Raw genomic sequence first — 57,671 nt, forward strand, 5'->3', positions numbered from 1 at the left:
CAAGTACGGAGCGCAACCGCGTACCCAGACCCCCTGCAAGAACGAGGCACGGTGGCAGCGCGCTCATGCAAACATGCTCTGTTCGACGAGGCCGCACACGATATGGCCGCACACCAGATGCCCTTCCTGAATCTTCGGCGTATCCGGTGACGGAATCTGGATGCACAGGTCGGTGCGCGACAGCATTTCCGCCGCGCCCGGTCCCGTTCCGGTAAAGCCCACGGTAAACATGCCGATCGCGTGCGCGGCTTCCAGTCCGCGCAAGATATTCGGCGAGCGGCCAGACGTCGAATAGGTCCACAGGATGTCGCCCGGCTTGCCCGTCGCTTCGACCTGCCGCGCGAATAGCCGCTCATAACCGTAGTCGTTGCCGATTGCCGTCATCACCGACGAATCGACCGTCAATGCAAACGCCGGTAAGCCGGGCCGGTCGAAATTGAAGCGGCTGACGAACTCGCCTGCAATATGCTGCGCGTCGGCCGCACTGCCGCCATTACCGGCCAGCAAGACCTTGCTGCCGCTTTTGAATGCCCGCGTGATCTGCACCGCGAGCCGTTCGAGTTCGCCGGTCAGATGTGAGTCGGCGGCCAGTGCACTCAGTACCGATAGCGTGCGCGCCAGTTCGTTTTGCACCGTAATCGTCACATCACTCTCCAGGAATGCGCGCCCACATCGGTGAACGTGCATGAGTAAACCTCGCCGTTGCAGCCCTGAAGCGCCTGCATCACACGCGAGCGATGAATGGGATCGACGAAGAACATCATGAATCCGCCGCCTCCCGCACCCGAGACCTTGCCCGCCTTCGCGCCCGCAGCCAGCGCAATGCCGTAGACATGGTCGATCGACGAGTTCGAAATATTCTTGGCCATGCGCTTCTTCGCATCCCACGAGTCACGCATCGAATTGGCGAATCCGGTGAAATCGGCCTTTAAAACCGCCTCTTTCATGCGTGTCGCCTCTTCTTTCACTTCATGCAACGCGGCGACCGCGTCGGTCACATTGCTGACCACGTTGGCACTCTGTTCCTTGATGATGTTCGCGGACTCTCGCGACACGCCGGTGTAATACAGCACCAGCGACGCCTCCAGTTCCGCCTTCGTGTCCTGCTTGATGCGCAACGGATTGACGATCACGCGGTCGCCGTAGAACTCCATGAAGTTCAGGCCGCCAAAGGTCGCCGCGTACTGGTCCTGCTTGCCGCCGGCCAGCGCCAGATCGACACGTTCGATGTCGTGCGCGAGTTGCGCGACGTCGTATTCGCCGAGCGGCAACGACAGCAGTTCGCAAAATGCGCGCACGAGTGCAACTACGATCGTCGATGACGATCCGAGTCCCGAGCCGGGCGGCGTTTCAGAATGCGTCGTCACCGAAACCGCCAGCGGATGTCCGCCGTTGAACTGCCGGACGATCCGGTTATAGACGCCCGCATGCAGTGCGAGGCCATCCATCACCGGCAATTCGCTGCGCACTTCGCCGATCCAGCGTGCCTTGTTGTCGGATGCGACCAGTTCGATCTTCGCGTCATCGCGCGGCACGATCGACGCATACGCAAACTTGCCGATCGTCACATTGAGCGCCAGACCGCCATAACGGTCCGAATAAGGGGGTACGTCGGTGCCACCTCCGGCTAAACCCAAACGGAGAGGCGCGCGCGAGCGGGCGATGAAGCGGGACATTGACATCTCCTTGCTCAGCCGTTGCCGGTGATCGCAGGTTAGAAATTCGATGGATAGATCAATACGAAAGTACCTTTCGAAGCGCTTAAAATGTCTCGCCTCGTAATCCTAACTATTCCAAATCCACTACCATTTCACGCAAATGCATTCCACGCCACGATGTATTCGATGTCACGGGACTGACATCGTCGGCGAGCGGCTTCAAGGAAAACTCAAGACAACTGCGGGGAAAGCTCAAGACAACAGCACGGGAACAGCAGAAGCTTTCTGGAAGCGAACCGTTCGAGCCGGTCCGCTTCCAGCGCTACAGAGACACTCAGGCGCTCGCTTTCACCTCGAACGCGTCGCGCAGTGCGGAAACGGTTTCGCGCACATTGCCCATTCTTTCGAAGTACGCGCGGATCGGTGCACAGATCGTTGCCACATCGCCTCGCATCAGGGCCGGATAACTCGGCAGGTTCACACCGCGCGACGACAGATCTTCCGCAACCGGGAATCGCGCATGCGCCTCCTTGTACATGTCCAGATGATGAATCGGATGGAAAAGCGGCCGCGTTTCGACGCCGAATTCTTTCAGCATGTCGCGCAACGGATCTCTATCCTTCGCATCCTGGGTCAGGATCGACACCATCCAGAAACTATGGAAAGTGTCGGGCTGGGTTTCATGTACATGCACCGGCACGCCTTCGAGGAACTCCTTGTACCAGTCGGCGATACGCTGCTTCCGGGCAATCAGTTCGTCGACCATGTCCATCTGCGCGCAGCCAATCGCCGCACACATGTTGGTCATCCGGTAGTTGAAGCCGATCTCGTCGTGCCAGTACTCGCGGCTCGTCGACACAGCCTGCGACTTCAGCTGCGCCACGCGATCCGCCAACCGGTCGTCATTGCTGACGACCATCCCGCCCTCGCCCGTCGTAATCGTTTTGTTCGCGAAGAAGCTGAAGCACGCGAGATCGCCGAAAGTGCCCACATTGCGGCCCTCGATGCGCGTCCCGATCGCCTCGGCACAGTCTTCGATCACAAACAGCGACTTCCGTCTTGCGAGCGCCATCAGCGCCGTCATGTCCGTTGCGTGCCCGTACAGATGCACCGGAATGATGGCCTTGGTCCGAGCCGTGATTTTCGACTCCGCGTCGCGAATGTCCATTTGCCAGTAGTTAGGTTCACTATCGACAAGTACGACAGTCGCGCCGGTGTAGCGGACGGCATTCGCGGTAGCGACATAGGTCAAGGCCGGCACCAGCACTTCGTCGCCGGGTCCGATACCAAGGGCATGGAGCGCCACGTGCAGCGCCACCGTGCCATTGCTGACGGTTGTCGCCCGGCGTACGCCGAGCCAGTTGGCAAATCGCGTTTCAAACTCGGATATGTAACGGCCTCTCGATGAAATCCAGGTTGACTCGATGCAGTCCATCACCAGATCTTTCTCTCGTCCATTGAAATAGGGACGATAGACTGGGTATTTATAGGTCATTTCACTTCCATCCTTGGGACTGAAAGTTCGCCTTTTATAAATTACACGGCTTACGTAGTTGGGCCAGACAAAACAAACTAGCGAAAATCAGGTTTAATATGTGTGCTGGCGCACTCACGCGAGACGTTCTCTTTCACCACAACGCAAGGATCCTCCACGCCTCATAAAGGGGCTGTCTCGATGGGAATGAACGATTCCGGCAAAGCGCGCGCTATCGACGATACGGGGACAAGCTTCGCCCAGCCATGAACGACTTCGATGCGGTAAAAATGACTTCCCGCCTCAGGCCTTTGCCTCCGTCTCCTGACCACCAGGAGGCGCGAGCCTGGTTGAAGGCTACGGCATACTTTACCTGTCCTCCAGACAACAGCGAGTATTATTTCGACATTTATTCTTTTATTGCGAACTCGCTAATCCAGAAAATCACCGAGATAATCCACTTAAATTCGCGAAATACGAATATCACCAACCGCCTTTTGATGCTTTTTGATGTTCCGAGACACCGTTAAAATAATGTTGTCTGCCACACATTAAAACTCGCAAACCGCGAATATTCAAACGCAAAAATTAAGATAATACGAATCGCGAATTAAAATTCATACGATAAATATCGAAACACCCAAAAATAACAAAATGCGATCATTGCAAAATAAAATACGCGTTTTGCATATTTTTTATAATATCGGGGTGGCGAAAAATAATAATGCGCCAAAAATATCGTAAGGGAAGCGCGTTATTTGAGTGGCAAACGGGCCACGCCGTGCGTGCGCGAGTCGAGTTGCAGTTGACGGCAGATGATCGCGCTATTGGTTTCCATCACGCCGCACGCGCCGCGCAACTCTTCGATGATCCGGTTCAGATGCTCCGGGTCGATGCAGGCGATGCGCAAGCGCGCGTCGAACGTGCCTGTCAGCACGGTGGCTTCCATCACGGCCTCCATGCGTTGGAGGGCCTTTTCAAACGCAGCCATGGTCGTGCCGGGTTGCAGCCTGACATCGATAAACGCCTGCAACGGCCGTCCTAATAGTGCAGCCGGAATCTCGATCGAGAACTTCGAGATCACGCCGCTTTCGATCAGACGTTGCACCCGCTCCGCAGTGGCATTGGCGCTCAGACTTGCCGCTTCGCCGAGGTCGCGGAAACTGATCCGGCTGTTGGCGGCAAGCGCGGCGAGAATTCGTCGATCACGGTCGTCGATCACGGGCTTTTCCTTGCGATAAAGTCGGTTATTGCGCTATTTCACCGCGTTTTATCACAAACAATACTGAATAGCACCAGTTCCACATGTCATTCCATTACTTTACAGACTTATCGCACTGTGCCGACGGCAAAGTGCAGCCATTCACCCACCCGCCAACGTCCTCGTCATGTCAGAACATCCCATGCTGTCACGCGTCTCCGCGCGGTTATCGCCGTCCGGCATCCGCAAGCTCGAAGCGCTCGCGAGCGCCACACCCGGTCTGATTTCGCTCGGACCCGGCCAGCCCGATTCCAGTCTGTTTCCGGCAACGGAGATTGCAAGCATGATCGGCGCGACATTTGACGATTCGATGAAGGGTGCGCACGCGCTTCAATATGGAGCCTCGCAAGGCGATCCGGCGCTGATCGAATTACTCGTGTCGTATATGCGTGAGCGCGGCGTCGCGTGCGACGCGTCGAACATCCTGATTACCGCCGGCGCGCAACAGGCGCTCGATCTGATCTGTCAGTTGCTTGCCGATGATGGCGACACGGTGCTCGTGCAAACGCCGACCTATCCGGGCGCATTGCAGGCATTCCGTGCGCGCGGTGCGAACGTGATGGCGCTGGACGAAACAGTTGAAAACGCATCGAATGACGACGCGTCGCATCGCGCGAAGTTTATCTATGCAATGGCCGACTTCCAGAACCCGACCGGCGATGTCCTCGACATCGACGCGCGCAAAGCGCTGCTCGCGACTGCGCGTCGACGCGATCTATTCGTCGTCGAAGACAGCCCGTATCGCGAGATCGCGTTTTCCGAACGTGCGTTACCGCCCACACTGCTTCAACTCGACAGCGAGCACGCAGCAGACGACGCGCGCCGCGTGCTGTACACCGGATCGTTTTCGAAAGTAATTGCACCGGGTTTGCGGGTGGGTTGGGTCGTCGGTCCGGCGCATATCGTTTCTCTGCTGACCTTGCTGCGTCAGGGAAGCGATCTTCAACCGTCCACGCTGTCGCAAGCGATCGTCGCGGGATTGCTGGCGCGCGGAATCGATCCACATATTGGGCAAGTACGGCGGCGTTACGCCGCGCGTCGCGATGCGATGCTCGACGCGTTGCACGCGCATCTCGCGCCGTATGCGACGTGGAATGCACCCGAAGGCGGATTCTTCATCTGGGTGCGTCTGAACGCGGCGATCGATACAACGCGTCTGTTGCTCGACGCAATCGAAAACGGCGTCGCGTATGTGCCGGGTTCGGAATTCGACGTGGACGGGCGCGACACCGCGACCTTGCGACTGAGTTTTTCGAGCGTCGATCCGGCGCAGATCGACGCAGCGATCCGGCGGCTCGCGCGTACCGTCGCAAGCGCGCTCGCCCGCTGAAGCATGGCCGCTACGCGCCGCGTTTCGCGATCAGCAGATCGCTATGACCGTCCTGAACGATCTCGTCGCGCTGGTTCAACATCACGAAGCGGCGACCGAGTTTGCCGACGCGCAGACTCCTGCCGCCGTCGAGCGCGGTGATCTCGAGTCTCAACCGCAGCGTATCGCCGACGAAGATCGGCGCGACGAACTTCCAGTCGTTCAACGACATCATCGCGACCGCGCTGTCGTGAAAAATGCCGAGTTGATGCAGCATGCCGGTCGCAATCGCAATACCGAGCGTGCCGTGTACAACGCGTTGCGCGTAGCGCGTCGTGCGCGCGAATTCGGCGTCGGCGTGAATCGGATTCCAGTCGCCGGACAGCATCGAGAACATGGTCAGATCGGCTTCGGTGATGGTTCGTCCGCCGCTTTCAAAATGTTGTCCCACTTCGAAATCTTCGAAGAAAAGCGAATGCGTCATCGGTCAGTCTCCTTCACAGGTTGAGCGGATCATCAATGGCCGGCCGCGCATTCGGCCTGGACACGCTCCACCGCCATTTCACGCAACCGCGCGCGCTGGATCTTCACGCCATTCGAACTTTGCGTGACCGGAAACGCATCGATGCTCCAGACCCGAACCGGCACCTTGAATAGCGCCATGCGCGGCTTCAGCGCATCGGCGACTTCCGTCGCGTGCACGGTTTGGCCCGCGTGCGCGATCACGAATGCAACCGGTCGCGGTTGCCCGTCCAGTTCGATACTGACAACCTGCGCGTCGTCCACGCCGTCGAGCGACTTGAGTTCGTCTTCGATCTCCACGGGGTTCACGAGAAAACCGGCGAGCCGGATCGCGTCGCCCTTGCGGGTTTCGTAGACGAAGCTGCCGTCCTCGCGCAAGCGGCCGATATCCCCGGTGCGAAAGAAACCATCGTCGGTCAACGCGTCGGCAGTCGCGTCGGGGTTGTCCAGATAACCAGTGAAATTCCCCGGCGACGCGATCTCGATCTCGCCGCTTTTGCCGACCGGCAGCAACTCGCCCGTTTCGATATCGCGAATGCGCACGCGAGCGGCGCTCGCCGCTGGCACGCCGCCACCTTCGATCCGGTGTTCGAACGGCGATTCCGGCTTCTGCAATGCGAACAACGCCTGCACTTCGCTCGATCCATACAGCCCGATCAGCGGAATGCCGCGTGCGGCGAGTTGCAACGCAAGGTGCGAAACGCCCGGCTGAAAAGCGGCAAAGCCGAACACGCGCGCCGACGGAAACGGCCGATCGCCATGCGCCGCGTCGGACAGACGGCGATACATTTCGTCGCTGCCGAACGTATGCGTGACCCGATGGGTTTGAATCAGCCGCGCGGCCTCGGGACCGTCGAACGTATCGATCAGCACGACCGGCGCCGCGCCCGCGAACGCAGCCAGCGCGCCGTTCAGACCGAACACGCCGCAGAACGGCAACGCCGCCAGCATCGCCGCGCCCGGCGCGTCGAAACCGTATGCTTGCGCCGCGCGCCGGCTGTGCCCCGCCACCGTGTGCTGCGGATGAATCACCAGCTTCGGCGCCTTCGTCGTGCCGGACGTGGTGAACAGAATCAGCGGCGCGTCCGCGCGCTCGGCATCGCGGCGAATTCGCGTCGCGGGAAAACGCCGCGAGTCGCACGCGACGACCGGCTTGCCGAGCAGCGAGCGAGGCGTCGCGTGATCGCTGTCGATCACCGCGATCGTCTCCAGTGCCGCCAGCGCGTCGGGCGACACGCCCTGCAACTCCGCCGGAAAATCGATCTTGCGAAAATTGAGCTGCAAAACCAGCAGCTTTGCACGCGACTTCGCCAGAATATGCTGCACTTCAAGCCGGCGATAACGCGTGTTCACCGCAACGACCGTCGCGCCGATCCGCGCCGCGCCGAACAGCAGCGTGAGCCATTCGATCCGGTTGACCAGCCACACCGCGACGCGATCGCCCGCGCCGATACCTTGCGCTTCGAGCCAGCGTGCGCCCTGTTCGGCGAGCGCGTCGAATTGCGCGTAGCTGAGCGTCGCGTCGCCGTCGATGAAAGCGGTGCGCGCCGGATGCGCGGCCAGATTCGCATCGAGCAACGCATTGAGCGTCGGAAGCGCGGTCATCAGTAAAGCTCCATCAGTTTGGCGTTGGTATCGAGATCGGACGGCAACGCTTCGCGAATCAGCGCGCCGGACTTCATCACCGCGACGCGGTCGCTGACTTTCAGCGCTTCCCGCACGTTCTGTTCGACCAGCAGGATCGACATGCGCGTGTCCTGCTGCAATTGACGGATCGGGCCGAGCAGATCCTGAAACAGTTTCGGCGCAAGACCGATCGACGGTTCGTCCATTAGCAGGCAACGGGGTCGCGACAGCAACGCGCGTCCGATCGACACCATCTGCTGCTGACCGCCTGACAGCGAGCCGGCACGCTGCCTGTAGAACGTCCCGATGGCAGGCAACACCGAGATGACCCAGTCGATCCGCGCGGACTGTTCGGCCTGCGGCACGTTCGCCGCCCACAAGCCCAGCCGCAGTACCTCCGCGACACTCAGGCTCGGGAACACGCCGCGTCCTTCGGGGACGAGTGCGATACCCGCCGCCGTCGATGCGCGCACACCCTGTTGCGCACGCTTTGCGCCGTCCACCAGCACATCGCCGGCACTCGGCGCCATCAGCCCGAATAGCGCCTTCACCAGCGTCGATTTGCCTGCACCGTTGTGACCGAGCAGACACAGCACTTCGTTGTCGCGCAGTTCGAGATCGATGCCGTTGAGCACCGCGCGTCCGCCGTAACCCGCTTTCAGGCCGCGCGTCTGAAGAATCGGCGTGCTCATGCGGTCTCCCCAAAATAGATCGATGCGAGGCGCGGATCGTCGAGCACGTCGCGCGGCGTGCCTTCGGCGAGCAATCGGCCCTGATCGAGAAACGCGACGCGGTCGGATACGTTCGACACCACATCGAGGTTGTGTTCGATGATGCAGACCGTTACGCCGCCCGCGACTTGCGCGCGCAACAACGCGACGAAGCGGTCGTACGAACGCGGATCGAGGCCCGATGCCGGTTCGTCGAGCAGCCAGATTTTTGCGTGGCTGGCGATTAGCCGTGCAACGCTCAGAAACTTGCGCTCCGCATACGCGAGGTCGATCGCACGCGACTGCGCGAGCGGCGCGAGATGGGTCGCGTCGAGAATCCGCGCGACCTTGTCGGCACGCTCACGCGCCGCCGCGCGGCCACCCGGTTGCCACAGCCACGCGCTGTGCTCCATCGCGGTCAGGATGTTCTCTTCGACCGTCATTCGCGAAAACAGCCGCAGATCCTGAAACGTGCGGCCCACGCCTTCCCGTGCGATCTGCCACGGCTGCCGGCCGAGTATCGAGCGCCCCTGATACAGCACGTCGCCGGAAGTGGGTGTCAGGTGGCCGGTGATCAGGTTGAACAGCGTGGTTTTGCCCGCGCCGTTCGGGCCGATCAGCGTCGTGACGATACCCGCGCGCAATTCGAGCGACACATCCGACACCGCCTGCAAGCCGCCGAAGCGCTTGCCGAGATTGCGCACCGCGAGCAGCACCGGACGCGCATCGGGCGTGGCGGCCGGGTCGAGCGTTGCCGGATTCGAAAGCGTGCTCATTGCGCAGCCTCCCGCGACGTCAGACGCCGTTTCCCTTTACCGACGATGCCACCGGGCCGGTAGATCATCAGCAACACCATCACGAGCCCGTACACCGCTTGCTGGACCAGTCCGACCTCCGCCTGCGGCAGCCCCGGCACGAAACTCAGCGCGGCGGGCAGCAACATCAGCAGGGCCGCGCCGACCACCGGCCCGAACAGCGAGCCGGTACCGCCGATAATCACCATCGCCATCAGCAACACCGACAGATCGAGCGTGAAGCCTTCGACATTGATAAAGCTCAGATAGAACGTGTAGACGACACCGGCCGTCGCTGCGAGCGCCGCGGCCACCACCACCGACAGCGTCTTGATCGCCGACACGTTCTTGCCGAGCGCGAGCGCCGCCGATTCGCTATCGCGGATCGCCTGAAGGTTGCGGCCGAAACTGGAGCGCACGAGCACGGCGATCGCCAGCCCGACCGCGATCAGAAAGCCCACGGCCAGCGCGAAAAAACCGTTCGCCGTTTCGACCGGCACGCCGAACACTTCGACGGCCGGAATATTTGTGATGCCGCCGAGCCCGCCCGTCACCGAGCGCCATTCGGAAAACACCGTCACGGCAAGCATCTGCAAGCCGAGAGAAGCCGCGACGAAATACTCGCCGCGCACCCGCAGCGCTGGCAACGCAAGCGCGAGCGATAGCGCACCCGCGAGCGCCATCGCCGCGAACGTGCAGACGAACAGCGACGGACTGACGTGCATCGCGACAAACGCAGCCGTGTACGCCCCGACGCCGAAGAACACGGCATGCGCGAGCGAGAAAATGCCCGCGTAGCCCATCAGGAAGTTCAGCGTCATCGCGAGGATCGCGTTCACGCAGATCAGCACCGCGAGATTCTGCAAATAAGCCAGCATGGAACGCCCTCGCCTAGTGAACCATCGCACGTCCGAAGAAGCCGAACGGACGGAACAGGATGAACAGGAACAACACGACGAACACCACCGCTTCGCTCCACTGTGAGCTGAACCACGCGAGCGCGAGACTTTCCGCGAGTCCAAGCAGAAAGCCCGCGCACGCGGCACCGCGCAGGCTGCCGACACCGCCGACGATGGTGGCCGCCAGACTGATCAGCATCACGTGACTGCCGACCGACGGATTGAGGCCCGCACTCGATCCGCTCAGGATCGCGGCCGGCACGACCAGCAGCGAGCCGAGCGCGAACGCGACCTGCGACAACCGTTGCGGCGACATGCCGTACGCGCGCACGAGATCGGGACTGTCGGCAAGCGCGCGCAATGCGATGCCGGTGTGGCTACGCGACAGGAACGCATGCAGCGCGCCGAACGCGACCAGCGCGACGATCACGGCAATCCCTGCAAGCGGCGCGACATACAGACCGTCGAGCAGTTCGACGCCTTTCGACAGCGGCGTCGGAATCGCGACGAAGCCGCGTCCGAAGAAGAACGCGATCAGGTTCTGCACGATGATGCCGACGCCGAACGCGCCCGCAAATAGCGTGAAAAACGAGTTGTCGTGGCGTTTGATCGGCGTGTAGACGAGCCGGTCGAGCAGCACGCCGAAGGCGACGGTCGCCACCGCCGCGATCAGTAGCGCGACGTACCACGGCCAGTGCAGCTTCGCGTAGATTTCGTAGAACCCGTAACCGGCCACCATGAACGCCGCGCCATGCGCAAAGTGGAAAATCCGCGTCGCGCCGAAGATCAGCGAGAAGCCGCCCGCCGTCAGCGCATACAGCGCGCCGAGTGCGATTCCGTTGACAAACAGTTGTAGCAGCAACATATCGCCTCCGTCAGCGCGTAGTGGAAACGACCGTGCCACCGGCGCCGTCGATTTCATTGACCTGGATCGGTGCGCGCACCGTGCCGTTCGCATCGAACGACACGCTTCCGCCGACCAGATCGAAATGCTGCAAACGCTGCCGCTCGTCGAGCAGGTTGCGTCCCGTGACGGGTTTGTTGTCGTGCTCCAGTTGCGCGGCGAGAATCGCAAACAGACGCACCGCGTTGTAGTAGTTCGCTGCGTACGCAGTCGGTTTGCGACCGTATTTCTGCCGGTAATCGGACACGAAACGCTGCGTCAGACGGTCCGGCGCGTTCCAGTCGAAACGCTGCGTCGTATACAACGCGCCCTTCGCTTCGGGCAGTGCGTTGATCGCGGGAATGCTGAATGCCGAGTAGCTGGCAATCTGTTGCGGCACGCCGTTATCGCGCAACTGCTTGACGATCTGCGATTGCTGCGCGCCGTAAGAGGCGATAAAGATCAAATCAGGTTTGGCGTCGCGCACGCGCGCCACCACGCCGCCGAATTGTTGCGCGCCCGCCGGCACCGCGAACGATGCGGCCAGTTCTCCGCCCGCGGGCGGCAAATCCTGCGTGAGTTCCTGACTGATCGATTGTCCGAGCGGGTCGTCCACGTAGATCAGCACGAAGCGCTTGAGCTTTCGCTCGTTGACGAGATACGGAACGATCGCGCGCACTTCCGAGTTCGCAAGCGGGATCACGTTCCAGAAATATGGACCGAGTTGCGCGAGATCGGGACCGACGCCGCCGCCGTTGACCGCGACGGTCTGATTGCGGCGCGCCAGTGGCGCGATCGCTTTCGATATGCCGGTGAAGCCGGTCAGCACGAATGGCGTCTCGTACACGTTGACCAGTTTGTTCATGCCGAGCACGCCTTGCATCGGCAGCGCCTGACTGTCTTCGTAGGTCAACACGAGCTTTTGCGCGAGCAGATGGTCGGCGTTCACATGCGCGACCGACAGATCCGCGCCGGACCCGAACGTCTGGCCGTATTCGGCATTGGGACCGCTCATCGGCAACAACGCGCCGATCTTCAACTCGCCGTCGTCTGCGTGCGCACGCACGTTGAGAACCGTACCGGCGAACAGCAACCACGCGGCGAGAAGCCGGCGTCTGTTCGATGACATATGTCGTGTCTCCTGCACCGAGGTGTCGATCGACCGTCGTGGCGGCCGATTCATCGATGTATGTCCGGCACGATGCGTGTGCCGAAGCTCGACGCCAGTGTCGGTCAGCGTCGCGCAGGTAACAATTTGTTTTCGCTGAAGTGGGGATTCCGCAGCGATGAAGTTCGGGTTTCCACCGACACGGGCCGCTCACGCACAGCAGCGCGTCGCATCGTGCAAAACGTCGTGTGCATTGGAAAGAAACGGTAATCCGCGCTGCGAAGGAATTTGGCCTAATTGCCGGTCGCCGGCCGATTTCTGACGGCCGGGTCCCTCAAGGAGTTTGCATGAAGTCACTGGTTATCGGTACGCTGCTGGCTGTTTCGGCAGGACTGTTCGCGACTGCATCGTTTGGTCAGGACGCGCCGCCCCCGCATCACGTGACGCACAAGCGTCGTCCGCCGCCGCCTCCGGTGCACAAGAAGCACGCGCCCGCACCGCATCAGGACCACCACGACGACGGCCCGAAGTAAGCGGATTTCGTCCGTAGTCTCATCCGCGGTCGCGCCTGTGTTTAACCCGCAGCGTCACCGCAGGATCCACGTGCGAACCGTCGCGTTCGCACGTGCATAGCGCCCCGCCGCGCGCACGCTCCGCGATACCCTACAATTGCGCCTCGAGACATTCACATCGACACGCAACGGTATCGGGAATGAAAGAAAGCCGCGAGCCACGCCTCACCGACGACACACACGCGGACACAGCGCTTTCGCCGCCACTCACCTCATTCAAGCTGTTTCTGATTTGCGCGCGAATCGGGCTGACGAGTTTCGGCGGCGGTTTGAGCGGCTGGTTCCTGCGCGAATTCGTCCAGCAACGACGCTGGCTGACGGAAGAAGAGTTTCTCGACGGACTCGCGCTATCGCAGGCGCTGCCCGGCGTCAACGTCAAGAACCTCGCGATCTGGATCGGCTACAAACTGCTTGGCTGGCGCGGCGCGCTCGCCGGTTTTTGCGGAATCATCTTTCCGCCCGCCGTGGTGATCGTGATGCTCGGCGTGTTCTTTACATCGATTGCCGGATATCCGCTCACGCATGTCGCGCTTGCGGGCGCCGCCGCGGCCGCAATCGGCCTGTCCGGATTCATGGCGATTACGGCGGTGCGCAGATTGCCGCGTCGCATCGTAACGTTCGCGGTGTTTGCCGTGACTTTCGGCGCAGTCGCGATCTTGCGCTGGCCGCTGGTCTGGACCGTGCTGATTGCCGGCGGCGCGAACATCGCATACGAATACGTACGACTCGGCCGTCTGCCGAAAACCACCGCCGCGCAATCAGCGGAAGAGTGACGGTCATGTCGAAAACACTCGCCGCGCTGTTCTCCGTATTTGCACCGCTGTCGATCGTGACGATTGGCGGCGGACAGGCGATCGTTGCCGAGATTCAACGGCAGGTCGTGGATGTGCACCACTGGATGACGCATGCGCAATTCGTCAGCGACTTCGCGATTGCACGCGTCGCGCCGGGTCCGGGATCGCTGCTCGCGACGTTGATCGGCTGGCAGGTCGGCGGCGCCACCGGTGCGATCGTCGCGACACTCGCCCTGTTCGGACCGACCGCCTTCCTGATGGTCGGCATTGCGCATCTCTGGAAGACGCATCAGGATGCGCGCTGGACCCAGGCATTGCAGGCGGGTTTGCGCCCGGTCGCCGCAGGTCTGATTCTGGCCGCCGTCTATGTGCTGCTCAAAGGCCTGGACGGCGGCTGGATTGCGCGACTGACCGCGCTCGTCGCAACCGTCGTCGTGATGACGACGCGCATCAATGCATTGATCCTGATCGCCGCGGGCGCGTCGCTGTTTATCGCGCTGCATCTCTTCGGGCTGGTTTAAGCGCGAGAGTCTGTGCGGGAACATAAACTGGCGAACCAGCGGGACCGTCCGTTAAACAACCGGTCCCGCGCTACCGTTCGACGTTCGACGTTCGACCTCCGTCGTCAGTGCTGCGCGGCCGCTTCCGTCACGGCCTCACTCAATGCGGCAGGAAGATACGACACGTGATTCGCGCCGCTGAACACATCGAGCGATACATCGACGTCGTTGCCGTGCGTCTGCTTGAGCCGTGCATACATCGCTTGCACGTTGTCGTTCATTGCCGCGTGCGTGACGCGTTCCACCCGCGCTGCCGTAGCAGTGTCCGCAAGCGTCTGCTCGCTGCCGCCCACCATCAGATGAAGCGATTTTTTCGTGTCGCTTCCGAACGACAACAGGTCCTTGAGTACGGCTCGATCGTTCCACCAGATCGAAGGGCTCGCGGCGATATAGCGTCCGAAGCTGTCCGGATGCGTGAACATCGTATGCAACACGAAGTACCCCGCCAGCGAGTGTCCGAACAACGTGGTTCGCTGTCTGTCCGCATGCGCGCACGCATCGACCACGGCAGGCACTTCATCGACGAGGACTTCGCGAAACGCATCGGCGCCACCGGTCTTGAGCGGCGCGCCGTCCTTGCCGCGCGGAACGCCCCATGCATCGGGCGGGGCCAGGCTTGTCAGATCGCGATACCGCGACGGTAGATCGAACAGCGCATTGCCCGGCGCATCGACGCCGACCACGATCAGGCCGCCCGTCACGCGTTCCTGCAAGCGCGCCGCCTGCGCGGCCAGCACGAAGGTCGCGTTGCCATCCAGCACGTAGAGCACAGGAAAACCGCCCGGCGGCGCCTGAACCGTCGCGGACGGCCGATGAATCCAGATCCGGTAACGCTGTCCGTTCACCGCCGATTGCATCGTGTAGCCGAGCACGCCCGGCATCACCGCGAGACCGGAATCCGGCGCGGGCGATTCCGCGGCCGGACACTGCAAAGGCGCGGCATGCGCGGTCGACGGCGCGGACATCGCGCCGAGCGCGACGCCCACACCAACGCCCATACCCATACCCATACCCACGCCCACGCCGCGCAACCAGCCCGCGACGCGTCGCGATTTCACGCGCGTACCGTTACGATTAATCCGCATGAGCGCGCTTACCATTGATAACGCGCATGGCCGATCACCGTGCGTCGCAGCCCGTAGAAGCACTGCGTCGCGCTTGCGCAGGCAGCGACGTATTCGCGGTCGAACAGATTGGATGCGCTGACCGAGAAGCGCCAGTTGCGCCAGTCGTAATGCGCGCCGAGGTCGAATAGCGTGTACGAACTGACCTTGAACGAATTGTCCGCGGCGCCATACGTATTGCCGATAAAGCGAACTCCGCCGCCGAAACCGAGACCGCGCAACGGACCGCCTTGCAGCGTGTAATCGAGCCAAGCCGACGCCATCTGACGCGGCACGGCCGCAGGCGTATGACCGAGCGACGTGTCGTTAGCCGACGCGACATACGCGCTCGTGTACGTGTACGCGAGAATCGCATTCAGCGAGTCGGTCAACGCAAGATGCGTTTCGACTTCCACGCCGCGACTGTTCACCTGCCCGGTTTGCACGCGGTAACTGCTGTTGTCCGGATCGACGGTGGAGACATTGCGTTGACGCAGATCGAACAGCGACACGGTCGTGAAACTCGCGCTGCCCGGCCGTTGATACTTGACGCCGACTTCGTATTGCGCGCCCGTCGACGGTTTGAGTGCCGCACCGTCCGAGGTCGTGCCGGAGGTCGTCGGCTGGAACGAACGCGAATAGCTGAAGTACGGCGTGATCCCGCTGTCGAACGAATAGAGCACGCCGCCACGCCACGTGAACGCGCGATCGTATTGATGCGTGCTGGTGGATTTGATCAGCTCGTTCGCATCGGTGGACGCCCAGTCTTCACGACCGCCAATCACGAACGACCACTTTCCCAGACGCACCTGATCCTGCGCATACAGACCGAGCTGGTCGGTGCGCTGGCGCGTATAGCTGGCTGTCTTCGGATCGGCGATCGCGACGCTGTAGTCCGGATTCAGGATGTCGAGCGACGCGGCTTTACCCGATGCGAGCGTGCGATCGGCCATCGTCAACTGATAATCGACGCCGAACAGCACGGTGTGTTCCAGCGCGCCGGTATGAAAATGCGCTTCGGCCTGATTGTCGACCGACAGGCTATCGACGTGCTCGTAAGACGCACTCGTCAGCCGATTCAGATAACGCTGCGTGGAGTCGGTATAGCCGCTCGAATACACGGTCTTATAGTTCGACCACATGTGCATGTAACGCACGTTCTGACGCACGGTCCACACGTCGTCGAAGCGGTGTTCGAACTGGTAACCGACCGACGCCTGCATCCGCTTGTACGTATCGAAGTTCGGATCGCCGTCGTTGAAGCTGCTGCCGAGCATCCGGTTCGCATTGGCCGATACCGTGCCGTAGCGCGGCAGAAAGCCGTAGTAGCCGTTTTCCGGATCGTACTGATAGCTGGCCAGAATCGTCAGCGACGTGTTCGCGTCGGGCTTGATCGTCACCGAAGGCGCGAAGTAGATCCGGCGCTCTTTCGTGCCGGACACTTGCGTATCGGCGTCGCGCGCAAGACCGACGAAGCGGTACATGACCTTGCCGTCGTCGAGCTTGCCGCCCAGGTCGAACGAGCCTTGCCACAGATTGCGGGTTCCCGCCGCCACGTCCACTTCGTTGACGTGATTGGCTTCCGGCACTTTGCTTTCCATCACGATCACGCCACCTGGACTCGCCTGACCGTAAAGAATCGAACTCGGTCCGCGCAACACTTCGAGCCGTTGCAAGCCGTATTGCTCGATTTGCGGCACGGCGTACGACAGACCGCGTCCGAGCTTCAGTCCATCGAGAAAATTCACATAGCTCGCGCTGCCGCCGAAGCCGCCGAAACCGCGCAACATCACGCTGTCGTAGCGCTCGCCCACACCGCGCGCTTCCGCGACCACGCCCGCCGAATAGCGCAGCGCCTGCGCGACGCTTTGCACGCCTTGCGCATCCATCTGCGCGCGCTCGATCACCGACACCGCTTGCGGCGTGTCCTTGAGCGCGGTCGTCGTCTTGGTTCCGGCGCGGCTCACGGTCGCATCAGCAGCGGCCAGCGCTGTCGATTTGACCACGACCGGCCGCAAGGTCTTTCCCTCGGGCAACACCTCGTCGGAAGCTGCGGCATCAGCCGTTTTCGCGGTCAGCACGATGCTGCCGTGCGCGCCTTGACGCGCCGTCAAACCCGTTCCGGCGAGCAGCGAATCGAGTGCGTTCGCGCTCGTCATCCGTCCTTTGACGCCCGGCGACTGACGACCGACCGTCAACTCCGCGGCGTAGGCGATCTGCACGCCGCTCACATCCGCGAACGCGTTCAACACGCTATTGAGCGAGCCCGGCGCGATCTGGAAGTCGTGCACGCCGGCGGCCAGCACCGACGAACCGGCACCCTCCGCCGCGCTCGTTTGCGCGTGCGCCACCGGCGCGAGCATCAGCGTCGCGAGTACGGCGCGATAGATCAGGCGATGACGCAAACGGCGTGTGGCGTGAGCGCCGGTATGCGATTGCAGCGCGTGGCGCGACGGTTCTGACGGTTGTAAATGCAACTTCGACAAGATGGTTTCCCCGTGTAATTGAAGGCCTTATGTCTGCTAGACGAAGCAGCCTTCAAAAACAGGAGGTCGTTTTAGAAATTATTTTCTGGTCAGGACGATCAGGCGATCGACGACCGTCAGACGGTCGAGTCCGAACGCGTCGCACAGCGTGTTGAGCGCGGCGGCCGGATCGGCGAGATTGAAGTTGCCCGACACCCGCAACGCGGCCGCCGGTCCGCGCGCGACCAGATAGTGCTGCGGATAGTAGCGATTCAGCGATTGCAGTACGTCGCGCAACGGCACGTCGTCGAAACGCAGTCGCCCTTTCTGCCAGGCGGTCAATGCGGCGAGGTCGGTCTGTTGCAGCGGCGCGGGCGCGGCACTGCCGCGATACTGCGCGGCCTCGCCGATACCCAGCGTTTCGCTGCCGCCGGCTGTCGCGACCTGCACCCGGCCGCCCGTCACGACGACGCTGACGACCGGCGCGAGCGTGTCGCTGCCCGGGTCCAGACGATCGATCTGGAACGCAGTGCCGATGTCGCGGGTCGTGCCGTCGCGCGCGGCGACCACGAACGGCCGCGAGTCGCCGTGCGCGACGACGAACGCGGCGCGGCCCTGGCGCAACACGATGCGTCGTTCGCCGTCGGTGTATCTGACGTCGATCGCGCTTTGCGCGTCGAGCTTGACCGTGCTGCCGTCGTCGAGCGCGACGAGACGCTGCTCGCCGGTGGACGTCGCCCAATCCGGTTGACGCACGACCGTCACGACCGTGACGGCCAGCGCCGCGACCCCGACCGACGCCATGACCGGAATGCGAAATCCCGACACGAACGCGCGAGGCCGCCACCACGCGCGCGCGTGACTGCGGGCGGGCGTCGGCTTGCGCGACGCGTCGGGCGCGAGCGCGGTTACGTCGGCCTGTTGTTCGACGGCCGCGCGCCATGTCGTCAACGCGGCATCGAACGCAAGCCGGTGTGAATCCGAGCGCGCGAGCCAGCGCACCAGCCGGCTATCGTCGCGAGTCACGCGGCCGGAGTCGAGCCTGACGATCCACACAGCGGCTTCCGCCTTGAGCCGCGCCGGGCTCTTTGCGTCCGGATTCACCGGCGATGTCGCGTCGCGTCGTTCAGGCGTCATGGTGCGAAGCGTCATCGTGGCGGGGTCGTGAAGCCGAGGGCTGGGGGTCCGCTATTCTAGCCGTGCCCGACGAAGCGTCGTCGTTTGGCTGAGCGTCGCCGGTCTCGTTTTGAAACGCGAGCAGCGCGCGGCGCAAATGTTTTTCGACCATATTGCGACTGATATTCAGACGCGCGGCGATATCGTCGTGCGACAGGCCGTCGATCTTGCGCAACAGGAAAACTTCGCGGCAACGCGGTGGCAACGCAGCGACGATCATGTCGATCCGATGTGCAGTCTGGGAAGCTTGAGCGAGCAGATCGGGACGCGCGGCGTCGCTCGGATAATCGGGCGGCTCGTCGGTGCTCGCGAAGCCGGCGACGATCACCGTGTCCGCGGCACGCTGCTCGCGAAACCGGTCGATCACCAGGTTCTCGACCATCCTGACAAAGAACGCCTGCGGTTGCAGTACGCGTTCCGGCGCATCCAGTGTCGCGATCCGCACGAACGCGTCGTGCACGATATCCGCCGCAGCCTCGGCCGACGCTGCGCGACGCCGCGCGAACGCGATCAGCGACTGGTAGTGCATCACGAATGCACTGGCGAGACTGTTTTGAATAGGCACGGTTTTGCGCTCAGCCGCAGAGAATTGTCGGCCCGACGCACGACACGATGCAAATGCGAATTATTCTCGTTTGAAAGCAAAATTGCAAGCTTTCTGCAAAGACACGATCACAAAACGCATCCGGCACTACGCGACTTGTTAGCGGCAGCGGTCCATCCCGCGCCCAAACAAAAAGCCGCGAACGTCGGGTATCGACGTTCGCGGCTTTTCTTTCCGTGACTTACGCGGGTGAATCCCGCTTCGATCAGACTTCGAAGCGCGCCACCGCCTTTTGCAGCACGCGCGCCTGCTCGTCGAGCGATAGCGCGGCGGCTGTCGTCTGCTCGACCAGCGCGGCGTTCTGTTGGGTGACTTCATCCATCTGCGCGACCGCGCGATTCACCTGCTCGATGCCGTCGCTCTGCTCGCCGGAGGCCGCTGCGACTTCGCTCATGATGTCGCTGACACGCTGGATCGAACGGACGATTTCGAGCATCGTCGAGCCCGCGCTTTCGACCAGTCCCGTGCCGTCGTTGACGCGCGTGGCGGCCGCCTGAATCAGCTCCTTGATCTCGCGCGCGGCGCTGGCCGAACGTTGCGCCAGCATCCGGACTTCGCTTGCGACGACCGCGAATCCGCGTCCCTGTTCGCCTGCGCGTGCCGCTTCGACAGCCGCGTTCAGCGCGAGAATATTGGTCTGAAAAGCAATGGCTTCGATCGCGCCGATGATCGTCGACATCTGTACCGACTCCCGGTTGATGTCGGCCATCGTCTGCACGACGCGATCCATCACGCCGCCGCCAGTCGCCGCAATACCCGACGCCGCTTTTGCAAGCTCGCTTGCATGGCTCGCGTTCGCGTTGTTCTGTTTGACGGTCGCGGTCAGTTCTTCCATGCTCGCCGCAGTCTGTTCGAGCGCGGCGGCTTGCGATTCGGTGCGACGCGAGAGATCCGCGTTGCCGGTCGCGATTTCCTGCGTGGCAATGACCATCGTCTGGCTGCTGTCCCGCACCGACGACACCGTAAGCGCCAGACCATCTTTCATCGATGCGAGACCGCGCATCAGTTCGCCCATTTCATCGTGACCGCCGACTTCGACGCGATGCGCGAGATCGCCGCGCGCAATCGCCGAACACGCACGCAACGCATGCCCGAGCGGCACCGAAATCGCGCGTTTCAAGCCGATCGCGCATGCAATCGCGAGTGCCACGCCAAGCAAGGCCAGCGCGCCCGACAGCACGCTCAAGGTTTTCAGCGTCGCGTCGAAACCTTCGTAGTTCGCCGCGCCCCGGCTCAGCAGATAACTGTTCAGCTGCTCGGTGCTTTTGGTCAACGCAAGCGACAACACCGGCGTCACGGTCATCGTCAGCGTGTCGGCGGTTTTCGGGTCGCCATGCTCCAGCGCCTGCATCGTCGGCTCGATTGCGTCGTTCAGCAGCTTGTCGAAATTGGCCGATACGGTATCGGCGAGGCGCTGTTCGTCGGCGTCGTGCGGTTGTGCGAGATAGCGCGCCAACGCGTCTTTCGACGTCTTCAGATAGCCGCGCGTCTTGGTGATCAGCGCATTCACATCCGGCGACTCCGGATGCAGCAGTGCGCGATCCAGCGACACGCGCGCAATCGCGAGGTTGTACTTGCTGTCGCCCATCGCGACGGCCGACGCGAGTTGCACCGAATACGTCGCATGCAGCGCGGTCTTGCCGGCACTGGTGCCGAACTGGCCGAGCGCGCCGACACCGAGCAACAGGACGACGAGCAAGCCGACCGTCATCGAGATGCGGGTCTTGATCGAGAGACGGGAAAACATGATTTAGCAGGCACTCCAAAGGTAGAGGCCATCCGGTTGATGGCAGCGTACGTCTGGATATCGGCCGCGCGGCGGGAAAGTTTATTGTGCCGGTTCAGATGGCCGTCAATGTGTCACGCATCCGTGCGAACCGGGTAGTTAGGCATCCGCCTCGACACGGCTTGCTTCGAAATTTGATTGTTCGTATGATCAATCCGCGTCGCGCAGCAAAGCTGGATGAGAGACCAGAAAATGGCGTCGCGCCATTCGCTAAAACTAAAAAGACTGAACGCGTACACGGGGCCGTGATGAAATCCACAGATGCATTGCTATATGCACTCTATTCAAGAGCCGACCGGTTGATGATCCTCGTGGTCTGGGGACTCGTCGCCATTTCATGTCTGCTCGCCGTTCGCACCGACACCTGGCCCGCCGTCTTCTGGGTCGCGTTACCCGTTGCGCTGATTGGCTCGGCGCTCGCGCATTGGGCCACCGGCACACTCGTCACCCGTCTGTTTCTCGCTGCGAGCCTGATGACGCTCGCGGCCTTGCAGATCCATCAGGCGCACGGACTCACCGAACTGCATTTCGGCATTTTCGCGTTGATGTCGTTTCTGCTCGCGTATCGCGACTGGCGACCCATCGTCTGCGCGGCGGTCGTGATCGCCGTGCATCACTTCACGTTCAACTACCTGCAACTCGGCGGCTTCGACGTGTATTGCTTCACGCAACCGTCATTGCCGATGGTGCTATTGCACGCCGCTTACGTGATCGCGCAAACCGCGTTACTCGTATTCATCGCGCTGCATATGAAAACCGATGCGCAGACCGGACGCGAACTGGTAATGCTCGGTGAAACCTTGTCGCGCGAAGCAGGCCGTTTCGATTTGCGCTTTCCGCCGATGACGCTCAAAGGCGCGAGCAGCCGCACGTTCAAAGGCACGCTCGATGCGATTCATCGCGCGCTTCAGCAGATCACCGGGACCATCGACCGGATGGCGGTTTCATCGGACGATATCGCGGTACAGAACCAGGCGTTGCTGCACGAGATCGCCGCGCAAGCCGACAGTTTGCGCGCCACCAATCTCGCGATGGCGCAGATGGCCGAACGTCTGCGCGAAAGCGCGACTCACGCCGCCACCGCCGACGACCTCGCGAAACAGACCTCCGACGTCGCGCAACGCAGCGGTGTGACGGTCGGCGAAGTGGTCGGCAAGATGACCGAAATCGACGAAGCCGTGAACCGGATGAGCGAGATGATCGCGACCATCGAAGGCATTGCGTTTCAGACCAATATCCTCGCGCTCAACGCGTCGGTCGAAGCCGCCCGCGCGGGCGATCATGGGCGCGGCTTCGCGGTCGTCGCCGACGAAGTGCGCAAACTCGCGCAGCGCAGCGCAAACGCGGCGCGCGAAATCCGCATGCTGATCGCCGATTCGCGGCAACGTGTCGAACACGGTTCGACGCTCGCGTCGCAAGCGGGCGACGCGATGCGCCACGTGGTCGGCCATGTCGAAAGCGTGGCGCAACTGATCGAACAGATCAGCGCAGCCGGGACTGCGCAAAGTCACGACGTCGATCGTTTCAGTCAAGGCATGGAAGACATGGACACCGCGCTCGGCGGCAACGTCGAACACGTGAAAGGCGTCGCGCTCGCGTCCGGCAAGCTGCGCGAACAGGCGCAAACGCTGCGCTCGGCGATCTCGGCGTTTCTGGTCGAGCCCGCGTGATTCGGTGAGGTGTGGCGCGATACCGTGTGTTATCGCACGCTGGCGGCGACCTGCGGATGCGCGCTCGCGATGTTCTCGATCGTCGTTTCCAACGCGAGACCGTTGCCAGTCGGAAATCCCGGACCCGAATCGCGACGCACGGTCTTACCGTCGATCAGATAGATATGCCACGTCACGTCGAACACGAGGCGAGAACCGATCGAGCCGCGCAACGGCCAGACCGTGTCCGCGCTTGCGCGAATCGTCTCGACTTCTTCGTCGCTTAGCGACGCGTCGCGGCGACTGTCGAGCGTCAGGCGGAATTCCGTTTTCGGATCGGATTCCTTGGTCGTCACCATTCGCGATAGGGTTTTGGCATCGTAATCGACGACGACCCACGTCGCGTGTCGCGTCAGGAAAGCGCCGTGCGCGATGATCACGCCATGCGTGGGCGGCACAAAAGCCGACGCCACGAAATCCACCGACTCCGGACCTTGCGTGAAACCGGGCGGCAGCAATTGCGCGCCGGTTTGCCGCGCGAGCGCCCCACTCTGCGAACCGGTCTGCGCGCATCCGCTGACAAGCAGCGTCGTCCCCAACAGCATCGATAAAGCGATCGAACGCACGAAGCGTCTCCTTGACGTGGGTCCGTCACTCGCACAGAGCCGTGTTTATTCACGTTTCGGGGCGTCACGCACTGCGTGTCATTCTGAAGTGTCTGCGACAAAGTGTCGACTCGCAGATCGCTCCGGGCGCGCCATTCGCGAGCTTACAATTGGTAAGATGCGCGGAGCGCCAGCCACGCCGCTGCGGACATGCGCGCGCGCCGGCGTGGACAGTACGACTTTTTGAATGTGCAATTTTTGAAGGGAAAGCAATGAATCCGAGAGAGAAAACCAGTGGGCACGCGTCGAATCTTGGTGAACGGATCGTCGAGCAAGGTATCTTCGCCAGCCGGTGGATTCTCGCGCCGATCTACGTCGGACTCGCGCTCGGACTGCTGATGCTGCTCGTGAAGTTCGGCCAGGAATTCTGGCACATGGCCGTGCATCTGATCGACAACAGTGTCGAAGATGTGATTCTCGGCATTCTGTCGTTGATCGACCTGTCGCTGATGGCGAATCTGCTGCTGATGATCATCTTCGGCGGTTATCAGAACTTCGTCTCGAAGCTCGAACTCGGCGGCCACGAAGACACGCCCGAATGGATCGGGCATGTCGGCTTTAGCGACATCAAGTTGAAACTGATGGCGTCGATCGTCGCGATTTCGGCTATCGAAGTACTGAAGGGTTTCCTGTCGATCGAAAAGGTCGGACTTCAAACCGTCATCTGGGGGATGGCCGTGCATATGACCTTCGTGCTCTCTGCCGTGCTGCTGGCGGGGATGGACTGGATCATTTCGAAGTCGCAACGGCATCGGACGATCTGATTGCGGGTGGCCTGGAGTCGTCGAAAGTGGGGCGGATTGCCAGGCACGCTGCGTGCTAAAGCGCTAAGGCGTCCGCGCCCGCACCAACGGGTGCGCCAGTTTTTGCCACCACTCGATACGACAACAACAATGCTAAGCACAAAACCTTGCACCACGACTTGTGTGATCGACGGCCGCGCCGTCACGCTTTATTTTCATCCGGACACGGGTGATCTCCGGATCACGGACGCTGTGACGTCACGGGTGCAGAAGACGCGGTGGCGCGCTTCGTGGGCGGCATTGCTGGCTACCCTTCGCGATATCGCGCATGTCTCCGATTTGCAGGATCCGGATACGCAGGCGCTGATGGGGCATTTGCGCGGTGGGGCTGGTAGTGGGGAGGTGGTTGCGGTTTGAGGTGGGGGATTCGATACGCGGAATCGGGCGGTAGTGGTAGCGCCGCACGACGGCGCGAATGGCCGCTGTACTTTTTGGAAGCCTCCGCCAATGGTATGCAGGATTGAAGGACAGTTGTGGTTTCATCACAGCCGGTAATCGCCGAAAAGCAGATAACCCAACGCCAATAGACCCGACTAAAGACAACCCAACCACAATCCCCTCGTCCCCTTCAAAAATTCGCCCCGCCCGACAGCGTCCCCACCCCACCCGCCAACCACCCCGCCCCCTGCGCGAACCCCCGCACCACATCCTCCAGCGGCATCGGTCGCGCGATGTAATACCCCTGAGCCTGTCCCGCGCCAATCTCGCGCAACGCGTCAAGCGTCTCTACATCCTCGACGCCTTCGGCGACCACCGACAGATCCAGCGATTCCGCCATCCGCACGATGGCCCGCACGATCGCCTTGGTTCGCGAACTCGTCGTCAGTCCGAGGATGAACGACTTGTCGATTTTCAATCCGCTGAAGTGATACTGATGCACATAACTCAGCGACGAAAATCCCGTGCCGAAGTCATCCAGCACGACTGAAATACCGTGATCGGTCAGCCGTTGCATGGTTTGCCGCGCGATCGCCGGTTCCGCGACCAGCGCGCCTTCCGTCAACTCCAGACACAAGCGCGACGGCGGCACGCCATATTCGCGCAGCAACGCCAGCACGTCGTCGGCGAAATCGGTGCGCGTCATGCTGTAGCTCGAACAGTTGACATGCACCGTCGGCCAGTCCGCGTGTGCCGGTTGCGCGAGAATATTCGCGACCCGCTCCACCATGTACAGATCGAGCCGGCCGATCAGCCGCAAGCCTTCCATCGACGAAAGAAACTCGCCGGGCGCAAGCATCCGGCCGTCCGGCTGACGCCAGCGGATCAACGCTTCGAGCGCGGTCAAACGCCCGGTCTGCATGCTGATCAGCGGTTGAAAAAACGGGACGAGTTCGTCGCTGCGCTTGAGTGCGCTGCGCAGCGCGCCTTCACGGCGCATCTGCGTCAGCACCTGCCCGCGCAACTCCTGATTGAACACGACGAAACTATCGCGCCCGCCGTTCTTCGCGCGATACATCGCCAGATCGGCGTCGCGCAGCAGGTCGGCGGAATCCGTATGAAACTGCTGCTCCGCCGTGACGATGCCAATGCTGCACGACGAAAACACCACGTGATCGTCGATATGAAACGGCAGATCGAACGCGTGCAAAATCCGCTCGGCGACACCCGCCGCCGTCTCCGCCGACGCATCCGGCGACAGGATCGCGAATTCGTCGCCGCCGAGTCGCGCCAGCATGTCGGTCTCGCGCAGACAGCCGCGCAGCCGGTTGGCCGCCTGCACCAGCAACTGGTCGCCGAAATGATGGCCAAGACTGTCGTTGACGACCTTGAAACGGTCGAGGTCGAGAAACATCACGGCGAGCGGCCGGTCGGCATCGCGATGGTCGCACCACGCCGCTTCGAGGCGCGTCAGCAGATGGCTGCGGTTCGGCAAGCCGGTCAGCGAATCGTGAAAGTTCTCGTGCAGCAGTTTCGCGTTCGCGAGATCGAGTTGACGCGTGCGGTCGCGCACCCGCTCTTCGAGTTCGAGATTCGCCGCATGCAACGCATCGGCGGCGCTGCGGCGCGACAGCGCGGTATCGATATGACGCGACACGAAAGTCAGCAATTCCTGATCGCGCGCGGTGTAGTGAACGTGATCCGAATAACTTTGCACGGCCAGCACGCCACGCACGACGTCGTCTTCGAACAGCGGAATGCCGAGCCACGAACGCAGATTGATCTGCTCGTCGAGATGAATTTCACCGGTCAGAACGAGACGCTGCGCTTCCGCCAGATCGATCAGGCACGGCCGCTGTTGCGCGATCACGTATTCGGTCAGCCCGCGCGTGCCGCGACGCGGCGACGGTTGGGTGCGCTTCATGCCGTCGACGTAATACGGAAACGCCACCATCTGCGTCTGATGATCGACGAGTGCAATATAAAAGTTACGCGCAAACAGCAACTCGCCGACGATGTCGTGCAAGCTCCGGAAAAACGCCAGCATGTCGCCGCTGCCGCTCGACAACTCAGCGATGTGAAACAGCGCGGCCTGCAAGCGTTCGGCGCGCTTGCGCTCGGCCACTTCCTGGCGCAGCGTCGCGTTCAGTTCGGACAACTCGGCGGTACGGCGCGACACGATATCTTCGAGATTCGCGCGGTGCAGAATCCGGTCGAGCGCCATCGCGACATGACGCGCCACCACCAGAAACAGCGCGCGATCTTCCGCGCTATAGATGCGCGAGACATCGTAGACCTGCATCGCGAGCATGCCGAACACTTCGTCGGACGCGTTTTTGAGCGGCGCGCCCATCCAGAACTCGGGCCGGTCGCCGACGCAATAAAAATGCCCTTTCGCTTCGGCGTCGAGCATGCCGGCAGCGTCGATCAGCAACGGCTCGCCGCTCGTCAATACCCTCGCCGTCAACGACAGACGCGCGGGATTCAGGATGTCGAAGTCTTCGGATTCGAGCGCCTGCACGTCGATCACGTCGACGTAGTACGGATACGTGATTTTTCCGTCGGCGGGATCGTACAGCGCGAGATAGAAGTTCTCCGCATCGATCAGCGTCGCGAGCAGACCGTGCACGCGCTTCAGAAATTCGGAGCGATTGCGGATCGAACTCGCCAGATAGGCGATCTCGTACAGCACGCGCTGCGTGTTCTGCGCGCGCGACAGCGCATCGGCTGGTTGTTGCGGCCGGCGCGCGGCGGCAGGCTCGGCAGGCACGCACGCGTCGTCTTTCGCATCGGCCGACATCGCAGCCAACGAGATATTCATCGGATCTCCAAACGGATGCAGCGTGCGCAGTTGTATTCGACCGGCATTGCCCGCGCGTGCTCGCACGCGTCGCGTATGCGTCGCGTATGCATCGCATAGGCACTTCCGGGCACTGTTCTTTGATAACTCGCCGGCGCGGCCAGCGCGACCGGCGCGCTCGGCTCACACCGTCCCTTACGTGTTAACGGCATGTAAGACACTTGCTTTAGAGGCGCGTCACGCATCCGCCAGATGCAATGCCGATGATCCGTGGAGCCAATTTTTTTGTCCAGCTTACACGCGGCGGCTGTTCGTCAGGCGCCTGTCGTCTTGCCGCGCGGGAGCCGTGCGGCACGTCATCGCCCAAGAAAAATCTGCTCATAAGGGCCGTACGGTTTCGGCTGGGACACCGACATGTCGAAATGCGGCGGCGACTCGCAACTGGCCGCGTCGATGCTGCACACGAGCGTGTTCTACAACAAGATCATCGCCGACAAGTTGAAAATGGCGATCTCGTGCAGGGCGTAGACAGCTCGCTTTCGTCGCCACGAAACACGCATCGACATACGCGCCGAACCTCGCGTCGTTCGCGATGTCCGGCGCGCGACCTTTCTGCTACGCTGACCACCATCTTTCTAACGGTAAGCAATTACCGCCTATACCGTAAGCGCCCATTTCGTATTCGGTAAGACGCTTACAATCACATCGTCTACTGTTTGTATGGTTAACACCGATTTATACGTAAACGAACAAAAAGGAACATCGAATCTGTTGTTTTGATTCCTTTCAGAAAATAAGGGACACGCCTCGCCAGTTGCCGCATCCGCAGTCCGTATTCGCACCAAAACAGCGCAGCACCGGAGACGCACTAGAACAAAGGAGAGCGATTTGGTCTTGGAACTGGAGCGGGTGACGGTCGTTTCGGGCGCTCAAACGCATCTGTATGGCGTGGATCTACAACTGGTTCCCGGCGCGATCAACGTGCTGCTCGGGCCCACGCAAGCGGGCAAAACCACGTTGATGCGGGTGATGGCCGGACTCGATCGTCCGGCGTCCGGTCGGGTGCTTGCCGACGGCGTCGACGTCACCGGCGTGAGCGTCCGGCGGCGCAACCTCGCGATGGTCTACCAGCAGTTCATCAACTATCCGGCGATGACCGTGTTCGACAACATCGCGTCGCCGCTAAAGCTGCAAAAAACCCCCGCCGCCGAAATCAGACGCCGCGTTCAGGACGTCGCCGCCAAACTCCATATCGATCATCTGCTGAAACGCCGTCCGGGCGAACTCTCAGGCGGCCAGCAACAGCGTTGCGCGCTCGCGCGGGCGCTGGTCAAACGCTCGTCGCTGGTGCTGCTCGACGAACCGCTGGTCAATCTCGACTACAAGCTGCGCGAGGAATTGCGCGTCGAACTCGCCACGCTGTTCGCGGACGGCAAAACCACTGTCGTCTACGCGACCACGGAGCCGCTCGAAGCGTTGCTGCTCGGCGGCTATACGGCCATCGTCGATCGCGGCCGCGTGCTGCAACACGGTCCGACGCTCGACGTCTACAACGCGCCCGCCAACGTCGATGTCGCCGCCGTCTTCAACGATCCGCCGATGAACATGCTGGTTAGCCAGCTCGGCACCGACGGCACCGCGCGCCTGCCGATCGGCATCGACGTGCCGCTCGAACGGGTCCGCGCAATTGACGCAAGTAACGCAATCCGCACCGGCGACGCCGCCAGACCCGGCGCTGGCGGTACCTGCCGGATCGGTATCCGGCCCGGTCATCTGCGACTCGCGCCGCGCACGCCGCGCTCGGTCGCGGTGCCGTGCCGGCTGGAACTGGCCGAACTGAGCGGCTCCGAAACCTATCTGCATCTGCACACGCGCGACGGCGGCATCGACCTCGTCGCGCAATTGCAAGGCGTCCATCAGATCGATCTGGGCACGCAACTCGACGTGTTTATCGACCCCGACGAGCTGTTCGTATTCGACGCGGACACGGCGTTGCTGTCCGGCCCGGAGGCGAGTCATGGCGCGCATTGAGTTTGAGAATCTCGCGCACGCTTACGCGCCGAACCCCGCTACGCTCGACGATTACGCGCTGCAACCGATGAGCATGGTCTGGGAAGACGGCGGCGCGTACGCGCTGCTCGGGCCGTCGGGATGCGGAAAATCCACGTTGCTCAATATCGTCTCGGGACTCGTCAGGCCATCGGAAGGCCGGGTGCTGTTCGACGGCCGCGACGTCACTGCGATGAGTCCGCGCGAACGCAATATCGCGCAGGTGTTCCAGTTCCCCGTGATCTACGACACGATGAGCGTGTACGACAACCTCGCGTTCCCGCTGCGCAATCGCAAGATGTCGCCGGTTGACGTGAAGCGGCGCGTGCACGAAGTCGCCGAAATACTGGACATGACGCGCGAATTGCCGCGCAAGGCGAGCAATCTGTCGGCGGACGCGAAACAGAAAATCTCGCTCGGACGCGGTCTGGTGCGCAAGGACGTCGCCGCGATCCTGTTCGACGAACCGCTGACCGTGATCGATCCGCATATGAAATGGATCCTGCGGCGTCAGCTCAAGAAAATTCATCAGCAGCTCAAACTGACGCTGATCTACGTGACGCACGATCAGGTCGAAGCGCTGACCTTCGCCGACGAAGTGGTCGTGATGACCAACGGTCGCGTGGTGCAGAAAGGCGACCCGGAAGCGTTGTTCCTGCGGCCCGATCACGCGTTCGTCGGCTATTTCATCGGCAGTCCGGGAATGAATCTGTGTCCCGTCGATCTCGACGACGACGGCGTGACGATCGGCGCGCAACGCGTACCGCTCGACGCCCGCACGCTCGACACGCTCAGACACGCAAACGGCACGCTGACGCTCGGCATCCGTCCGGAATTCGTGCGCGTCGCCGCCGACGGCGAAGCCGGTGCAGTCAAGGCCGACCTGGTGCGCGTACAGCAACTCGGCAACTACCAGTTGCTCACCGCGCAATGCGACGGCCACGTGTTCACCGCCAAGATCGAACCGCATCTGCGGGTCGGCGACGGCCCGGTCTGGTTGAAGCTCGCGACCGCTGAAACGGTCTTTTTCAGCAACGACGAAAGGATCGCGCGATGAACAAGCCAGTGAACCAGAAAGCGTGGCTGCTGGTCGTGCCGGTGTTTATCTGCGTCGCGTTTTCGGCGATTCTGCCGCTGATGACGGTCGTCAACTATTCGGTGCAGGACATCATTAGTCCGACCCAGCATGTGTTCGTCGGCACCGAATGGTTTCGCGCGATCATCAACGACAGCGACCTGCGCGGCGCGCTGGGGCGGCAAATCGTGTTCTCGGCCTGCGTGCTGCTGTTCGAGATTCCGCTCGGCGTCGGGCTCGCGCTGGCAATGCCCGCGTCGGGCTGGCGCGCGTCCGCGTCGCTGGTCGTGCTGGCCATGCCGTTGCTGATTCCGTGGAACGTCGTCGGGACGATCTGGCAGATTTTCGGGCGGCCGGATATCGGTCTGCTCGGCTATACGCTGAACGCGGCGGGCATCGAATACAACTACACGGCCAGCCCGACCGCCGCGTGGGTGACGGTGCTGGTGATGGATATCTGGCACTGGACCCCGCTCGTCGCACTGCTCTGCTACGCCGGGTTGCGCGCGATTCCCGATGCGTTCTATCAGGCCGCGGAAATCGACGGCGCGAGCCGTTTCGCGGTGTTCCGTTATATCGAGCTGCCGAAGATGCGCGGCGTGCTGATGATCGCGGTGCTGCTGCGCTTCATGGACAGCTTCATGATCTATACCGAGCCGTTCGTGCTGACAGGCGGCGGCCCCGGCGACTCCACCACGTTCCTGTCGCAATACCTGACGCAAAAAGCGGTCGGCCAGTTCGATCTCGGACCGGCGGCAGCGTTCTCGCTGATCTACTTCCTGATCATCCTGCTGCTGTGTTTCATCCTCTACAACTGGATGGAACGCGTGGGCAAAGGCGGCCCGGCGACGACCGCCGACGCGCCGTCTCCCGCGCCGGCCGACACCGGAGACGCCCATGCGTAATAACCGCTGGATGCGCGTCGTGGTGCTGTCGGTGTATATCCTGTTCGCGCTGATTCCGCTGTACTGGATGCTGTCGATCTCGCTGCGCACGAACGAAGAAACGATGTCGGCGTTCGCGATCTGGCCGCATCACGTCACCTTCGATAACTACAAGGTGATCTTCACCGATCCGTCGTGGTACTGGGGCTATATCAACTCGATCATCTACGTGCTGATGAACACGGTGATGTCGGTGCTGGTCGCGCTGCCCGCCGCGTACGGATTTTCCCGCTACCGCTTTCTCGGCGACAAGCACATGTTCTTCTGGCTGCTCACCAACCGGATGACGCCGCCCGCCGTGTTCCTGCTGCCGTTTTTCCAGCTCTATTCGAGCGTCGGGCTGATGGACACGTATATCGCGGTTGCGCTCGCGCACATGCTGTTCAACGTGCCGCTCGCGGTGTGGATCCTCGAAGGCTTCATGTCGGGCGTGCCGCGCGAAATCGACGAAACCGCGTACATCGACGGCTATACGTTTCCGGCGTTCTTCGTGAAGATTTTTCTGCCGCTGATCAAGTCGGGCGTCGGCGTGACGGCGTTCTTCTGCTTCATGTTCAGCTGGGTCGAACTGCTGCTCGCGCGCACGCTCACCACCGTCAACGCGAAGCCGATTGCCGCCGTGATGACGCGCACCGTGTCGGCCGCCGGGATGGATTGGGGCGTGCTGTCGGCGGCGGGCGTGCTGACCATCGTGCCCGGCGCGCTCGTCATCTACTTCGTGCGCAATTACATCGCGAAGGGCTTTGCGATGGGGAGAGTCTGATGCTCACGTGGATGTACTGGACCCCTGAAGTGGCGATCTTTTTCGGCTGCGTCGTGGCGATGCTGGCCGGCATGACCGTGTGGGAACTGCGCTCGCCGACCGTCGAGCGCAAAGGTTTCCTGCCGATCGCCACCACACGCGGCGACCGGCTGTTTATCGGCCTGCTGGTCGCCGCGTATCTCAATCTCGCATGGGTCGGCGTCAGCGCGGAAAACGCCAGCGCTTGGCCCGGTTTTGCGGCGTCGATGATCGTATTGCTGATCGTGATGTGGAAAGGCTGATCACGTCTGGCGGATTCACAGCGTTGAGTCCTGAAGGTTTGCGTATCTGGACAGACCGGTTCCGTTGATGCCCCGGGCGGGGCCGGCAGAGGATCCAAGGGGTGCGGAGACACAGGAGAAGACCATGCAACTCAGGAGACGGAGCGTCGCGCTAGCGGTGGCCGGCGTCGTCGCGGCGGGCTTTACGAGCCACGCTGCGATGGCTGGCGCGCCCGAAGCGCAAAAGTGGGTGGATAGCGAATTCCAGCCGAGCACGCTGTCCAGACAGCAGCAGATGGACGAGATGAAATGGTTCATCGACACCGCCGCGAAGCTGAAATCGGCGGGCGTCAAGGAAGTGCACGTCGTGTCGGAAACGCTCGACACGCACATGTACGAATCGAAAACGCTGGCCAAGGCGTTCACCGAAATCACCGGCATTTCGGTCAAGCACGACATCATCCAGGAAGGCGACGTCGTCGAGAAATTGCAGACGTCGATGCAGTCCGGCCAGAGTATCTACGACGGCTGGATTTCGGATTCCGACCTGATCGGCACGCATTATCGCTATGGCGTAATCATGCCGTTGTCCGATTACATGGCGGGCGAAGGCAAGCAATATACGAATCCCGGACTCGATATCAAGGACTTCATCGGCACGAGTTTCACGACCGCGCCCGACAAGAAGCTCTATCAGCTACCCGACCAGCAGTTCGCGAATCTGTACTGGTTCCGCGCCGACTGGTTCGCGCGCAAGGACTTGCAGGACAAGTTCAAGGCGAAGTACGGCTACGAGCTTGGCGTGCCGGTCAACTGGTCCGCGTATGAAGACATCGCCGAATTCTTCACGAACGACGTGAAGACGATCGACGGCGACAAGGTCTACGGTCATATGGACTACGGCAAGAAAGATCCGTCGCTCGGATGGCGCTTCACGGATGCGTGGCTGTCGATGGCGGGCGAAGCGGACAAGGGCATTCCGAACGGCATGCCGGTCGACGAATGGGGCGTTCGCGTGACGCCGGACGGCTGCCATGCGGTCGGCGCGTCGGTCACGCGCGGCGGCGGCACGAACAGCCCGCCCGCCGTGTTCGCCACCACCAAATATATCGACTGGCTGAAAAAGTACGCGCCGCCCGAAGCGTCCGGGATGACCTTCAACGAGGCCGGTCCGGTGCCCGCGCAAGGCAAGATCGCGCAGCAGATCTTCTGGTACAGCGCGTTCACCGCGTCGATGCTGAAGCCGGGCAACGTGACGAATTCGGACGGCACGCCGAAGTGGCGGATGGCGCCGTCGCCGCACGGTCCGTACTGGAAAGACGGCATGCAGAACGGCTATCAGGATGTCGGCTCGTGGACGTTCTTCAAATCGACGCCGCCGAACCAGCGCGCCGCCGCATGGCTGTACGCGCAGTTCGTCACGTCGAAAACGGTGTCGCTGAAAAAATCGATTACCGGTCTCACGTTTATCCGCGATTCCGATATTCATAGCGAGTACTTCACGAAGAACGCCGACAAATACGGCGGCCTGATCGAGTTTTACCGGAGCCCGGCGCGCGTCGCGTGGACGCCGACCGGCAACAACGTGCCGGATTATCCGAAGATGGCGCAGTTGTGGTGGAAGAACGTCGCGACCGCCGTCGCCGGCGAAAAGACGCCGCAAGCCGCAATGGACAACCTGGCCAAGGAAATGGATCAGGTGCTGGCCCGCTTGCAGCGCGCGGGGATGAAGGTGTGCGCACCGGAGTTGAACCCGGAAAGCGATCCCGCGAAATGGCTGTCGGATCAGCACGCGCCGTGGAAGAAACTCGCCAACGAAAAGCCGAAGGGCGAAACGGTCAAGTACGACCAGTTGCTGACCGCGTGGAAGGAAGGTCGCGTGCGGTAACAGCGTTCGTAGCGGGAGCGGAAGCTTCGACGGGCGGCGACGATGCCGCCCGTTTTTTATGACGCCTGTCGCCGCGCGTTCAACCGAACGGCGCGCGATCCTGTTTGCAGACCGTGCCCGCAGGCGGCAACGTGCCGTCGATGAAATACGCGGACTCGGCATCGGCCGCGCATCGGCTGGCATTGAGCAGCGCGGTATGGCCGAAACCATCGACCGTCAGCAGCCGGGCGTCGTGCAACAACGCGGCCATCTTCTGCGACGACGCATACGCGGTCGATGGATCGTAGCGATTGCCGATCACCAGGATCGGCGTCGTCGATGCATTCCACGGGCCGGTGTACGGCGCGGCGGCTTTCACGGACCAGCTCGCACACGGCGCATCGGACCACGCGACCGGCGCAGCGATCGGACCCGCACGCGCCACCGACCACGCGGCGACCTGCGGGAACAGCGTCAGATCGCGCGGATTCGGACTCTCACCGCACTGGATCGCGCTGCCGGCGCCGTCGCTGTCGTATTGCGGGTCGGCGCTCGCATTGGCGGTGGACGGAGCGGGACTTTTCGTATGCGCGACCGGCGAACCGCTGCCCGCAGGATCGCTCGCGTCCCACAGATTTTCGAGCACATCCGCGAGCGCGCTCCAACCGGGAAACTTGTCGACCTGCTGCACGGTGAAGATCCATCCCGACACCAGATTGAGCATCACCGGCGCGGTGAACGGCGCGTCCTGAACGTCCGGCAAGCGCGCCGGATGTGCGGTCAGCCGCTGCGTCAGCGTGTCGAATTTGGCGGTGAGCGCAGCGGCATCCGCGCCGGGATCGGCGAACGCGCATTTCGCACGGCCCGCCGACGCGCACGCGCGGAAAAACTGCGCGAGCGTCTGACTCGTCCCGAGGTCGTTATCGATGCGCTCGCTGGTGCCTTGCAGCGTCGCGTCGGCGAAGTAGCCGGTCGGCTCGACATTGCCGTCGAGCACCATCGCGCGCAGCTTGCCGGGGAACAGGTTCGCGTAGGTTGCGCCGATCAGCGTGCCATACGAAATGCCGAGGTAATTCATCTGCGATTCGCCGCTCGCGCGCCGCAGCGCGTCGAGGTCGCGCGCGGTGTCGGCGGTCGAGACATGTGCGAGCAGCGCACCCGCGCGTCGCTCGCAGGCTTCGTTGAACTGCGTCTGAAGCCGCGCCTGCGACTGCACCTGCGCCGCACCGACCGGATAGCCGTCCGCCATTGTCTTTTTGAACGCGGTTTCGTCGGCGTCGCTGTCGAAGCAGCGCACCGCCGTGCTGCGACCGACGCCGCGCGGGTCCCAGCTGACCAGATCGAAGCGTTCGAGCAACGCGGCCGGAAACAGGCCGATCCACGATGGCATGTCGTCGGTGCCCTTGCCACCGGGGCCGCCCGGATTGAAGAAGATTGCGCCGAGTCGGCGCGCGGGGTTCGATGCCGGTCGGCGGATCACAGCGAGCTGGATCGTCCGGCCGTCGGGTTTTGCGTAATCTAGCGGCACCGTCGCCGTCGCGCATTCGAACGGCGCGGGCGCGACGGACGGACAGGCGGCCCAGACGAGTCGCGACGGGTGGTTGGTGTGGTCGGTTTGGCCGGTGTGGTCGGTGGGCGTCGTGCATGCTGCGATCAGCGTCGCGGCGAATGTCGCAGCGAATGTCGGCAGGATGCGTGAGAGCCGGAACCGGAGCGTGCGGAAAATCGACGGGAACCTGATGAACGGATGCTTCGATCCTGCCGACTTCACGAAATACGTCATCCAATCCTCGCTAGACATGATTGATGAAGCGGCGCGGGCTACGCGGCCTTGATGCGGAACGGTTGAATCCGGATGGAGCGGCAAAGCGAACGGCGAACAGGCGGCACTGATGCGGATACGCGAACGACGACAACGGCTGGCCGCGAAGGCCGGTCAAACTGGCGCGGCGCCTGAGCGGGCCGCATCGAACGACGCGCATTGAACTGGCCGCGCCCATCCCCAACAAAAACCTTCACCAACCTTTCATTTTTATTTCGGCTCAGGTCAAATGAGATACCCCTCACTTACCACAAGGCCGATATGTCTCCGTTCATGAAAAGCGCTGTCACGCTGGGCAGTTGCATCGGCATTTTCACGCTGGTGATCAGCGTGATCGAAGTTCTCGGCTGACGCGATCCGACCGGCCGTCGTCCGGCCCCGCGCGGTTTGCACGCCGCACCGGACGACGCCACCCGTTCCCCGCCCGCTATCTCGACAGACCGCGCGCATCGATCGGCCAGATCGCCTCGACGCGATCGTCGCGGAAACACACATATTCGTCGTAAAGGTTGACCGTCGGATCGCAATGACCGGGCGGCAAGAGCAGACGCCCACCGACCAGGTTCGTCGTATCCAGCTCCGCTGCTTCCGGCGTTTCACGCGCTTCGAGCATGCCGTGCTCGTCGTTGGCCGACACATAGGTCAGGCGCGGCCCGGACGATCCACGCGCCCACGTCGCGCTGCGCGGCAAACCGGAATCCACCGCGAGTCCTTTCAGACCGACGTCGCAGACCGCCATTCCGCGCCGCGTCGCGCTCATCACCGTCGACAGCACGAACAGACTGTGACGCGAGCGCGCCGGATCCTGCCACGCGTTGTCGCCGTAATCGCCGTCCATAAACAGATACGAGCCGGGCTGCAATTCCGTATAGACGCCACTCGTCGCATCGAACTCGACGGTGCCGGTGCCGCCGCCCGTCACCACGCCGCACCGAATCCCGCGCGCATCGAGCGCCTGCACGAACTGCGCGGCGCGCGCGGCGGTGCGGGCCGCTTCGGTCTTGCGCGCGGTCCAGTCGCGGATATGCTGCGCGCCGCCGTGATAGGCCTGCACGCCGGTAAAGCGCAGCGCCGCGTGCGCGGCGATCGCATCGACCAGTTTCAGCAACGCGTCCGGTTCCGCGACCCCGCATCGATGCTGACCGACATCCACTTCCGGCAAGACATCGATCGTCACGCCGTGCGCGGCGGCGGCGCGCCCGAGCGCGTCGATCTGGCCCGGCGCATCGACGCATACGCTCAATCGCACCGCCGACGCGAGTTCGACGGCCATCGCAATCTTGTCCGCGCCGACGAATTCGTTGCTGATATGGATGCTCGCGATGCCGGCCGCGGCGAACGGATACGCCTCGCTGAGTTTCTGGCAGCACACCCCGACCGCGCCCGCGGCGACCTGCTGCCGCGCAATCGCGCTCGACTTGTGCGCCTTCGCATGCGGCCGCAACGCGACGCCGTGCGCCGCGGCGAACGTCGCCATCGATTGAAGATTCGCGTCGAACGCATCGAGATCGATCAGCAACGACGGCGTGCCGACCGTCGCCAGCGAATCGCCGACGCGCGCGGCGGCAGGAGGAACCAGCGTCATGAGAAACCTTCCGGTCAGTGGGGATAAACAGCGCATCGCGCTGTGCTGCCCGGCGATTCTGTCTCAGGTTTGCGCGCGGATGCAAATCCGTCAGATTTCGGACGGTTGCAGCGCGAACCTTCCGCATTGTTCAGAAAAGCCAAATTGTCATTTCAGTGCGCGCTGGTTTATCCGGAGCGCGTCGGCAGATAGCATCCCATGATCGGTGCGGATCATCCAAAGCATGAAGTCGATGCTGTTCGATGGCGCCGCCGCAGTTCCATCACGCTCATTTCAGGAGGTCAGAATGGACCACACCCGTCACCTCCTTCGTCAGATCGCCGTCCGGCGCCCCGCTGTCGCAACCCGCGCAGATTATTCGCGAGCGAGTGCGCAGCTTCGGTCGGACCCCTGGCGGGGAACCCTGGCCATGCTCGAACGGGCAGCCGTCACCACCCCGTTCGACGATGCCGGTCACGAAGGCAATGCCGCGTCCAGCAAGCAGCCGGCGCGGCCGTCGCTCGACTGGCTCGACGTGCAAGGTATCGCGTCGGCGCGCTTCGAGCACGACACGGCCAACGTCGAACTGACGTTGATCGAACGTCTGAACGAACGCACCGTTTCGATTCGCTGGCACGATGCGACCGGCTGCCATTACGGCGAACAACCGTGGGAAAAGAAAATCGCGCGGAGCCGGGGCGTGTGCCTCGTGTCCGGCAAGACCATCACGCGCGGCGACTGGGTCTACAGCCCGTCCACGCGATCGTCGACGCGTCCCGCCAACGCCGACGCGATGATCTCGGCCGCGGAACTCGACGAAATGAGCGAAGCGGCCGATCCGGCCGTGTGACGACCGGTATCGACCGCTTCGTTTTGTAAAGCCGGGCTTCGTCGAAGCCCGGCTTTTTGCATTCTCCGACCGCTACCGGCACGCCGCGATCGATGCGACTCGCGACCTCCGGCATGCGGTCGTTCGATTACGGACGGCCGTACATCGCATCCCAATCCGCAGCCGACACCGACGGCGACACCGCCTTCTGACGACCCGACTGCGACGATGCACCGGCGACGCCGCCGTATCCGCTGGTCGCGCCGTTTTGCGCGGCTACTTTGGCTTCGGCGGCCTGAATCGCTTCGGGATAGTGGGTGTTGTCGCCATCACCGACGCGGTATCCGGCGTTTTCGAGCTGGACCAGCTCGGCGCGAACCTGAGCGCGCGTGACATGCGAACTGGATTGCGCGAACGACGCAACGGGAGCGACGAAAGCAGCGGCGACGATAACGGCTTGAACGAGCGACTTCATGGTGTTTTACCTCCGGTTTCCTGTTACGAACAGCCCTGTTCGTAACGCAGTGAACCGAGTATAGGTAGGCAGACACTTAAGATTAACGACGCCCGCTGCAAGGCATTGTTATCGGATTCGGGGTTAACCCTGACGCCGAAGACGGGGCCACAGTGCGTCGTCCTGCCACGCGCGTCGCTTCCCGTTTTTTGCAATCTGGATCGACAGACGGGCTTGTCGATACAATTCGCGCGCGGCGAACCCGCAACGATCGCCCTCTCCGCCCACCCGTCGCACCACGCACCAATCAGGAAAACGATGAGCACGACCCAACGCGCGGCAGGTACGCCGCTGGTCGCCCCATCCGGTGATCGCCGGCAACTGCTCGCCACCGTGATCAGCGCATCGCTCGTCACCGGTCTCGAGATGTTCGACTTCACGGTGTTCGGCTATTTCGCAGCGTTGATCGGCGACCGGTTCTTCCCTTCGCACGATCCGATGACGTCACTGCTGCTCGCGGTCGGCACGTTCGGTGTCGGCTTTTTCATGCGGCCGCTCGGCGCGGCGATGATCGGCAGCTATGCCGATCGTGTCGGCCGTCGTGCCGCGATGATCCGCACCACAGCGTTGATGGCGCTCGGCACGGCCGCCGTCGGACTGTGTCCGTCGTTCGCGACGATCGGCGTGGCCGCGCCCGTGATTCTCGTGATCGGACGATCGTTGCAGGGCTTTGCGCTAGGCGGCGACCTCGGCGTCTCGGCGACCCTCGTGATGGAAACCGGACCGGTATCGCGACGCGGTTTCCTGATCAGCTGGCAATTCACCAGCCAGGGCACCGCCGCGCTGCTCGGCGCATCGCTCGGCGTGCTGCTGACCGTCACGATGCCTGCGCCGTCGCTAGCATCGTGGGGCTGGCGGATTCCGTTTGTCGCCGGTTTGCTGATCGCGCCGGCCGGCTGGTGGATTCGCCGCCGACTGATCGACGGCGCGACCGCGCCGCGCCGCATCGCCACGTCACGCACCGGGCGCACGCTGCTCGCGGAACTGCTACGCGATCACCGCAAAACGATGCTGCTCGCGATGCTGATGATGATGGGGCAAACCATCCCCGTCTATGCGCTGGTCTTCTACATGCCGAGTTATATGAGTCGCGTGATGCATATGCCCGCGCTTACCGGCTTCGAAGCGTCCGCGCTGTCCGCGTTGCTGCTGATGGCGATTCCGCCGCTCGCCGGCCTGCTCGCGGACCGGTTGCCGCGCCGCAAGCCGCTCGCGCTGTTCTCGTCGGGATGTACGGCGGTGCTGGTCTACCCGGTGTTTCTGATGATCACGCGCGCCACCACCGTATGGCCGGTGCTGGGTGGCGTCGCGCTGATCAGCGCGCTGGTGGCGATGGGCGCGGGCGTCGTCGCGTTGCTGGTGCTGGAGGCGTTCCCCGCGCACGTGCGCGCGAGCGGCATCGCGATTTCGCACGCGGTGCATGTCGCGCTGTTCGGCGCGACGGCCCAGTTTGCCGTCACCGGCTTGATCAGGATGACCGGCAATCCGATGGCCGCCGCGTGGTACGTCGCGCCCGCGTGCTTCGTGAGTTTCTGCGCGGTCGCGCTGTTCAGGGAACACGCACGACACACCTCCGGTTAACAACGCTTAAGAACTCTAAAAGGACGTTAACCATCACCCTTGCCTATGATCGCTGACGATGCCGCGACGATGTGCCGTACGCGGCGCCGAACCGGTCAACGATCAAACATCGGGAAGGAGGCAAGGATGGAATCCAGAGCGTCGAGCGTCGATATCGGCTTGTTGTATTTGCGGGTCAGCGCGAGCCTGCTCGTGCTGGCGGTTCATGGCTTGCCGAAGGCGATGCACTACGCGAGCCAGGCGGCCGCGATCGAAGATCCGTTTCACCTCGGCAAAACGCTGTCGATGGTCTTTGCGATCTTCGCCGAAGTCGTCTGTCCGCCGCTGATGATCCTCGGCATTTTCACGCGCTTCGCCGCGCTGCCGATCCTGATGGTCACGGTCATCGCGTTGACCGTCGTGCATCGCGACTGGTCACTGGCCGACGGTCAGTTCGCATGGATGCTGCTGATCCTGTTCGGCACCATCGCGATTGCCGGGCCGGGCCGGATTCGCGTGCATGTCGGCGCGCCGCGCAACCCGAGCTTGCTGCGTCGCAAGTCGTAACGCGCCACGCGTCATCACGCGTCACACGCCACGCGACTCACGCGCCCAACAGTCGCTTGAGTCGCGCCTCTTCGAGATCGAGTTCCGATTCGATCCGGTGCAATACCTTGTCCTTGATGCGATTGTCCTCGTGCAGTTGCAGCAGCGCGGTACGCGCCGCCTGTACCGCACGCAGTCCCAGATTGAGCCGCGTCAGCCGCAGATGCACGAGGTTCTCGCCGCCCGAATGCGCCCGCGCGTTACTGTCGACGCGGTACGTGTATTCGTCGATCAGCCGCAGCACGACGTCTTCGTTACCCTTGCATTGCGCGAGATCGATCTGCCGCAACGCGTCGAGCGCGGCCTGGAACGTGTACGAACGCGCCTGATATTGCGTCATGTATTTCGACTCGCCCGCCGTGCGGACATCGCGAAATCCGACGCGACGCGCCAGCGGCGCGAGCGTCAATCCTTGCACCACGACCGTCACGAAGATCACCGCGAAGGTCGAGAAAATCAGCAGGTGGCGGTCGGCCAGCGACTCGGGCAATGCCAGCGCCGCCGCGAGACTCACGACCCCGCGCATGCCCGCCCAACCGAGAATCGTCGCCTGTTTCAGGTCGGTTCGCGCATGCGTGCCGCGCACCCGTGCGAGCAGTTGCTCGGGTAACAGGATTGCCGCCATCACCCAGACGATCCGCGCGACGATCACTACCGCGACGGTCGCGCCGGCCACCTGCCATACCTGTTCGGGCAGCCACCACGTGAACGTGTGCCCGGCGCCGAGACTCGCCAGCGTGCCGCGCAGCGACAGGCCGATCAGGATAAACACCAGCGCTTCGAGCACGAACACCACCACGTCCCATGTGCCGGTGATTTTCAGCCGAGTGGTCGCGTCGAAGGTCTTGTGCTGACACAGTCCGACGATCAGTCCGCACACCACCACCGACAGCACGCCCGAACCATGCAGCCGCTCGCCGAGCAGATAGGCAGCCCACGCGGCGAGGAAGGTCAGCACGACGGCCAGATGCGTATCTTCGAGCCACGTCACCAGACGGATCGTCACCCAGCCGGTGACGCCGCCCGTCACCACGCCGATCAACGACAGCATCGAAAACGTGACGGCGGCATCGCTCGCGCTGAAAGTGCCGGCTGCCAGCGCGGCCACCGCGAAGCGATAGATCACGAGGCCCGACGCGTCGTTGACGAGACTCTCGCCTTCGAGCACGGTAATCAGCCGTTCGGGTAGCGGCAATTTGCCGAGCAGCGCTTTCGCGGCCACTGCGTCGGGCGGCGACACGATTGCGCCGAGCGCGGCGCACGCGGCCCACGACAGTTGCGGATCGATCCAGTGCGCGACGCACGCGACGCTCGCCGTGGTGAAGATCACCGAGCCTAGCGCCAGCGATGCAATCGGCGCGGTCTCGCGACGAAAATCGCGCCATGCCGTATAGAACGCGCCCGACATCAGCAGCGGCGGAATCAGCACGACCATGATGACGTCGGGATCGAGTTCGACGACAGGCGCGTCGGTCGCGAAACCGATCGCCGCGCCGCCAACCAGCAATACCGCAGCGGACGGCAGATTGAACCGGCTCGCGATCAGCGACAACACGCACGCGCCCAGCAGGACAAGCAGCAGGTCCTGGAAAAATACGATGTGATTCATTGAAGAGCGCTCAAAAATTGCGAACGCGGCTGGCCGTTCCAGCGACGCGATCCTGCTTTCGAGACTGTAAAGCGCAATGTGCGGACGGGTCGCTTAAGTGTGCAATCGGGCGCGGGCCGCTCACGCTGGAAAAGGTGAGCCGTCGTTGTGAACGAGGCGACCGTCGGTGCAGGTGGTCAGATCGAGCGGCTGACGCGATCCCACTTCCAGATAAACCGCTTCGATATTGCCGCGCGGAACATCGCACGCCGCACGCCTAGCGAAACGCGTAAGCGATGCCGACGCCATACGTGATCTGGTTGCGCGTACCGCGCTGAGACACGATCGGACTGTCGGCGGCGGCGCCCGTCAGACGCTGGTAGTAGATCATCGCACCGCCGAACCAGCTGCGGTCGATCCGGTACACGAGCGCCAGCCAGCTCGTCACCTGTTCGAGCCCGCCGCCGGGGCTGAACGCGGGCAGTCCGCTACGCGCGGAATCGTCGGCGGTGACGCCGAAGTAGGTCTGGTTGAAACCGCTGCTGACCCAGGTTGCGCCGAGTCCCGCACCGGCGAACACGCGCATGCCGAGCGGCACCCATGCGCTGCCGTTCAGCGCGACATGCGCGCCCGTATACACCGCGCCCGCGTTGGTCAACACGGTCAGCGCCGCGCGCAGCCGGAACGGCAACGCGCCGCCATGATCGTATTCGTAGCCGACGTAGCCGCCGCCTTCGACGGTCGTGCTGACGTCGTGAATCTGCGAGACGACGGGATCGTCCACATGCTTGCGCCCGAGCCGCAACGACAGCGCCGGGCCCCATTGCAGTCCGGTCAGCGCGCCGAAGTCGTACTGCACATACGGCCCGTACCATTCGAGCAGATGACCGGTCGACGTGACGTAGCGCATGCCCGGCACCGCGCCCAGCATCCGGTCCGACGCGCCCGCGTAACTGGACGTCGAGCCGATCCCGCCGCCGACCAGATTCGGCAGCGTCGTCGGCAGATCGACGGTCGCGGCCGACGCCACGTGTGTCGCGAGACCGCATCCCGCTATCAGCACGATGCCCGCGCCACGGCGCACCCTTCGCGTGGACGGTTTCATCGCGTCACTTCACTTCGACGCCATCGCGCGTCACGGCGGCGGCTGCGGCGGCAAGGAACACCGCGTTGATCGAATCGCCGACTTTCAGCCCGTCGAGCGACACGTCCGGCACGACGTCGAATTCCTCGGTGCGATCGGGCCCGCGCAGCGTCACCTTGTGATGTTTGCGGTCGATCTTCTGCACCGTCGCGACCACTTCGACCTTGCGTGCCGTCGTCACCACACCGTCGGACGCGGGCCGCGTCACTTCGGTTTCGACACGCGAACGGATGCCGCTCGTCTGGATCTTCTCCGCGCGCACGAGAATCGCGTTCTGATACGCGATATCGACGGTATCGCCGACGCGCAGCTTCGATACGTCGGCGACTTCCGGCCGCACTTCCATCACCGCGACATTGCCGCGCGGACCGCGTAGCGTGACGCTGTTGGTCGCGGCATCGACGCCGACGATCTGCGCCTGGATGTGCATCAGCATCGCTCGCGCGAGCGGTTGCTGTGCGTGCGCGCCGGGGATGCTCGCGAGACTCAAGCTGGTCGCGACGGTCACCCCGACGATCGCGCGTTTTACGGTGTCGAATCGGTTCATGCGTTTCTCCAGTGCGTCGGGTGTAGCGTGCCGGTCAGCGGCCCGCCTGCGCGACGAGGCGCTTGCCCGCCGCATGTTCGATGTCGTTGTGATGCCGTTCCGGCGGCGTGTCGGGCGCATGTCGCGCCGCCTGTTCGTAGACGCGCGTGCGCGCGATATCCACCAGCAACCGTTGCTCTTTCAGGCTTGCGTTGCGGTAGCGCGGATCGCCGGCAATCGCCGTGTATTCGGCCAGATGATGCCGCTTGAAACGCCGGAAGAATTCCGGCCCCGGCAAGCCGTTATCGCGCGACAGCAACGCGCCGTAATCGGCGTCGTGTCCCCCCGGCAGGTGTTCGAGCACCGCGTCGAGCAGCGCGTAACGATGCGTGAGCGCCATCGTGCGTGGAAAGATCGCGTGAAAGCGGGTGTACGGCAGCACGTGCCGGCTTCTTGCTGCATGCAGAAGCAATCCGGTCAGTCGCGCTGTCAATTGTTCGTCCATTTGCGTTCTCCCGGTGAGTGAACGATGCGGCGGCCTGTGCCGTCCGCTGGTTTCCGGCCGTCCTGAACTGGGTGTTGCATCAACGCGGCGGCGACACGACGACGTACTGCACCGTCGTGCCGACGTATTGCGGCATGTACCAGTACGTGCCGCATTGCTGGTACGCGACGCCGTTGACGACGATGCTCGAACAGCCTGTCGGCAGCATCGCGACCGTCGAGCCGATCACCACCGCCGTCGTCACACCGACCGCCACGCCGACCGCGACCGGATCGACGTACCAGCCGTGGTCGTCGTCGTGGTGATGGTGATCGTCGTCGTGATGGTCGTCGTGGTGACCGTCGTCGTGATGATCGTCGCCGCCGTGGTGGTCGTCGCCGCCGTGGTGATCGTCGCCGCCGTTGTGGTCGCCTCCGCCGTTGTGGTCGCCTCCGCCGTTGTGACTGCCGCCACCACCGCCGTTCTGACCACCACCGCCGTTATGACTGCCACCGCCACCGCCATCGTGGCTGTGATCGCCGCCACCGCCACCGCCACCGCCCGATCCGTTGCTATGTCCTACCGAGCCCGGTGCGCCGCCATGACTGCCGCCCGGCGCGCCGCCGGAAAAACCGCCCGGATGCTGCCCGCCCTGCGCGCCGCCGACGCCACCGCCACCGCCGCGAAAGCCTTGCGGGCCGCCGCCTCCGCCGCCGCCGCGAAACCCGCCACCGCCGCCGCCCGCGCCGTGCACGCTAGTACGCGCGCCGCCACGAAAGCCGAATGCATCGGCATCGGTCGATACGACCAGCAACGCGCCGACCATGCCCGCCACCGCGATTCTGTTGACTCGCTTCATCATTCCCCCTGCTGATACGGCGACTGCGCCACGGGCCGCATCGGAACCGCATGCGCATCCGCGGGCGGGCGATAGGAGAACGTCGAAGCCGCGAAATCCGGATTCACCTTCCAGTGATACGTGACGACATGGCGCGGTCGCGCGTCCTGTGTCGTATCCACGATCGCCATCCGGCACGGCAACGGATGCGTGCCGCTTTGCAACCACAGTTCCCAGTCCACGCCGTTCTGCTGGAACGCGTAGTGATTGCACCAGCGTGAGTCGATTTTTTCGAGGCCGATAAACAGCGCCGACGTCAACGCCGCATCGTCGACCTTGCCGTTGCCCCAATAGAACAGATCGGCCAGCGGCACCTCGATGTTGTAGACGGTCGATAGTTCGCGAACCAGTCCGTCGAGTGTCGGCGGTGCCGGATTTCTCGAGTAATAGCGATTGCCGGTATTGAAGATCGTGAACGCGCGACCGTCGTACACCAGGCCTCGCGCGCCGCGCGCGCCGTAGATTTCCGCGTGCAGACGATCGGGCCGCGCGACTTTCAGCACGGTCCGGTGCAGGAAGCTGACGGTCTGTCCGCTGTCGAGCACCGCGTCGGTGGCGCTGTTCGCATCGACTTCGAAGCGCGCCATCGAGCGCAGATAGACGCCCATCGCATTTAACGCATCGAGCGCCTGCTTTTGCCGTTCGGGCGCGGGTGTCGCGGGTGTCGCCGACGCAGCCATCGCCGACGATGCCGCGCCGACCGCCGGCGCCGCCGTCTGCGCGATCGCATCGGTGGCGCAGAACGCACCCGACGCGACTGCCAACGTCACGGCCAGTCTCCCAGATGCGCGAATCGCGGACGCGAGCCGCCACGCGCCCCGGCGTCTGCGGTCATCCGGAGAACACGGCGAACACGGCCAATACGGTGAAAATGGCTTCACGGCGTCTCCCGTCACTCGAATGTCGCGCTGATCGATAACTGCACCGCATTGCCTTTCGGACGACGGCTCGCTTCGAATTCGTTGACCCATCGCAGCGCCGCCGACACCGGCGTCTTGCTGATCTTGCCGGACCACGTGACCATCGGTCCGATGCCGACCGAGTGCCCTTTCGCGCCGCCGGTGACGTCGGCGATGCCGCCCGAATCTTCGCTGATCTGCTGGATATACCCACCGACCACACCGACGCCCCAACCGTTCGTAAAGCGCTTCAGCGCCAGCAGATCGAGCACGCTGACCGGTGCGTTGTGGTATTGCGTCTTGTCGTTCGCGGTGTAGAACTCGAGCCCGTAGTTCAGCGTCAACTCGATTCCCTGCGACGGAATCAGGTGTGTAAACGCGATGGTCGGCGTGAACGTCCACGTGTTCTGCCCCGCGTTGGCGAGACGGCCGCTGCTGTATGCGCCGGTCGGCGCGTAGATCTGCACGCTCAACGCAACGTGATCGGTTTTCGAAAAGTGATAACCGGCCACGACCGGCGAGAAGAAAATATCGGCGAACTGGATGCCGTGATCGTCCCGCAGCAGACCATTGAAACTCGACGCGTTGGTGTATTGCACCGGCACGCCGAAACTCGATGCGAAATTCCAGCCGCCCGCCGTGATGCCCCAGGTCCTCACCAGATTCGCGATGTTGTAGACCACCTGCTCGTTCAGACCTGCGGTCACGCGTCCCGCCACCGGCAGCACTTTCGACGCGCCGATCGACCCCTGGTAATAGATCGTCGAGAACGACGCGATCCAGTCCGAAGTGGGCGGCACGATCCCGCCGTACGGCATCGCCTGCTGACCGGTGATCGGCCTGCCGACGCCGCCTTCCGTCGCCGCTGCCAGTTGCGGCACGGCAATCAGGACGACGCCGCCCCATACCGCGCCGCCCACCACCGACGCCTGCACCCTGCGATTCGCTTTGCCCACGACGCCCTCCATCGGATTTCGCTGACGCGGCCCTGCGGCCTTCACGCCCGCGATTGATCGTTATTGCACCGAATACCCTTTGCCCTGCATGCACGCGCCGTACGCGCGCCAATAGAGGTTCATCGTCGATTGCTGGCTGACCTGCGCCGATTCCGCCTGCGCGGCGTGTTGCCTGCGGCTGCGCGCGCCGCCCGCCAGCGCGCCCGCCGTGGCGCCGACCGCCGCGCCGTGACCCGCATCGTTGTGGCTCACGTCGCCGATAATCGCGCCCGCCGCCGCGCCGCGAGCCGCACCGCCGACGCGTGCGCCGGTCGGTCCCATCGGCGGTGGCGGCGCCGCGGCGACCACCGCCGGATCGACGCCGGTGTTCTGCTTCGCCCACGCGTAGCACGCGCCGTCGTCGGACGCCTGGCGCTCCGGGCTTTGTCCGTGGGACGGATAAATCGCGGGCTTTTGCGCCCACGCGATGCCGCCGGGCACACCCATCACGCCGACGCCCGCCAATCCAATCACCAGAATCTTGCGCAACATTTCGGGTACTCCTCTGAAAAGCGGCTCGCTGAATGCGTCCGGTGCGGCTCAGCGCGACTGAGTGAAACCGCGCACAACCAAACCGACCCACGCGCCACGGGATGTCACCGTTTCTGCGGCTCGGGAAAATGCCACGACCCATCGAATACCGACGGTTCCGGCCCATAGATACGCGCGATCACGTCGTAAGCGCCTTCGGGTGCGGGCAACCAGTTCGACACTTTGTCCGCGCCCGGCGACGCGTGCTGCACGTAGATATCGAGCGATCCGTCGGCGGCATATTTGAGGCCCCTGGTCCGGTCGCCGATCGAATACCGGTTGATCGGATTGGCTACCAGATGACGCGCGGGCAAGTCGTACATCGTCATCGACCAGAAGAATTTCGCGGGCGGCAGGTCTTTCTTGTCGAAGTGAATCACGTACGACTGCGCGCCGGTCAGTGGCTGGTGCTGCGCATCGACGCGCGTCCCGACATAGACCGCCTCGTCTTTCGTGTTGCCGTAAATGCCCATCGCCGCCGCAACCGCGCGCGTCAGATAGTTGTCTTTCAGGTCTTGCCGCGAGCCGAACAGATCGTATGAACTGGTGGTGTGCTTGACCGCTTCGGCGAGCGCCGCCTTTGCATCGGCGACCCCGCCTTCGAGCGCTTCACGCTGCGCCGGCGACAGCGCCGCCGCATCGAACGGCTTGCCCGGCGCAATGCCGATCTTCGCGAAGCGCTGCATCAATTCCGTCTCCGACGGCACCGGCGGTTGCGCAAACTGCAACAGGAAATTCAGATATCCGATGAAGTCGATCGACGTTGCGCGCGCTTCGTCCCACTTCGGAAAATGCAGCGGCGGCAACGCAGCAGGCGGCGCGCGATGGGCGTACGCCGACAAAGGCTGCAACCTGTAGCCTTTTTGGATTGCCTGCACGTTCCTGACGTCGGATTGTCCGTCGAGCGCGGTGCGTCCCAAGGTCACGATCAGGTCGGTTTCGGACCGGAATACCTTGTCGATGCCCTTCGGCGTCTCGCCGTGCCAGTGCGGTCCGGCGAACAGGTAATGACCCGCGCCGTCACCGGTCGAACGCGAACCGACATACGCGAAGTTGTACGTGAACAGATCGATCCATTGCATCACGTAGTAGCGCTTGTCCTTGATCGCCGGCACGCTCAATACCCACGGTTCGCGCCGCAAATCGAGCCACGCCCACGAATACGGCGTGTCGTTGTTCGGCGTGACGATTTCCTTGTTTTCCGGGCCGTACGGCTGCGAGTAATGGCGGAATTTGCCAAAGCCGCCCACATACGATTTCGACTTCGAATCGACCACCTGCTCGTAGAGCGTCTTGTAGTTGAACAGCATCGGATACGCGTAGATAAACGCGTCTTTCGCGATGCCGCGCGCTTCGTCGGGCGTCGCGGCGATCGCATCCGGCGCAGCGCCGCTAGCCGTTTGTGCGAGCAACGGTGGAGTAGCGTGGTACACGACGGTGCCCAGCAGCAGCGAGACGGCACAGGTGGCGATGCGGAAATTCATGAGTAGCGCTCCCGAATGCAGCGTGGATGTCCCTACGCTCGCGGTGGCATGACGTTATTTGCCGAACGTCATGTTCAGCCCAGCGAAAATCTGCCAGCGCGGCACGCCCGCACCGGAATGCGCGACCGAATACTGCGGTTCGATAAACGCGTTGTAGATCGTCGAACCGCCCTTCCATGCCTTGCCTGCGCCGAGCCCGACGGGAATGTAGTAATTGCCGCGTTGCAGATCGAAGGTCCAGATGCCGGTCGAACGGATGTACCAGCCGTCGGGCAGGTTGAAGATGCCGAACGGTTGCGCCGTCAACGACTGCACGGTGGGGCGGCTGCTTTGCCCCGCAAACGAGTGTTGCCATTGCACCAGCGCGCCGATCAACCGCGCCTTGTTCGCGTTGACCAGCACGGCCGCGAGGCCGGCCTGCCACTTGCCCGTACCCAGCGCGGGATCGGTCGCGGTGGGGAGCGTCACCAGCGGACCGATGCCGATCTGCGTGCCACTGTCGCTCAACAGGAAAATATCGAACAGGTTGATGTCGCCGAGCCCGGTCGTGTAACCGCCGGCCGGATCGGGCCGCGTGCTCACCGGCAACGTGCCCCGCACGATTTGCGGCACCGGCACGAGGCCCGGACCGACCGGAATGGTCGGTCGCAACAGGAAATCGTTGGTGTGCGCGCTCGCGCCGAATACGTCCGGAACGAAATAATTCTGCACATTAAATGATGCAGCGAGATTCAACGGGTTATTACTTTTATTGGCATTTTCAGCGGCACTCTGCGCATGCGCATTCTCGTAAATTATCGATGTCAACACGGCACTGATAATCGTCTGCTTAATTAAAACCACTCTGAGCACGTCACTCTCCCGCCATATTCAAACGGACAATCCTCATTCAGGCGCATGGACCAACGGTGAAACGATTGATGCGAGTCACGTGATGACGCGACTGTCCCGTAGCCGTGTCGCTTTAGCGAGACGGCCGACACGAACAGGTTTCGTTCGGTTTCAAGGGGCGCGACCGGATTGGGTCGCAGCAAATATCGTCGTTTCAAACAGACGATTACAGAACATTACAGACGATAGATAACATACAAACAAAAATCAAGCGAACCGTCATCGCGCAGAAAGGATCGCAACGGCGAATTTGATTATTTCCCGAATCGACACACGATACGACGACACGGCGCCACGCCATAGTTCACGGATGCTTTCAAATCAAGTCCGTTTTTTTAGTGACGTAAATTCACATTTTCGAAAAAAACATTTATTAGTAACGCTTACCCCTCGCCTTTCGAATCCGGTACGCATCGATTCGCTGCGCACCGTTAAATCGGCCTGGTCGTCCGACAGACTGACGGGTAAAACCATGCCACCTCGAACAGACGAACTGCCGAGCGTCGTGCGCCGAATGTCCGCCGGACGGATGCTCGCGGATGGCGCGAGCGTTGCCGAAGTGGCCGACGCGCTCAGGTTGTCGATGCAGACCGTACGACGCTACAAGGTGATCGTCGATCAAGGCGGGCTCGACGCGCTCAAGCAGATGAGCGTGGGCGGACGCGCATCTGCACTTGACGACACCGCGCTTCAGTGGCTCGCCGCCGCGTTGCGCGGCTCGGCCCGCGAGCACGGCTATCCGTCCGACGCGTGGACCAACGCGCGAGTCCGCGAGCTGATCGCGACACGCTTCGGTGCACACTATTCGCGGGTTCACACGTGGCAGATCGTCACCAACCTCGGACTCGGCGACCGTTTGTCGAAATCGACGAAGTAGTTTCTTTAAGCTTTGTTAAACACTAGCGCGACCCGATGCACGCCCAATAAAAAATGCCGGCGCCAGGAAACCTGGCGCCGGCATTGTCGAACGATGGGCCCTTAGAAACCGAGACTGGACAACAGATCGTCGACTTCGGCCTGATCGGTCACCACAGCCGGTGCATCCTCTTCCGCGGCGACCACGACCACAGGTGCGGCGATTTCCGCGAATTCCGTTGCGACACGCTGCGCGAACAGCGCACGACGTTCAGGCGTCACGCTATCGGTCAACAGATCCGCAAGTTGACGCTCGAGCGACTGCACCAGCTCCGACACTTTGCGCAACACCTGTCCCGTCAAATCCTGGAAGCTCTGCGCCACCAGCACTTCCGTCAACTGCGCGTTCGCCGCGCCGGTTTCATCCGGCATGGCCCGCACGAAGCGCCGCGTATCCGTCAGCAAACCCGCCAACGATTCGCGCGTAAAACCGTCGTGCTCGACCGCATCCCAGCGCTGCGTCAGTGCATCCGAGCGCTTGCCGAGTTGATCGAGTGCCGGACGGGCCGTGTCCACGGCATTGAGCGTACGCGTGGCCGCATCTTCGGAGACCTTCTCGACATATTCGAGGCGACTCGCGAGATCGGGCACCGCTGCGAGCGTTGCGCGAATTTCGCTATCCAGACCGAGCGCCTGCAACGATTCATAAAGCGAGCGCGTAATAAGCGCCACTTTGGCAAGCACTTCGTTTTCGTCCGGCGCGGACAACGCGGATTGCTCCGTGCTCTCCGGCTCCACACTTTCTTTTGCTAAGGACGTCTGCTTGACATCGCTCACATTAGCCTCCTGACGGCGCGACCTTTTGAAGGATGCGAGTGATCTTCTCGCTTAACGTTTCTGCTGTAAAAGGCTTGACGATGTAACCGTTCGCACCCGCTTGCGCCGCTGCCACGACGTTCTCTTTCTTGGCTTCCGCCGTCACCATCAACACCGGCAACGACTTCAACTGATCGTCCGCGCGAATTGCCTTCAGCAGTGCCAGCCCGTCCATATTGGGCATGTTCCAGTCGCTCAGCACGAAACCGTATTGCCCTTCGTTCAGATGCTGCAATGCTTCAGCGCCGTCGCTTGCTTCGCCTATGTTATTGAAACCCAACTGGCGCAACAGGCTGATGATGATCTGCCGCATCGTCGGAAAATCGTCTACTACAAGAATCTTTAGTTTCGTGTCCACTTGCAACTTCTTCGAGCCCCGCCAGGAGGTGGGCACGCTCGCGCTATAAAACAAAGGAGCGCGGATTTTACTCTTGGCGTGTCAACACCGTCGTCGAGAATCGCTTACACGCGGTTAACGCTAACGTGGCCTGACGGAAAAAGTTACGTCTTGCACGGTGTTGCCCGCACTCGCATGCGCGATGGAAGCGCTACCGCTTCGCGCGCTCGCGGGCGAGAGCATGCTGTCTATCGTCAATGCGTGCGGCCCGGTCGTTGCGATCTCGACTGGCAACACGTCGATGACGTCGGCGGCGTGTACTTCGCGTGCCACTTCCGGCATCGCTCGCATAAAGGCAATCGCGTTCACATCGTCGCGCACATTCGCACGTTCGCGAGTGCGCCGCGCAGCGCGCGCGCGCCGATGATCGCTCGATGCGGCAGTCCATACCGGCACCTGACGCCCGCGCGCCTCGACCGACGCCAGCAACACGCCCAGCATCGGCAACGACAGCAACATCGTCGCGAATTTGAACATGCCGGTTTTGAGCGGTGCTTTCGACGCCCACGCCGAATACGTCACGGCGAAGATCAGATACGCGAAACCTGCGGGCGCGTCGGCGAGATCTTCCGCGCCGATGAATCGCGCAACCGGCATCGGGAAGATCAACGCGTAGAGAACCACGCTCGCGAGTGCATAAGGCACCAGTTGCGTGATGAGTCGTTTCGCGTACAGCACGTTGTAGAGCAGCCACAGCGCGAGCGCAATCACGAACGGCGGAAATACGGCGACCACGGAAGCCAGCGCCAGCGTCGCGAGTGCACTGCCGATGCCGCGCCGCAAATGTCCTTCCGACGCGACGAAGTAAATCATGTATCCGCTCGCGAGCACGGCGACGCTCAGAAAGAAGCGCCACGGCGACGAGTGCCCGGTTGGCGCAAGCGAAATCCGAAGCACGAGTAGCGCCACGAAAGCCGACAGGTACGCAACAAATCGCGTAGTTGAAAAACGATTCCCCATGATGCCCCTTGTATCAGGCAGCGTCCGGCGGGGGTTCTATTCATCAACCCTTCTCTGCCGTGCTTGCCATCGTCTGTCGCCCCTTCGAAGGGCTCGGCGCGGTAGTTCTGGTCTCGCGCCCATGCTTCGCTTAACGGCTTTCCAGCCTCGATCTTTAGCCGGGGGTCGAAAGAAATGCGTCGTAAGAATTCTGTTCCTCGGTTGTCGCTCGATTACGCCAAAACCCAGGTAAAAAATGCGCTACTCAAAACGCGGGATTGACGGGCAAAAACCATGTTGTCCGTCGCTTAGAAATGCAATGCGCGCACCGATAATTTCATCATCGACGGAGCGGTAAAAAAGGGGACGCATGGTCCAGTGTTCTCACCGAGTCCGCGCATATCTTGGCCGGGATCCGGCCTGCTTTTGGAAGTCGCTGATGAAACCGGGAAAGAAAACGTTTTGGGCCAGACACGGCCGCTCGCTAGCGGTAGGTGTACTCGCTACGGCCGTCATCGCATTGAGTGGATTTGCGATGTGGCATTACGAGCAGGCCAACGCGCAAGTCGCGCCGGAATTGACCGGCATTGCCAGCGAAATGCGCAGCGACGCAACGCCGTGGACCCATCAGGAAAAGGACGCGTCGGGCATGATGCGCGACATGCGCGACGCGAAAGTGACTGCGATCGGTGTCAGTCCGAACGCGATTCTGGTTTCCACGCGCGACGGCTCGAAGTACTTCGTCACCGACAGCAACGCGACGTTTTCGCATGCGCTGCTGCTGGGCGATGTGCGCGCGGACAAGCGCGCCGCATATCAACTCGTATGGTTGCCGAATACCGATCTGCCTGCAAGCGGCTCGAAATGGATGTCGTTATTCGAACGGATTCGCGACCTCGTCAGTCTGCTGTTCCCGCTGCTTCTGATCGGCGGACTGTTCTGGTTCATGCGACGCGAAATGAAAGGCGGCGCAAAACTGTTGAGTAAATCGCCCGCATTCTGTTTCGACGACGTGATCGGCGCAGGCGAAGCGAAGGCCGCGCTGGCGGATATCCAGTCCTATCTGACGGACCCGAAACAGTTCTCCGAAATGGGTGTGCGCGCACCTTGCGGGATCTTGATGGTCGGCGGACCCGGCGTCGGTAAAACGCGCCTCGCGCAAGCACTCGCAGGCGAATGCGGCGCTAACTTCATTTCGATTACCGGCAGCTATTTCAGCGCGAAGTACTACGGCGTCGGTATTCAGAAGGTCAAACATCTGTTCGAACTGGCGCGCAAGAATGCGCCCACGGTGATCTTTATCGACGAAGCCGACGGGCTCGCGAAGCGCACCGACACCGGTGGCGGACCGGTCGAGGCCGAGAGCAACCGCATCATCAACCAGTTGCTGGCGGAAATGGACGGCTTCGAATCGAACGAAGGCGTGATCATCGTCGCGGCGACCAATCACCCTGACAACCTCGACGAAGCATTGCGCCGTCCGGGACGTTTCGACCGCACGGTCCAAGTGCGTCTGCCCGATGTCGAAGATCGCGCGAAGATTTTCCGCTTCTATGCCGACAAGCTGAAATCGAAAGCGAAGGATGTCGACTATCACCAGCTTGCACGCCTGACCACCGGACTGTCGCCCGCTACGCTGTCGATGGTCGTGAATCAGGCCGGACTGGTCGCACGAAAATCCGGCGATACGATCGTCGCATCGAAGCACTTTCTCGAAGCGATCAAGATTGCGCGGATCGGCGATGTCAGCGGCGCGGAGCGTGCGCTAAACGAAGACGAGCGCACGCGTATTGCCGTGCATGAAGCCGGTCATGGGCTCGTCGCCGCGTTGCTGGAAACCGGGGTGCTGGAAGAAGTCACGATTCTGCCGCGCGGCGGCGCACTCGGTGTTGCGTTGATCACGAAGATGCAGGACAAGCACCTGTATCGCGAATCCGAAATGCGCAACGAGATTCAGGTGTTGCTTGGCGGACGCAATGCCGAACTGCTTACGTTCTCGGAAGCGTCGAGCGGCGCTGCTCAGGATTTGCAGGAAGCATCGCGGATCAGCCTCGACATGGTTTCGAAGTTCGGCTTCAACCGCGACGGCAATCTGTTCAGCCTTGCCGCATTGCCTGCGCAACATGCGGGCTTGCAGATGAAAGCATCGATCGAGCATGCAAACGTGCTGCTCAAGGAATTGAACGACGAGTGCTACCAGTTGCTCGACGAATACGCGCCGGTGCTCAAGGCGATTGCCGATCAGTTGCTCGAACAGGAAACGGTGCCGGGCGAAACCGTGTACCGGTTGATCAAAAAGCATCGCGGCGCGCTTAAGATCGCGCATGAACCGGTAGCCGCTTAAGCACGCTTAAATACGCGTGGCGGACCTCACCCGCTACGCGGCAACCGACTCGACACTCGCGGCCGCGTTGACGCGCGCCGCGACGATTGCATCCACGATGAATTGCGCATCGCGCGCAACGCCGGAGAAGCGCCCGGAACCCCACGTGTGCAGCCACGGCAAGCCAACGAAGTAGAGCCCCGGCAAGTTGGTGATGCCGCGCGTATGCGCCGGATAGCCGCGCCCGTTAAAGACGGGTGCATCGAGCCAGTGGAAGTCAGGCGTAAAACCGATGCACCAGACTACCGACGTAATGCCACTTGCATCGAGCGCGAGCGTGCTGCGCTCATGCGGCGGATTCCACACCGGTTCATAACGTTCACCTGCCGGCGCATCGATGCCATTTCTTTCGATAAAGCTGTCGATGCTTGCGTTGATACGGTTATAGGTTTCGTCGGCGTCGTCGAGATTGGCGGTGAGATTCGGCTTGAAGTGCAATACGCCATCGCGTAGATCGTCGAGACGTCCGTATAGCGCCATCCCCTCCTGCGCGAATTTTCGCAAATCGATATCCCGTCCGCCGTCGCGACCGGTGACGTAGTGATTGGTATTGTCACGCACGCCTTCGCGCAACGGATGCTGTTCGACGGGCATGTCGTAATAGCGCATCTCCGCAAGCCAATCGACCACGTCGCGCCCGCGATAAAAGCGCGCGCAGCGTGGCGCCTCGCCCACCGCAAGCACGACTTTTCTGCCGGCCAGATGCAGGTCTTCCGCGATCTGTGCGCCCGATTGCCCTGAGCCGACTACCAGCACCGCGCCTTCCGGCAATGCGTCGGGATTGCGATAGGCGGACGACTGAATCTGCACGATATGCGCGGGCAGACGTTCCGCCATACGTGGCACGATAGGCGTGTGATAGCCGCCCGATGCGACAATCATGTGATCCGCCGTAAACGTTCCGGACGCGGTATCGACCACATACCGGCCGTGTGAGTCGCGCGTCACGCGATGCACGGCGGTGTGCTCGATAACCGGCGCATCGAGCTTCGCGATAAAGCCGTCCAGATACGCGATGATCTCGTCTTTCTTCATAAAGCCATGCGGGTCGTCGCCTTCATAAGCATGACCCGGCAATGCGCATTGCCAGTTCGGCGTCACCAGACAAAACGCATCCCAGCGCTGACTGCGCCACGTATGCGTGACGGTATTTTTTTCGAACACGAGATGATCGATACCGGCCTGCTTCAGAAAGTAGCTGGCGGAGAGTCCCGCCTGACCAGCACCGATAACGAGCGCGCCATAGTGTCCGTCTTGCGGGCGCGATTCATGATCTGGCTTGTCTGTGCTCGACATGATCGATTCTCCATGCAATGCGTTGGTCGGCGC

The 57,671-nt window shown here is 62.3% G+C and carries 53 protein-coding genes; 18 read left to right on the forward strand and 35 right to left on the reverse strand.

Annotated features, from left to right (window positions below; genetic code table 11):
• Nucleotides 1–63 precede the first annotated feature (63 nt).
• The 4 genes from PW947_RS00485 to PW947_RS00500 all read right to left on the reverse strand — a co-directional run bounded on the left by PW947_RS00485 (nucleotide 64) and on the right by PW947_RS00500 (nucleotide 4,354).
• The gene (locus PW947_RS00485) at nucleotides 64–645 is read right to left on the reverse strand and encodes a D-sedoheptulose 7-phosphate isomerase (protein WP_299628658.1); all 582 of its coding nucleotides are present in this window, start codon (nucleotides 643–645) and stop codon (nucleotides 64–66) included.
• Complete coding sequence (locus PW947_RS00490; RefSeq protein ID WP_299628660.1) at nucleotides 642–1,676, reverse strand: dehydrogenase; 1,035 nt, start codon at nucleotides 1,674–1,676, stop codon at nucleotides 642–644. The genes PW947_RS00485 and PW947_RS00490 overlap by 4 nt, the downstream gene beginning before the upstream one ends.
• Nucleotides 1,677–1,992: 316 nt before the next feature.
• Nucleotides 1,993–3,153, reverse strand: a complete 1,161-nt coding sequence (locus tag PW947_RS00495; RefSeq protein ID WP_299628662.1) for a DegT/DnrJ/EryC1/StrS family aminotransferase — start codon at nucleotides 3,151–3,153, stop codon at nucleotides 1,993–1,995.
• A gap of 733 nt (nucleotides 3,154–3,886) precedes the next feature.
• Nucleotides 3,887–4,354 (reverse strand): Lrp/AsnC family transcriptional regulator, encoded by a 468-nt coding sequence (locus PW947_RS00500; protein ID WP_299628664.1) that lies wholly within the window; start codon nucleotides 4,352–4,354, stop codon nucleotides 3,887–3,889.
• A gap of 166 nt (nucleotides 4,355–4,520) precedes the next feature.
• On the opposite strand from PW947_RS00500, the gene PW947_RS00505 reads away from it, so the two are divergent.
• Entirely contained in the window at nucleotides 4,521–5,723 is a 1,203-nt protein-coding gene (locus tag PW947_RS00505; RefSeq protein WP_299628666.1) for a PLP-dependent aminotransferase family protein, read from the forward strand.
• A gap of 10 nt (nucleotides 5,724–5,733) precedes the next feature.
• Here the strand turns inward: PW947_RS00505 and PW947_RS00510 are convergent, their stop codons facing one another.
• The 7 genes from PW947_RS00510 to PW947_RS00540 are packed head-to-tail and all read right to left on the reverse strand — an operon-like array spanning nucleotide 5,734 to nucleotide 12,265.
• Entirely contained in the window at nucleotides 5,734–6,186 is a 453-nt protein-coding gene (locus PW947_RS00510) for a MaoC/PaaZ C-terminal domain-containing protein (RefSeq protein WP_299628668.1), read from the reverse strand.
• 32 nt (nucleotides 6,187–6,218) lie between these two features.
• On the reverse strand, nucleotides 6,219–7,829 hold the full coding sequence (locus PW947_RS00515; RefSeq protein WP_299628670.1) for an AMP-binding protein: 1,611 nt from the start codon (nucleotides 7,827–7,829) through the stop codon (nucleotides 6,219–6,221).
• The gene (locus tag PW947_RS00520) at nucleotides 7,829–8,542 is read right to left on the reverse strand and encodes an ABC transporter ATP-binding protein (RefSeq protein WP_299628672.1); all 714 of its coding nucleotides are present in this window, start codon (nucleotides 8,540–8,542) and stop codon (nucleotides 7,829–7,831) included. Before PW947_RS00520 ends, PW947_RS00515 begins: the two co-directional genes overlap by 1 nt.
• A complete protein-coding gene (locus PW947_RS00525; protein ID WP_299628674.1) occupies nucleotides 8,539–9,336 on the reverse strand; it encodes an ABC transporter ATP-binding protein in 798 nt (265 codons plus the stop codon). The genes PW947_RS00520 and PW947_RS00525 overlap by 4 nt, the downstream gene beginning before the upstream one ends.
• A complete protein-coding gene (locus PW947_RS00530; protein WP_299628676.1) occupies nucleotides 9,333–10,232 on the reverse strand; it encodes a branched-chain amino acid ABC transporter permease in 900 nt (299 codons plus the stop codon). The genes PW947_RS00525 and PW947_RS00530 overlap by 4 nt, the downstream gene beginning before the upstream one ends.
• Nucleotides 10,233–10,245: 13 nt before the next feature.
• Nucleotides 10,246–11,118 (reverse strand): branched-chain amino acid ABC transporter permease, encoded by an 873-nt coding sequence (locus PW947_RS00535; RefSeq protein WP_299628678.1) that lies wholly within the window; start codon nucleotides 11,116–11,118, stop codon nucleotides 10,246–10,248.
• Between the two features lie 10 nt (nucleotides 11,119–11,128).
• Nucleotides 11,129–12,265, reverse strand: coding sequence for an ABC transporter substrate-binding protein (locus tag PW947_RS00540; protein WP_299628680.1), 1,137 nt, complete (start codon nucleotides 12,263–12,265; stop codon nucleotides 11,129–11,131).
• 326 nt (nucleotides 12,266–12,591) lie between these two features.
• On the opposite strand from PW947_RS00540, the gene PW947_RS00545 reads away from it, so the two are divergent.
• From PW947_RS00545 to PW947_RS00555, 3 genes are all read left to right on the forward strand, one after another.
• A complete protein-coding gene (locus PW947_RS00545) occupies nucleotides 12,592–12,777 on the forward strand; it encodes a hypothetical protein (protein WP_299628682.1) in 186 nt (61 codons plus the stop codon).
• Nucleotides 12,778–12,956: 179 nt separating this feature from the next.
• A complete protein-coding gene (locus PW947_RS00550; protein ID WP_299628683.1) occupies nucleotides 12,957–13,589 on the forward strand; it encodes a chromate transporter in 633 nt (210 codons plus the stop codon).
• A gap of 5 nt (nucleotides 13,590–13,594) precedes the next feature.
• Nucleotides 13,595–14,131 carry a chromate transporter gene (locus tag PW947_RS00555; protein WP_299628685.1) on the forward strand — a complete coding sequence of 179 codons (537 nt, stop codon included), beginning with the start codon at nucleotides 13,595–13,597 and terminating at the stop codon, nucleotides 14,129–14,131.
• Nucleotides 14,132–14,235: 104 nt separating this feature from the next.
• Here PW947_RS00555 and PW947_RS00560 read toward each other — a convergent pair whose 3' ends face one another.
• From PW947_RS00560 to PW947_RS00580, 5 genes are all read right to left on the reverse strand, one after another.
• Nucleotides 14,236–15,228: an alpha/beta hydrolase-fold protein gene (locus PW947_RS00560; protein ID WP_299628687.1), complete on the reverse strand. Its 993-nt coding sequence runs from the start codon at nucleotides 15,226–15,228 to the stop codon at nucleotides 14,236–14,238.
• Nucleotides 15,229–15,263: 35 nt separating this feature from the next.
• A complete protein-coding gene (locus PW947_RS00565) occupies nucleotides 15,264–17,759 on the reverse strand; it encodes a TonB-dependent siderophore receptor (protein WP_299628689.1) in 2,496 nt (831 codons plus the stop codon).
• 78 nt (nucleotides 17,760–17,837) lie between these two features.
• Entirely contained in the window at nucleotides 17,838–18,890 is a 1,053-nt protein-coding gene (locus PW947_RS00570; protein ID WP_299628691.1) for a FecR domain-containing protein, read from the reverse strand.
• A complete protein-coding gene (locus tag PW947_RS00575) occupies nucleotides 18,865–19,479 on the reverse strand; it encodes a sigma-70 family RNA polymerase sigma factor (protein ID WP_299628693.1) in 615 nt (204 codons plus the stop codon). Before PW947_RS00575 ends, PW947_RS00570 begins: the two co-directional genes overlap by 26 nt.
• A 244-nt stretch (nucleotides 19,480–19,723) precedes the next feature.
• Nucleotides 19,724–21,265: a methyl-accepting chemotaxis protein gene (locus PW947_RS00580; RefSeq protein ID WP_299628695.1), complete on the reverse strand. Its 1,542-nt coding sequence runs from the start codon at nucleotides 21,263–21,265 to the stop codon at nucleotides 19,724–19,726.
• 287 nt (nucleotides 21,266–21,552) lie between these two features.
• Here PW947_RS00580 and PW947_RS00585 point away from each other — a divergent pair, with 287 nt between their 5' ends.
• A complete protein-coding gene (locus PW947_RS00585) occupies nucleotides 21,553–22,974 on the forward strand; it encodes a methyl-accepting chemotaxis protein (protein ID WP_299628697.1) in 1,422 nt (473 codons plus the stop codon).
• 29 nt (nucleotides 22,975–23,003) lie between these two features.
• Here PW947_RS00585 and PW947_RS00590 read toward each other — a convergent pair whose 3' ends face one another.
• A complete protein-coding gene (locus tag PW947_RS00590; protein ID WP_299628698.1) occupies nucleotides 23,004–23,579 on the reverse strand; it encodes a hypothetical protein in 576 nt (191 codons plus the stop codon).
• Nucleotides 23,580–23,830: 251 nt separating this feature from the next.
• Between PW947_RS00590 and PW947_RS00595 the strand changes: the two genes are divergently transcribed.
• Complete coding sequence (locus tag PW947_RS00595; protein WP_299628699.1) at nucleotides 23,831–24,382, forward strand: TIGR00645 family protein; 552 nt, start codon at nucleotides 23,831–23,833, stop codon at nucleotides 24,380–24,382.
• Between the two features lie 162 nt (nucleotides 24,383–24,544).
• On the forward strand, nucleotides 24,545–24,778 hold the full coding sequence (locus tag PW947_RS00600) for a hypothetical protein (protein WP_299628701.1): 234 nt from the start codon (nucleotides 24,545–24,547) through the stop codon (nucleotides 24,776–24,778).
• Between the two features lie 211 nt (nucleotides 24,779–24,989).
• Here the strand turns inward: PW947_RS00600 and PW947_RS00605 are convergent, their stop codons facing one another.
• Nucleotides 24,990–27,620: an EAL domain-containing protein gene (locus PW947_RS00605; protein WP_299628703.1), complete on the reverse strand. Its 2,631-nt coding sequence runs from the start codon at nucleotides 27,618–27,620 to the stop codon at nucleotides 24,990–24,992.
• Nucleotides 27,621–28,487: 867 nt separating this feature from the next.
• On the opposite strand from PW947_RS00605, the gene PW947_RS00610 reads away from it, so the two are divergent.
• The 6 genes from PW947_RS00610 (at nucleotide 28,488) to PW947_RS00635 (ending at nucleotide 34,578) form a co-directional block, all read left to right on the forward strand.
• On the forward strand, nucleotides 28,488–29,630 hold the full coding sequence (locus PW947_RS00610) for an ABC transporter ATP-binding protein (RefSeq protein WP_299628705.1): 1,143 nt from the start codon (nucleotides 28,488–28,490) through the stop codon (nucleotides 29,628–29,630).
• Nucleotides 29,617–30,705, forward strand: a complete 1,089-nt coding sequence (locus PW947_RS00615) for an ABC transporter ATP-binding protein (protein ID WP_299628707.1) — start codon at nucleotides 29,617–29,619, stop codon at nucleotides 30,703–30,705. Before PW947_RS00610 ends, PW947_RS00615 begins: the two co-directional genes overlap by 14 nt.
• Nucleotides 30,702–31,628 carry a sugar ABC transporter permease gene (locus tag PW947_RS00620; protein WP_299628709.1) on the forward strand — a complete coding sequence of 309 codons (927 nt, stop codon included), beginning with the start codon at nucleotides 30,702–30,704 and terminating at the stop codon, nucleotides 31,626–31,628. Before PW947_RS00615 ends, PW947_RS00620 begins: the two co-directional genes overlap by 4 nt.
• Nucleotides 31,621–32,430 (forward strand): carbohydrate ABC transporter permease, encoded by an 810-nt coding sequence (locus tag PW947_RS00625; RefSeq protein WP_299628711.1) that lies wholly within the window; start codon nucleotides 31,621–31,623, stop codon nucleotides 32,428–32,430. Before PW947_RS00620 ends, PW947_RS00625 begins: the two co-directional genes overlap by 8 nt.
• Nucleotides 32,430–32,711: a DUF2160 domain-containing protein gene (locus PW947_RS00630; RefSeq protein ID WP_299628713.1), complete on the forward strand. Its 282-nt coding sequence runs from the start codon at nucleotides 32,430–32,432 to the stop codon at nucleotides 32,709–32,711. Before PW947_RS00625 ends, PW947_RS00630 begins: the two co-directional genes overlap by 1 nt.
• Before the next feature lie 124 nt (nucleotides 32,712–32,835).
• On the forward strand, nucleotides 32,836–34,578 hold the full coding sequence (locus tag PW947_RS00635; protein WP_299628715.1) for an ABC transporter substrate-binding protein: 1,743 nt from the start codon (nucleotides 32,836–32,838) through the stop codon (nucleotides 34,576–34,578).
• Nucleotides 34,579–34,657: 79 nt separating this feature from the next.
• Here the strand turns inward: PW947_RS00635 and PW947_RS00640 are convergent, their stop codons facing one another.
• Nucleotides 34,658–36,340 carry an alpha/beta hydrolase gene (locus PW947_RS00640; protein ID WP_299628717.1) on the reverse strand — a complete coding sequence of 561 codons (1,683 nt, stop codon included), beginning with the start codon at nucleotides 36,338–36,340 and terminating at the stop codon, nucleotides 34,658–34,660.
• Nucleotides 36,341–36,806: 466 nt separating this feature from the next.
• Nucleotides 36,807–37,964 carry a DSD1 family PLP-dependent enzyme gene (locus PW947_RS00645; protein WP_299628719.1) on the reverse strand — a complete coding sequence of 386 codons (1,158 nt, stop codon included), beginning with the start codon at nucleotides 37,962–37,964 and terminating at the stop codon, nucleotides 36,807–36,809.
• A 409-nt stretch (nucleotides 37,965–38,373) separates the two neighbouring features.
• Here PW947_RS00645 and PW947_RS00650 point away from each other — a divergent pair, with 409 nt between their 5' ends.
• Nucleotides 38,374–38,793 (forward strand): DUF3331 domain-containing protein, encoded by a 420-nt coding sequence (locus PW947_RS00650; protein ID WP_299628721.1) that lies wholly within the window; start codon nucleotides 38,374–38,376, stop codon nucleotides 38,791–38,793.
• 127 nt (nucleotides 38,794–38,920) lie between these two features.
• Here PW947_RS00650 and PW947_RS00655 read toward each other — a convergent pair whose 3' ends face one another.
• On the reverse strand, nucleotides 38,921–39,247 hold the full coding sequence (locus PW947_RS00655) for a DUF4148 domain-containing protein (RefSeq protein WP_299628722.1): 327 nt from the start codon (nucleotides 39,245–39,247) through the stop codon (nucleotides 38,921–38,923).
• A gap of 297 nt (nucleotides 39,248–39,544) precedes the next feature.
• Here PW947_RS00655 and PW947_RS00660 point away from each other — a divergent pair, with 297 nt between their 5' ends.
• Nucleotides 39,545–40,867 carry an MFS transporter gene (locus tag PW947_RS00660; RefSeq protein ID WP_299628724.1) on the forward strand — a complete coding sequence of 441 codons (1,323 nt, stop codon included), beginning with the start codon at nucleotides 39,545–39,547 and terminating at the stop codon, nucleotides 40,865–40,867.
• Between the two features lie 126 nt (nucleotides 40,868–40,993).
• Nucleotides 40,994–41,413 (forward strand): DoxX family protein, encoded by a 420-nt coding sequence (locus PW947_RS00665; protein WP_299628726.1) that lies wholly within the window; start codon nucleotides 40,994–40,996, stop codon nucleotides 41,411–41,413.
• A 37-nt stretch (nucleotides 41,414–41,450) separates the two neighbouring features.
• Here the strand turns inward: PW947_RS00665 and PW947_RS00670 are convergent, their stop codons facing one another.
• The 10 genes from PW947_RS00670 to PW947_RS00715 all read right to left on the reverse strand — a co-directional run bounded on the left by PW947_RS00670 (nucleotide 41,451) and on the right by PW947_RS00715 (nucleotide 50,712).
• Nucleotides 41,451–43,061 (reverse strand): Na+/H+ antiporter, encoded by a 1,611-nt coding sequence (locus PW947_RS00670; protein ID WP_299628728.1) that lies wholly within the window; start codon nucleotides 43,059–43,061, stop codon nucleotides 41,451–41,453.
• Nucleotides 43,062–43,317: 256 nt separating this feature from the next.
• Complete coding sequence (locus PW947_RS00675) at nucleotides 43,318–44,145, reverse strand: MipA/OmpV family protein (RefSeq protein WP_299628730.1); 828 nt, start codon at nucleotides 44,143–44,145, stop codon at nucleotides 43,318–43,320.
• 4 nt (nucleotides 44,146–44,149) lie between these two features.
• Complete coding sequence (locus PW947_RS00680; RefSeq protein ID WP_299628732.1) at nucleotides 44,150–44,731, reverse strand: copper-binding protein; 582 nt, start codon at nucleotides 44,729–44,731, stop codon at nucleotides 44,150–44,152.
• Between the two features lie 34 nt (nucleotides 44,732–44,765).
• Nucleotides 44,766–45,215 carry a hypothetical protein gene (locus PW947_RS00685; RefSeq protein WP_299628734.1) on the reverse strand — a complete coding sequence of 150 codons (450 nt, stop codon included), beginning with the start codon at nucleotides 45,213–45,215 and terminating at the stop codon, nucleotides 44,766–44,768.
• Nucleotides 45,216–45,294: 79 nt separating this feature from the next.
• Complete coding sequence (locus PW947_RS00690; RefSeq protein ID WP_299628736.1) at nucleotides 45,295–46,056, reverse strand: hypothetical protein; 762 nt, start codon at nucleotides 46,054–46,056, stop codon at nucleotides 45,295–45,297.
• On the reverse strand, nucleotides 46,053–46,862 hold the full coding sequence (locus tag PW947_RS00695; RefSeq protein WP_299628738.1) for a DUF2092 domain-containing protein: 810 nt from the start codon (nucleotides 46,860–46,862) through the stop codon (nucleotides 46,053–46,055). Before PW947_RS00695 ends, PW947_RS00690 begins: the two co-directional genes overlap by 4 nt.
• Nucleotides 46,863–46,984: 122 nt before the next feature.
• On the reverse strand, nucleotides 46,985–47,947 hold the full coding sequence (locus PW947_RS00700) for a transporter (protein WP_299628740.1): 963 nt from the start codon (nucleotides 47,945–47,947) through the stop codon (nucleotides 46,985–46,987).
• A gap of 60 nt (nucleotides 47,948–48,007) precedes the next feature.
• On the reverse strand, nucleotides 48,008–48,433 hold the full coding sequence (locus PW947_RS00705) for a YMGG-like glycine zipper-containing protein (protein ID WP_299629278.1): 426 nt from the start codon (nucleotides 48,431–48,433) through the stop codon (nucleotides 48,008–48,010).
• Nucleotides 48,434–48,582: 149 nt separating this feature from the next.
• Entirely contained in the window at nucleotides 48,583–50,001 is a 1,419-nt protein-coding gene (locus PW947_RS00710; protein WP_299628742.1) for a DUF1254 domain-containing protein, read from the reverse strand.
• 54 nt (nucleotides 50,002–50,055) lie between these two features.
• Nucleotides 50,056–50,712: a hypothetical protein gene (locus tag PW947_RS00715; RefSeq protein ID WP_299628744.1), complete on the reverse strand. Its 657-nt coding sequence runs from the start codon at nucleotides 50,710–50,712 to the stop codon at nucleotides 50,056–50,058.
• Between the two features lie 652 nt (nucleotides 50,713–51,364).
• On the opposite strand from PW947_RS00715, the gene PW947_RS00720 reads away from it, so the two are divergent.
• Nucleotides 51,365–51,769 carry a helix-turn-helix domain-containing protein gene (locus PW947_RS00720; protein WP_299628746.1) on the forward strand — a complete coding sequence of 135 codons (405 nt, stop codon included), beginning with the start codon at nucleotides 51,365–51,367 and terminating at the stop codon, nucleotides 51,767–51,769.
• Between the two features lie 101 nt (nucleotides 51,770–51,870).
• Here PW947_RS00720 and PW947_RS00725 read toward each other — a convergent pair whose 3' ends face one another.
• The 3 genes from PW947_RS00725 to PW947_RS00735 all read right to left on the reverse strand — a co-directional run bounded on the left by PW947_RS00725 (nucleotide 51,871) and on the right by PW947_RS00735 (nucleotide 53,917).
• The gene (locus tag PW947_RS00725; protein ID WP_299628748.1) at nucleotides 51,871–52,584 is read right to left on the reverse strand and encodes a protein phosphatase CheZ; all 714 of its coding nucleotides are present in this window, start codon (nucleotides 52,582–52,584) and stop codon (nucleotides 51,871–51,873) included.
• 1 nt (nucleotide 52,585) lies between these two features.
• Nucleotides 52,586–52,981: a chemotaxis response regulator CheY gene (gene cheY / locus PW947_RS00730; protein ID WP_299629280.1), complete on the reverse strand. Its 396-nt coding sequence runs from the start codon at nucleotides 52,979–52,981 to the stop codon at nucleotides 52,586–52,588.
• 120 nt (nucleotides 52,982–53,101) lie between these two features.
• Nucleotides 53,102–53,917: a hypothetical protein gene (locus PW947_RS00735; RefSeq protein ID WP_299628750.1), complete on the reverse strand. Its 816-nt coding sequence runs from the start codon at nucleotides 53,915–53,917 to the stop codon at nucleotides 53,102–53,104.
• Between the two features lie 481 nt (nucleotides 53,918–54,398).
• Here PW947_RS00735 and PW947_RS00740 point away from each other — a divergent pair, with 481 nt between their 5' ends.
• Complete coding sequence (locus PW947_RS00740; protein ID WP_299628752.1) at nucleotides 54,399–56,303, forward strand: AAA family ATPase; 1,905 nt, start codon at nucleotides 54,399–54,401, stop codon at nucleotides 56,301–56,303.
• A 33-nt stretch (nucleotides 56,304–56,336) separates the two neighbouring features.
• On the opposite strand, the gene PW947_RS00745 is transcribed toward PW947_RS00740, so the two are convergent.
• Nucleotides 56,337–57,638: an MSMEG_0569 family flavin-dependent oxidoreductase gene (locus PW947_RS00745; protein WP_299628754.1), complete on the reverse strand. Its 1,302-nt coding sequence runs from the start codon at nucleotides 57,636–57,638 to the stop codon at nucleotides 56,337–56,339.
• Nucleotides 57,639–57,671 lie beyond the last annotated feature (33 nt).

It is taken from the genome of Paraburkholderia sp. (assembly GCF_028283785.1).
GTDB lineage: Bacteria > Pseudomonadota > Gammaproteobacteria > Burkholderiales > Burkholderiaceae > Paraburkholderia.

What these genes read in the sequence shown, in the direction of transcription:
- PW947_RS00535 (WP_299628678.1), bottom strand. Translation starts at nt 11,118, where the DNA reads ATGTTGCTGCTACAACTGTTTGTCAACGGAATCGCACTCGGCGCGCTG.
- PW947_RS00630 (WP_299628713.1), top strand. Translation starts at nt 32,430, where the DNA reads ATGCTCACGTGGATGTACTGGACCCCTGAAGTGGCGATCTTTTTCGGC.
- PW947_RS00650 (WP_299628721.1), top strand. Translation starts at nt 38,374, where the DNA reads ATGCTCGAACGGGCAGCCGTCACCACCCCGTTCGACGATGCCGGTCAC.
- PW947_RS00665 (WP_299628726.1), top strand. Translation starts at nt 40,994, where the DNA reads ATGGAATCCAGAGCGTCGAGCGTCGATATCGGCTTGTTGTATTTGCGG.
- PW947_RS00680 (WP_299628732.1), bottom strand. Translation starts at nt 44,731, where the DNA reads ATGAACCGATTCGACACCGTAAAACGCGCGATCGTCGGGGTGACCGTC.
- PW947_RS00495 (WP_299628662.1), bottom strand. Translation starts at nt 3,153, where the DNA reads ATGACCTATAAATACCCAGTCTATCGTCCCTATTTCAATGGACGAGAG.
- PW947_RS00625 (WP_299628711.1), top strand. Translation starts at nt 31,621, where the DNA reads ATGCGTAATAACCGCTGGATGCGCGTCGTGGTGCTGTCGGTGTATATC.
- PW947_RS00635 (WP_299628715.1), top strand. Translation starts at nt 32,836, where the DNA reads ATGCAACTCAGGAGACGGAGCGTCGCGCTAGCGGTGGCCGGCGTCGTC.
- PW947_RS00530 (WP_299628676.1), bottom strand. Translation starts at nt 10,232, where the DNA reads ATGCTGGCTTATTTGCAGAATCTCGCGGTGCTGATCTGCGTGAACGCG.
- PW947_RS00710 (WP_299628742.1), bottom strand. Translation starts at nt 50,001, where the DNA reads ATGAATTTCCGCATCGCCACCTGTGCCGTCTCGCTGCTGCTGGGCACC.
- PW947_RS00740 (WP_299628752.1), top strand. Translation starts at nt 54,399, where the DNA reads ATGAAACCGGGAAAGAAAACGTTTTGGGCCAGACACGGCCGCTCGCTA.
- PW947_RS00585 (WP_299628697.1), top strand. Translation starts at nt 21,553, where the DNA reads ATGAAATCCACAGATGCATTGCTATATGCACTCTATTCAAGAGCCGAC.
- PW947_RS00720 (WP_299628746.1), top strand. Translation starts at nt 51,365, where the DNA reads ATGCCACCTCGAACAGACGAACTGCCGAGCGTCGTGCGCCGAATGTCC.
- PW947_RS00520 (WP_299628672.1), bottom strand. Translation starts at nt 8,542, where the DNA reads ATGAGCACGCCGATTCTTCAGACGCGCGGCCTGAAAGCGGGTTACGGC.
- PW947_RS00645 (WP_299628719.1), bottom strand. Translation starts at nt 37,964, where the DNA reads ATGACGCTGGTTCCTCCTGCCGCCGCGCGCGTCGGCGATTCGCTGGCG.
- PW947_RS00655 (WP_299628722.1), bottom strand. Translation starts at nt 39,247, where the DNA reads ATGAAGTCGCTCGTTCAAGCCGTTATCGTCGCCGCTGCTTTCGTCGCT.
- PW947_RS00705 (WP_299629278.1), bottom strand. Translation starts at nt 48,433, where the DNA reads ATGGGTGTGCCCGGCGGCATCGCGTGGGCGCAAAAGCCCGCGATTTAT.
- PW947_RS00570 (WP_299628691.1), bottom strand. Translation starts at nt 18,890, where the DNA reads ATGACGCTTCGCACCATGACGCCTGAACGACGCGACGCGACATCGCCG.
- PW947_RS00605 (WP_299628703.1), bottom strand. Translation starts at nt 27,620, where the DNA reads ATGAATATCTCGTTGGCTGCGATGTCGGCCGATGCGAAAGACGACGCG.
- PW947_RS00595 (WP_299628699.1), top strand. Translation starts at nt 23,831, where the DNA reads ATGAATCCGAGAGAGAAAACCAGTGGGCACGCGTCGAATCTTGGTGAA.
- PW947_RS00690 (WP_299628736.1), bottom strand. Translation starts at nt 46,056, where the DNA reads ATGATGAAGCGAGTCAACAGAATCGCGGTGGCGGGCATGGTCGGCGCG.
- PW947_RS00545 (WP_299628682.1), top strand. Translation starts at nt 12,592, where the DNA reads ATGAAGTCACTGGTTATCGGTACGCTGCTGGCTGTTTCGGCAGGACTG.
- PW947_RS00540 (WP_299628680.1), bottom strand. Translation starts at nt 12,265, where the DNA reads ATGTCATCGAACAGACGCCGGCTTCTCGCCGCGTGGTTGCTGTTCGCC.
- PW947_RS00615 (WP_299628707.1), top strand. Translation starts at nt 29,617, where the DNA reads ATGGCGCGCATTGAGTTTGAGAATCTCGCGCACGCTTACGCGCCGAAC.
- PW947_RS00670 (WP_299628728.1), bottom strand. Translation starts at nt 43,061, where the DNA reads ATGAATCACATCGTATTTTTCCAGGACCTGCTGCTTGTCCTGCTGGGC.
- PW947_RS00580 (WP_299628695.1), bottom strand. Translation starts at nt 21,265, where the DNA reads ATGTTTTCCCGTCTCTCGATCAAGACCCGCATCTCGATGACGGTCGGC.
- PW947_RS00620 (WP_299628709.1), top strand. Translation starts at nt 30,702, where the DNA reads ATGAACAAGCCAGTGAACCAGAAAGCGTGGCTGCTGGTCGTGCCGGTG.
- PW947_RS00510 (WP_299628668.1), bottom strand. Translation starts at nt 6,186, where the DNA reads ATGACGCATTCGCTTTTCTTCGAAGATTTCGAAGTGGGACAACATTTT.
- PW947_RS00555 (WP_299628685.1), top strand. Translation starts at nt 13,595, where the DNA reads ATGTCGAAAACACTCGCCGCGCTGTTCTCCGTATTTGCACCGCTGTCG.
- PW947_RS00660 (WP_299628724.1), top strand. Translation starts at nt 39,545, where the DNA reads ATGAGCACGACCCAACGCGCGGCAGGTACGCCGCTGGTCGCCCCATCC.
- PW947_RS00550 (WP_299628683.1), top strand. Translation starts at nt 12,957, where the DNA reads ATGAAAGAAAGCCGCGAGCCACGCCTCACCGACGACACACACGCGGAC.
- PW947_RS00745 (WP_299628754.1), bottom strand. Translation starts at nt 57,638, where the DNA reads ATGTCGAGCACAGACAAGCCAGATCATGAATCGCGCCCGCAAGACGGA.
- PW947_RS00490 (WP_299628660.1), bottom strand. Translation starts at nt 1,676, where the DNA reads ATGTCCCGCTTCATCGCCCGCTCGCGCGCGCCTCTCCGTTTGGGTTTA.
- PW947_RS00525 (WP_299628674.1), bottom strand. Translation starts at nt 9,336, where the DNA reads ATGAGCACGCTTTCGAATCCGGCAACGCTCGACCCGGCCGCCACGCCC.
- PW947_RS00505 (WP_299628666.1), top strand. Translation starts at nt 4,521, where the DNA reads ATGTCAGAACATCCCATGCTGTCACGCGTCTCCGCGCGGTTATCGCCG.
- PW947_RS00685 (WP_299628734.1), bottom strand. Translation starts at nt 45,215, where the DNA reads ATGGACGAACAATTGACAGCGCGACTGACCGGATTGCTTCTGCATGCA.
- PW947_RS00640 (WP_299628717.1), bottom strand. Translation starts at nt 36,340, where the DNA reads ATGACGTATTTCGTGAAGTCGGCAGGATCGAAGCATCCGTTCATCAGG.
- PW947_RS00515 (WP_299628670.1), bottom strand. Translation starts at nt 7,829, where the DNA reads ATGACCGCGCTTCCGACGCTCAATGCGTTGCTCGATGCGAATCTGGCC.
- PW947_RS00675 (WP_299628730.1), bottom strand. Translation starts at nt 44,145, where the DNA reads ATGAAACCGTCCACGCGAAGGGTGCGCCGTGGCGCGGGCATCGTGCTG.